The organism is Pseudomonas sp. GX19020, from assembly GCF_023371075.1.
Classification (GTDB): domain Bacteria; phylum Pseudomonadota; class Alphaproteobacteria; order Rhodobacterales; family Rhodobacteraceae; genus Pseudogemmobacter.
Window position 1 is genome coordinate 57,477 of the sequence record NZ_JAMCCR010000005.1, and the last position, 57,037, is coordinate 114,513.

Below are 57,037 nucleotides of genomic sequence, written 5' to 3' on the forward strand. Positions count from 1 at the left end.
CTCTCCTGCGCGCGATTGCCGGGGTGACACCGCCCGCCGGCGGCCGCATCGACTTTGCCGGGTGCGATATTACCGGACTTGTGCCCGAGACAATCGCGCGGCTCGGGCTGTCGATGGTGCCCGAGGGGCGCGATGTTTTCGCAAGCCTGACCATCGAGGAAAATCTGATGGTCGGCATCGGGATGCATTCGGGCGAGAATGGCTGGCGTGCCCGGGCAATGGCGGAACTCGAGGCGGTATATGCGACTTTCCCGATCCTGAAAGAGCGCCGCCATTCCCAGGCCGGGCTTTTGTCGGGCGGGCAGCAGCAGATGCTGGTGATCGGGCGGGCGCTGATGACGCATCCGCGGCTGATCGCGATTGATGAGCCCTCGCTCGGCCTCGCGCCGAACATCACCGATCAGGTTTACGAACGCCTGATCGCTTTGCAACAGGAACGGCGCGTGACGCTGCTGATCGTCGAGAAAAATTCGACCCGCGCGATGCTGGTCGGGGGCCGCATGATGCTGATGCGGGGCGGCGAGATCGTGCTTGACGGCGACGCCCGCGCACTTGGCGAAAGTGAGGCCATCGAAGCCGCCTATTTCGGATATGGAAAACAGGCATGAGCGCGCTTCAGATCATCTGCGACGCGCTGTCGCTGGGCTCGCTTTACGCGCTTGGCGCATTGGGGATCGCGCTGATCTTCGGGGTGATGCGGCTGATGAATTTCACCCATGGCGATGTGATCGCCTTTTGCATTTTCGCGCCTTTATGGCCATCAGTCAATGCCATAGCCATTGTTTTTGCAGGCAATCTGTCCTGGTTCCTGCTGGTACCCTTCGTGCTGGCGATGGGGGCCGGACTTTCGGTCCTGTGCGAATTTGTCATCTTCCGCAGGTTTCGCAACACCAGCCCCGCAACCATGATGATCGCCTCTTTCTCGCTTGGCTTTGTCATCCGCTATTTCCTTCTGATGCTGAATTCCAGCCGGCCGAAATCCATCGCGCTGCTTCCCGAACTGAGCCAGCCGGTCACCGTTCTCGGCGCCCGCATGCCCCTGTTGCAGCTGATCACCATTCTCGTGAGGGTGGGCGTTCTGGTTGGGCTGACCATCTTCCTGCGCCGCACCCGTTTCGGGCTTGAGATGCGGGCGGCAGCCGAGAATTTCACCATGGCGCGGATGCTTGGCGTACGCGCCAACCGGGTGATCATGATCGCCTTCGCGCTTTCCGGCGCGCTGGCAGCGGCCATTGCGTTGATCCTCGGCAGCCAGACCGGCACAGCCAGTATCATGATGGGCGCCAATGTCATGCTGATGGCCTTTATCGCAACCGTGATCGGCGGCATGGGAAGCTTTGCCGGCGCAGTGCTGGCAGGCTTTCTGCTGGGTGCCACGGCGACCCTTCTGCAGGCGCTTTTGCCGCCCGAGGCCCGCGCCTTCCGCGATGCCTTTGTCTATGGCGCGGTGATCCTCGTGCTGATTTTCCGCTCACAGGGGATCCTGAGCGCAGGCGACATGAAGGGAAGGGTGTAACGCATGCGCCAGACCTCCTCTCTGACCATCCTGCGCAAGACCTTTGCGGCGCCGGTGATCCTGATCCTGCTGCTGGCCACCTTCGCGATCCTGTCCTGGGCGGTCGGGTCGCGCCCTTCAACCAGACAATCATCGACATGCTGGTGCAGGTGACGCTGGTGACCGGTCTTTACATCTTCATCGGCAATTCGGGCGTGATCAGTTTCGGCCATGCCGCTTTTGCCTGCCTTGGCGACTATGTCGTGGCCTGGACCACGATCCGGCCGATGATGAAGAAAAACGCCATGCCGGGCCTGCCCGACTGGCTGATGAGCATGGAGATCGGCTGGTGGGCCGCCGCTGGCCTCGCGGCGCTCTGGGCCGGGATTTTCAACGCGATCCTGATGCGGCTTTCCGGGATCGCCGCCTCGATTGCAACCTTTGCGATGCTCGCGATGGTCAATGCGATCTATTCCAACTGGTCGGGCGTGACCGGCGGCACCTCATCAATTGTCGGCATCCCGATCATCCGCTCGGTCTGGCCCTATCTGGCTGTCGCAAGCCTTGCGGTGATCCTGGCATGGGCCTATTCGATCTCGCGAGACGGACTGATCCTCCGGGCCGCGCGGGACGAGCCGACCGCCGCCCGCGCCTCTGGCGTCGATATTCCCCGCGCGCGCCTGATCGCTTTCATTCTTTCCGGCGCAGTGATGGGCGCCGGCGGCGCCATGCGCGCGCTGTCAATCGGGGTGGTGACACCGAACTCCTTCTATCTCGGGCTCACCTTCACGACGCTTTCGATGCTGGTGGTCGGCGGCATGGGGTCATTGTCGGGGGCGGTGCTGGGTGTGATGATCCTGTCATCCCTGATCCAGATGCTGCGCTGGCTGGAGGCGGGCGTACAGATCGGCACGACGACCTTCGCGCTGCCCGGCGGTGTGCAGGAGATCGGTCTGGGCGTCGTGATGATCCTGATCCTGATGTTCCGCCCGACCGGCATCATGGGCAATCGCGAATTGAACCTCCCCTGGCGGCGCTAGCCGCGAGGGGCAATACAAGCGACGGCTGAACCGTCGCGACAACCCAACCAACAGGGAGCCTGAAAAATGAAAAAACTGATGACCATGCTGGCTGCGACCACCTGCCTTACCGGCCCGGCGCTGGCGGATGACGCGCGGATCGTGGTGGGTTTTGCCACCGCCCAGACCGGTTTCATGCAAGGCTATGACAAGCCCGCCGAAGACGCGGCGATGATCCGCATCAAAGAGATCAACGAGGCTGGTGGCCTTTTGGGAAAACAGATCGAGGTGGTGACCGCCGACACCAAGACCGATATGGCCGAAGGCGCGAAAGCCGGGCTTTCTGTCGTGGATCAGGGCGCGGATCTGGTCGTCGTTTCTTGCGACTATGACTTCGGCGCGCCCGCCGCGCTTGCGGCAGAAAGCCTCGGGGTGATTTCCTTCTTCATCTGCGCGGAATCGGTGAAGGCGGGCATCCAGGGCGTCGGGCCGAACAGCTTCTCGGCCTCGGTTCTGGCCCCGGTCCAGGGCGCAACCATGGCGGAATGATCCAATAAGGAAAAAGGCGCGCGGAGCTATTACCGCCTGCTCGACACCTGGACCGAATACAATAAAGGGATCTGTGACGGCTTTGACTGGACGCTGCCGCAGCTGCCCGAGGCGAAACTGGTCGGCGAGGATACGTTCCTGAACGAGAATGCCTCGATCGCGGCGCAGATCTCGCGGGTCAAGGCGCTGCCGGAAGAGCCAGATGCAATCATGCTGTGCTCGATGATGCCGGGCTTTGTCTCGGCGGTGAAACAGATCCGCGCGGCGGGGATCGGTTCGATGCTCCTGAACGGCTCGGGTGCCGATGGCAGCTACTGGATGTCGGCGGTGCCGGATCTGTCGAATTTCTACGTGCCGGCCCGGGGCTCGGTCTTCGACGATGATCCGAGCGCGGAAGTGAATGCCTTCGTGAAGAAATACGAGGAGGCCACCAGTGCGCCGCCCGCGACGCAATATACCTTCCCGGGCTATTTGATGATCGATGTCTGGGCCAAAGCCGTCGAACGCACCGGCACCACCGAAACCGGTGTCGTGGTCACCGAGCTTGAGAAGATGAATGAAGAGCCGACCCTGTTCGGGCCGCGCACCTTCACCGCCGAACTGCACCACCAGAACAAGGCCGAATATCGCATCATCGGCACCGAAAACGGCAAGCCGACCGTGGTCGGCACCTGGACGATCCCGGAACCCGTGCCGCTGGACGCGCTGCTGAAATAAGCGGTTCTGCGGGCAGGAGCCCGGGATTTGGCCCGAAATTTACGCAAAAGACCCAAGAAAGCCGGTATCATCCCGGTTCTGGCTTTCCTTCGGATCGCAGGCGCGTTACCTTTATGTCAAATACTGGCAGTCACGCCCCGTTCTGATCGCGTTATCCACGCAGATCGGCGCGGGGTTTTTTGCATTTTGGGGCGGGATGAAACGCAGCATCGACATCGGCATCCTGCAATCGCAGAGCGGCAATTATGCCGCCCTCTCGGTCATCAGCCGGGCGGGTCTGTTGCGCGGCGTGGCCGAGGTCAATGCGAGCCCCGATTACGACCTGTGCTTCCGCGTCTGCGGGCGAGACCCCGAAGGCCGTACCGACCGCTATGCGCCCTTGTGCCGCGAGATCCTGCGCGAAACCGGGGCGCGCCATATCTTCGGCTGCGTCACATCGTCCAGCCGCAAAGAGGTGATCCCCGAACTGGAACGCTTTGACGGCGTGCTCTGGTACCCTGTGCCCTATGAAGGGTTTGAGGCCTCGGAACGCGTGGCCTATCTGCATTCCTGTCCGAACCAGCATCTGCTGCCGCTGCTGGACTGGGCGCTGCCCGCACTCGGGCGGCGCGGCTATCTGGTCGGCTCGAATTACATCTGGGGCTGGGAGATCGCGCAGATCGCGCGCGAACGGATCGCGGCGCTTGGCGGCGAGGTGGCGGGCGACCGCTATCTGGCGCTTGGTGATTGCGATTCCAGTCATATCATCGACGAGATCGCGGCTTTGCAGCCCGATTTCATCCTGAATTCTCTGGTCGGGGAAAGCGATTATGCCTTCCTGTCGCAGCTCCGGGATCTGCGCGACAGGACCGGGGCGCGGCTCCAGGTGCTGTCATGCAATTTCACCGAATGCGAGATCGAAAGCAGCCAGGCCGGGGCCGAGGGTCTGATCGCAGCCGGCCCCTGGTTCGAGCCTGGCGAAGGGCGCGGCGGCTCGATTGCCGAGATGGCGCGCCGTGCGGTGCATGAGCTGGCGCGGCTGTTGCACGGCCGCCCCGGGGCCGAGCGGCTGAGCCTTGCTGAACTGCTGCGCGATGCGCCGGGCGGGACGCGCTCCCGCCTTGATCCGACCCATTTCCATGCCGCGCAGCCGGTGGTGATCGCGCAGATCCGGGACGGGCGCTTTCACGAGATCCTGCGCCAGCCGCCGCGCGCCGCCGATCCCTATCTGACCGCGCGCGACCGCGATCTGCCGCCGGTACCGGTCTTGCGGGTGGTGTCATGACGCGGGTCCGCACCGAAAACCTCGGCAATGCGCTGGCCTTTGTGCTGCACCGGCCGCATCCCGCGATCCAGGGGCTGACACGCCAGCTCCGGGTCATCGGGCTTGAGCTGCGCGAGGCCTGGCCCGATCTGCCTGCCGAGGCGATCAGCGCCGATTTCATCTTTTACGACGCCGATACCGGCCATGATGAGCAATTCCCCTGGGCGCCGGGGGCCTCGCCCATGCCGATGATCGCGCTGATCGGGTCCGAAGCGCCGGGGCGGCTGAACTGGGCGCTGACCATGGGCGCTCATGCCCAGCTTCTGAAGCCCGTAAGCGATAAGGGCGTCTATGCAGCCCTTCTGGTGGCGCGGGCGAATTACGACCGGGCGCGCGCCTCGGATGCGCTGATAGCGGATCTGGAAGACCGGCTTTCGGCGCGGCAGACCGTGGTCCAGGCAGTGATGATCTTTGTCCTGCGCGGCAAATCCGAAGCCGAGGCCTATGAGCTTTTGCGCCAGACGGCCATGGCCTGGCGCGTTACCATCGAGATCGCCGCCGCAAGGCTGGTGGCCAATCACCGGGCGGAAACCCCGGCCAAAGAGGACCGCAAATGACCGCCGCTGCCCCGATCGTAACTGCGCCCGTCGATAAAGGGCCATCGGTGCTGCGCCGCCTGATGGGGCGCAAACTGGCGCTGTTCGGCTTTCTGATCATCTTGATCTGTGTCGGCGGCGCGGTCTTTGCCAACTGGCTGGCACCCTTCGATCCGAATGAGCAATTTTTCGACGGCCTGACCCTCGAAGGCGCGCCGCTGCCGCCCGGACCGATCTATTGGTTCGGCACCGACCTTCTGGGCCGCGATCTGCTGTCGCGCCTGCTATACGGCGCGCAGACCTCGCTGATCATCGGGCTCGTGGCCAATGGCGCGGCCCTGTTCATCGGCACGCTGGTCGGGGTCACTGCGGGCTATTTCCGGGGGATCACCGGCACGGTCCTGATGCGGTTCACCGATCTGATGATGGCTTTTCCGGCGCTGTTGCTGGCGATTTGCCTGGCCGCGATCTTTCAGCCGTCTTTGTGGATCGTGGCCCTGGTGATCGCTTTCGTGAACTGGGTGCAGACGGCAAGGGTGGTCTTTACCCAGACCTCCTCGCTGGCCGAGCGCGATTTCATCGCGGCCGAAAAGACGCTGGGCGCCGGGCATGGGCGGATCCTCTTTCGCCATATCCTGCCGCATCTTCTGCCGACGCTGATCGTCTGGGGGACACTGGGGATCTCGACCACCGTGCTTCTGGAGGCGACTTTGTCTTTCCTCGGGGTGGGCGTGCAGCCGCCGATCCCGTCCTGGGGCAATATCATCTTTGAAAACCAGACCTGGTTCCAGGCCGCGCCCTGGCTGGTGTTTATCCCCGGCGCCGCGATCCTCCTGCTCGCGCTCGCCTTCAACCTGGTCGGAGACGCGCTGCGCGACATTCTTGACCCGACACAACAGGGGCGCGACTGATGCTGGCCTATATCCTGCGCCGCCTTGCGCTCTCTGCGCTGATCCTGCTCGGGGTCTCGTTTATCACCTTCGTGTTGCTTTACGTCCTGCCCGCCGACCCGGTGCGCCAGATCGCGGGCCGTTCTGCCACCCCCGAAACGGTCGCCAGCATCCGGCGCCAGCTGGGCCTCGATCAGCCCTTCGTCGTGCAATATGGCCATTATCTGTGGAACCTGCTGCAAGGCGATCTGGGCCGCTCATATCTGCAAAAGACCGAAGTGGCGGCGCTGATCACCTCGCGCCTGCCGGCGACGCTCTTGCTGATGCTGGCCGCGATCACCTGCGAGCTTCTGATCGGCCTGACCCTTGGCGTCATCGCGGCGCTTTACCGGGGCCGCGCGCTCGACAATGTGCTGATGCTGTCAAGCTTTGTCACGGTATCGGCGCCGCAATTCGTGGTGGCGCTGCTGCTGCTTTACGTCTTTGCGGTCAAGCTCGGCTGGTTCCCGATCGGCGGCTATGGCACATTCGCGCATCTGGTCTTGCCGGCGCTGACTTTGGGGATCCTGGGCTCGGGCTGGTATGCCCGGATCATGCGGTCTTCGATGCTGGACGTGCTGCGCGCCGATTTCATCCGCACCGCCCGGGCCAAGGGTCTGGGGCGCGGGCGGATCATCCTCGGCCATGCCATCCCCAATGCCATCCTGCCGGTGATCGCCATGATCGGCATTGATATCGGCATCTTCATGTCCGGGATCGTGGTCGTGGAAAGCGTCTTTGGCTGGCCCGGCATCGGCCAGCTGGCCTGGCAGGCGATCCAGCGCGTCGACATTCCGATCATCATGGGCGTCACGCTTGTCTCGGCCTTTGCCATCGTGATCGGCAACCTTCTCGCCGACCTGATTTCCCCGCTTATCGACCCGCGCATCAAACTGCGCTGACCACCCCAACAGGAGAGAAACAATGAAAAAACTGATCCTTTCTACCGCACTTGCCTCCATGATGGCCATGAGCCCGACGCTTGCCGAGACCCCGACCCCGGGCGGCAATATGATCGTGACCTACAAAGACGATGTCGCGACGCTTGATCCGGCCATCGGCTATGACTGGCAGAACTGGTCGATGATCAAATCGGTCTTTGACGGGCTGATGGATTACGAGCCGGGCACCACCACGCTCCGCCCCGGCCTGGCCGAAAGCTATGAGATTTCCGAAGACGGGCTGACCTATACGTTCAGGCTCCGCCCCGGCGTGAAGTTCCACAATGGTCGTGAGATGACGTCTGAAGACGTGGTCTACTCGATCAACCGCGTGGTGGATCCGGCAACGCAATCACCGGGCCAGGGCTTTTTCGGCATGATCGACGGCTTTGACGCCACGGCGGCTGACGGCTCGGGGCTGACGGGTGTCTCGGCGCCGGATGCCGCGACGGTGGTGTTCAAACTCTCGCGTCCCGATGCGACCTTCCTGCATGTCATGGCGCTGAACTTCTCTTATGTGGTGCCGAAAGAGGTGGTCGAGGCAGAAGGCGCCGATTTCGGCAAGAAGCCGGTCGGGACCGGTGCGTTTAAGCTGGCGGAATGGACGCTTGGCCAGCGCCTCGTCTTCGAGAAAAATGCAGATTACTGGATTGCGGGCGTTCCCTATCTCGACAGTTTCACGGTTGAGGTCGGCCAGGAGCCGGTCGTGGCACTTCTGCGGGCGCAAAACGGCGAAGTGGACATTCCCGGCGACGGCATCCCGCCCGCGAAATTCGTCGAGGTGATGAGCGACCCGGCCCAGGCCGCGAATGTGGTCGAAGGCGGCCAGCTCCATACCGGCTATGTCACGATGAATGTCACCGCTGCCCCCTTTGACAAGGTCGAGGTGCGGCGTGCGGTCAATATGGCGATCAACAAGGACCGGATCGTCCAGGTGATCAATGGCCGTGCGGTGCCGGCAAACCAGCCGCTGCCGCCTTCGATGCCCGGCTATACCAAAGACTATGCGGGCTATGCCTATGACGTCGACGCAGCAAAGGCGCTCCTGAGCGAGGCCGGCTACGCGGACGGGTTCGAGACCGAGCTTTACGTGATGAACACCGACCCGAACCCGCGGATCGCGCAGGCGATCCAGCAGGATCTGAAGGCCATCGGCATCACCGCGAATATCCGCTCGCTCGCCCAGGCCAATGTGATCGAGGCCGGCGGCGCCGGCACCGCTCCGATGATCTGGTCCGGCGGCATGGCCTGGATTGCCGACTTCCCCGATCCCTCCAACTTCTACGGCCCGATCCTTGGCTGTGGCGGCGCGGTCGAAGGCGGCTGGAACTGGTCGAAATACTGCAATGCAGATCTCGACGCGCTGGCAGCGAAAGCGGACAGTACCGTTGATCCGGCGAAAGCGGATGAACGCCTGAAACTCTGGTCCGATGTCTATATGGGCGTGATGGAAGATGCTCCCTGGGCGCCGGTGTTCAACGAACAGCGCTTTACGCTGAAATCGCCGCGTATGGGCGGGGCGGACGCGCTTTATGTCGATCCGGTCTCGATCCCGGTCAATTACGATTACGTCTATATCAAGGAGTGAGCACGGATCATGTGTAAGCACTGCAATCATACGATCCACGCCCATCAGCACCATTTCGGCTGGGACAATTCTTTCGCGCCCGCGCTGAAAGCCGCCCCGGGTGAGACGATCCTGTTCCAGTGCCTCGACAGTTCCGGGGGCCAGCTTGGCCCCCGCTCGACTGTCGCGGATGTGGCGGCGCTGGATTTTGACAAGATCAACCCGGTCTCCGGGCCGGTCTTTGTCGATGGCGCAAAGCCGGGAGACGTGCTGAAGGTCACGATTGACAGCTTTACCCCGCAGGAATGTGACGGCGCGGGCTTTGGCTGGACCGCGAATATCCCCGGCTTTGGCCTTCTGACCGACCAGTTCGAAGAACCGGCGCTGAATGTCTGGAAATTCGATCCGACCAGCCTTGAACCCGCACTGTTCGGCCGCCACGCCCGTGTTCCGCTGAAGCCTTTCGCCGGCACCATCGGCAATGCGCTGGCCGAGGCAGGGCATCATTCGATCGTGCCGCCGCGCCGGGTGGGCGGCAATCTCGACATCCGTGATCTTGCCGCAGGAACAACACTTTACCTGCCGGTCGAGGTCGAAGGCGCGCTGTTTTCGGTGGGTGATACCCATGCGGCCCAGGGAGATGGCGAGGTCTGCGGCACCGCGATTGAAAGCCCGTTCGATGTGGTGCTGACCCTTGATCTGATCAAAGGCCAGCCGCTGAAAACCCCGCGTTTTACGACGCCGGGGCCGGTCACGCGCCATCTTGACGCGAAAGGCTATGAAGCGACGACCGGCATCGGCCCCGATCTCTGGACGGCGGCGAAGGATGCGGTTTCGGCGATGATCGACCTGCTTTGCGTGACGCAGAAACTCGATCCGGTCGAGGCCTATATGCTCTGTTCGGTTTGCGGCGATCTCAGAATTTCCGAGATTGTCGATATGCCGAATGTGGTGGTCAGCTTCTATTTCCCGCGTGCGGTTTTCGAATGACCCAGGCTGCGCTTTCTCCCGCTGATGATGTCGTGCTTTCGCTGCGGGATCTCAGGGTATCGGCACGCTCGGACCAGGGGCTGATCCCCCTAGTCGAGGGGCTGAGCCTCGAGCTCAGACGCGGCGAGACCCTGGCGATTGCGGGGGAAAGCGGCTCGGGCAAGTCGATCACCTCGCTTGCCATCATGGGGCTGTTGCCGCTGCCTGCGGTCAGGGTCACCGGCGGCACGATCCATCTGGGCGAGACCGAGCTGACCGGCCTTTCCGAGGCAAAGATGCAACGCCTGCGTGGCGCGCGTATCGCGATGATCTTTCAGGAGCCGATGACGGCCCTGAACCCGGTCATGTCCATCGGCCGCCAGCTGACCGAGGCGATCCGGGCGCATGAGGCGCTGTCGATGCGCGAAGCCCGCGCCCGCGCGCTTGAGGCGCTGAAGGCAGTGCGGCTGTCGCAGCCCGAGCGCAGGCTTGAACAATTCCCGCATGAGCTGTCCGGCGGGATGCGGCAGCGGGTGATGATCGCCATGGCGATTGCGCTGAAACCCGATGTTCTGATCGCAGATGAGCCGACCACGGCCCTGGATGTGACGGTGCAGCGCGAGGTGCTTGACCTGATCCGCGACCTGCAGCGCGATCTTGGCACGGCGGTCATTCTGATCACCCATGATATGGGCGTGGTCGCCGAAATGGCCGACCGGGTGATCGTGATGCAAAAGGGCCGGGTGGTGGAGACTGCCGCCACGGCTGATCTATTTGACACGCCGCAAGAGACCTATACGCGCGAGCTGCTCGCCGCAGTGCCGCGGATTGGTGGCGGACCGGCGCGGACCACGACGGCGACAGATGATGTGCTGGTGCGCTATCAGGATGTCTCTGTCCGCTTTCCGATCCGCCAGGGGTTGCTCGGACGGGTGACGGCCCAGGTTCACGCGGTTGAACAGGTCTCGCTGGAGATTTTCAAGGGCGAGACGCTGTCGCTGGTCGGTGAATCCGGCTGCGGGAAATCGACCATGGCGCGGGCGCTGGTCGGCCTCGTGCCTCATAGCGGGCGGATCGAGGTCGCGGGCCGCGCCTTGGCAGAGCTTGACGGGGCTGCGCGCAAGGCGATGCGCCGGGATTTGCAGATCGTCTTCCAGGACCCGATGGCGGCGCTAGATGCGCGGATGACGGTCGGCGAGCTGATCCGCGAGCCACTGGTGATCCATGGTATCGGCACGGCGGCAGAGCAGCGTGCAAGGGTCTGTGACCTGCTGGAACGGGTCGGCCTGTCAGCCTCGGTCTATAACCGCTATCCGCATCAGTTTTCCGGCGGGCAGCGGCAACGGATCTGCATTGCCCGCGCGCTCGCGCTGAAGCCGAAGCTGATCGTCTGCGATGAAAGCGTCGCCGCGCTGGATGTGTCGATCCAGGCGAAGGTTCTGGAACTCCTGCGTGATTTGCAGCGCGAGATGGGGGTGAGCTTTCTGTTCATCAGCCATGACATGGCGGTGGTCGAGAATGTCTCGGACCGGGTGGCGGTGATGTATCTTGGCCAGATTGTCGAGATGGGCAGCCGCGCGCAGCTGTTTGGCAACCCGCAGCATCCCTATACGCAGCGCCTGCTGGAAGCTGTTCCGGTGCCCGACCCGAAACGTCCGCGCACAGCTGCGGCCCGGATGGCGGGCGAGATCCCGAGCCCGGTCTGGCCTTTGGGTCAGGGACCGGACCGGGTGCAGCTGGAAGATATCGGCGGCGGCCACCTCGTCGCGCGTCAGGCTCCTCGCGCAAGCCGCGCCGCCTGCTGAAGCGCGGTAAAGGCCTGAAAGCGCCGCTCATGCAGCGCTTTCACCCCGCCGCCTGCCGGATGATGCGCCTCGCCAGGGCCGGACAACCCGGCCATAGCAGCGCGCATATCCGGGAAAAGCCCCCCCGCCACCGCGCCCAGCGTGGCCGAACCAAGCAATACCGGCTCATCCGAGGCCGAACCCATCACCACCCGCCCGGTTGCATCGGCCAGGATCTGGCGGATCAGCCGCGATTCCCCGGCGCCGCCGGAAATCACGATCTTTTCGACCTTCGCCCCGGCAGCGTCCTGCACATCAAGGATCTGCCGCAGCCCGTAAGCCACGCCGCAGATTCCGGCGAGGTAAAGCGCCTCAAGGTTTTCCAGGTCGCGCTCCATTCCCAGCCCGGCAATCACGGCGCGGGCATGCGGATCGGCATGGGGGGCGCGGTTGCCAAGGAATTCCGGCACCACATGCAGATCCCCCGCCAGCGCTGCCGCCTGTGACAGATCAGGCGCGCGGGCAAGGATCCGCTGCGTCAGCCAGAGCGCCAGTGACTGGCCCTGGCCCCGGGCCTCCGCCCTGGCCCCGGTGCTTGCGGGGTGGAAGTCGAACAGCTGGTCAATCGCCGCCCCCGCAGCCGATTGCCCGCCTTCGCTGAGCCAGAGCCCCGGAACCATGGCCGAGAAATACGGGCCCCAGACCCCGGGCACGAAAACCGGCTCTGCCGTCGAGGTCATGGTGCAGGAAGAGGTGCCGAATACATAGGCCATATGGGTCAGGGGCGATCCCTCGATCCCGACCGTGCCGATGCCTCCGGCATGGGCGTCGATCATCCCCGCCGCAACCGCCGTGCCCGGCGCAAGGCCGAGATCGGCCGCTGCTGCTGCTGTCAGGCCCTGGCCAAGGGCAGTTCCCGGGGGCACAACGCGCGTGCCGATACGGGTGAACTGTTCATCGGCCAGCTCTTCCAGCCCGATCTGGCGGAAGTAAGACGGATCCCAGCGGTTTTCATGCGCCAGATAGGTCCATTTGCAGGTGACGGTACAGGTCGAACGTGCCTCATCCCCCGTCGCCTTCCAGGTCAGGAAATCCGCCAGATCAAAGAAATGCCGCGCCCCCGCAAAGACCTGCGGCCGGTTTTCTTTCAGCCATAATAGCTTCGGCGTCTCCATCTCGGGCGAGATTTTGCCGCCGACATAGGCCAGAACCGCATGGCCCTGTGCGTTGATCCGTTCGGCCTGATCGACCGCGCGGTGATCCATCCAGACGATCACATCGCGTGCCGGATCTTCCGACGGACCAACCGGCAGCGACACGCCGCCTTCGCCCAGCACCACCAGCGAACAGGTCGCATCAAAGCCGATCCCGGCGACGCGGGCAGGATCTGCCCCCGCCATCACCTCGCGCACACATTGCGCCACTGCCCCCCAGATCTGCGCGCTGGATTGTTCGACCATCGCCCCCGACCCGCGCCAGAGCGTGATCTCGCGCTTTGTCGATGCGAGCAGACGGCCGGTCTGGTCAAACAGACCCGCGCGGGCGCTGCCGGTGCCGACATCGACACCGATCAGATATTTGGGTTCGGTGGTCATGGCAGTGCCTCAGAGATCAAAGGTCGCGGGCAGGATCACCAGATCGCGGATCGTCACGGTCCGGGGACGGGTCAGCATGAAGAGAACCGCTTCGGCCACTTCTTTCGCCTGCATCAGGCTGCCATTGGCCAGTGCCTCATCCATCTTGGCTTTGGGCCAGTCATCGAGCAGCGCGGTCACCACCGGGCCGGGCAGAACGGCCCCGACCCTGACACCATGCGGCGCGACCTGGCGGCGGGTGGCATGGACAAAGCCCTGGACCGCGAATTTCGACGCGGTATAGACCGGCTCCCAGATTACCGGCACCACGCCCGCGACCGAAGAGGTAAAGAGAATATCGCCGGATTTCTGCGCGATCAGATGTGGCAGCACCGCATGGACCGAGCGGAAAGCCGCGTTGATGTTCAGGTTCAGCATCCGGTCCCAGGCATCCGGGTCGCCTTCGGCCACCGGACCACCGATATAGGCACCGGCATTGGCATAGAAAACATCCAGCCGCCCGGCGAGATCGAGGATCTTCGGAAGGATCGCCGAGACCTGTTTGCCATCCAGCAGATCGACGACCAAAGGCAGCGCATTCGGGCCGATTTCGGCGCAAAGCTGCTTAAGCCGGTCTTCCGCGCGGTCGATCAGCACCACTTTCGCGCCGGCCGCGACCAGGGTGCGGGCGCATTCCAGCCCGATCCCCGAGGCCGCGCCGGTGATCGCAACGACCTTGCCCTGCATTGATTCAGCCATTTCTTAACTCCTGTATATCAACCGCGCCCATGGGTCGCACGCGACTGGCGGGCAAGGGAATCGACGATCACAGCAATGGCCAGCACTGCCCCGGTGATCATGTAACGCAGACTCGACGACAGGTTCAGAAGCGTCAGCCCGTTGGAAATCGCCTGGATCACGATGATGCCCAAAAGCGCCGCCCAGGCAGAACCGCGCCCGCCAAAGAGAGACGTGCCCCCGATCACCGCCGCCGCAATGGCATTGAGGTTCACATCCCCCGTACCGGCCTGCTGGCTCGAAGAGGCAAGCCGCCCCGCCGCCAGCACCCCGCCCAGAGCGGCCAGCGTGGAACAGAGCATAAAGGCCGAATAATAGATCCGCCGCACATTGATGCCCGACCGCCGCGCCGCCTCGCGATTGCCGCCGACCGCGAAAAGGGATCGGCCCCATTTCGTGCGGGTCAGCGCATATTGCATCGCAACGACAAGGCCGACGAACAGACCGAACATCCACGGCACGCCGCGGCCAAGGTTAAGATACCAGACCGCGAATTGCAGCGCCGCCGTCAGCACGCCCGCCTTGATCAGCAAAAGGCTCAGCGGCATCGCGGTCAGCCCCGCCTCGCGGCGGCGCTTTGCGGTGTTCAGCCCGCCAAAGAGCACAACAAGCCCCGGGATCAGCGCAAGGCCATGCGACAGCCAGGCCGGCATCACCAGAAGCTGCCCGAAGGCCACCAGCGGTGAAGAAAACGGCAGGTTGATCGAGCCGGTCGGCCCGAGGATGTAAAGCTGCATCCCCAGAATGGCCAGAAGCCCGGCCAGTGTTGCCACAAAACTCGGCATGCCAAGCCTTGTGTAAAGCGTGGCATAGACAAAGCCGATCACCATGCCCGCAAGCAGCGCCGCGCCAATTGCCACTGGCAAAGGCAGGCCCATATTCACCCAGATCACCCCCACCAGAGCCGAGGCGAAGCCGCTCATCGACCCCACTGAAAGGTCGATCTCTCCGAGCATCAGCACGCAGACGATGCCAAGCGAGATCACCCCAACTGTCGCGCAGTCAAAAAGCAGGTTCACAAGGTTATTGGGCAGCAGGAACACCGGGTTCAGGCTGGAGAAAACCACCGAGATCACAACCAGTCCGACCGCGACCGGCAGGATGCCCAGATCGCCCGCCCGCACCCGGTCGATGAACAGCCGCACTGCACCGGAAAGACTGTCATCGTTTCTGACCCGCTCATCCGCGCGGTCAAGGGGTTTGGGGGCGAGTTTCGCCTCACTCATCATGCACCTCCGCCGCTTTGCGGCTTGCGCGGCGCGAAACCGCATTTTCCGACGCGCCGGTGATGGCGGCAACCAGCTCCTGGTTGCTGGACTCGGGCGTGAAGACCCCGCCGTTCTTCCCCAGCCTGAGCACGACGATCCGGTCCGCCACCGCGCGGACATCTTCCATATTATGGCTGATGACGATCACACCGAGACCCCGAACCCGCACCCGGTCGATCAGGTTCAGAACTTCGGCCGTCTGCGCCACACCAAGCGCCGCCGTCGGCTCATCAAGCATGATGATCTTCGGATCTGTGAGCAGCGAGCGCGCAATCGCCACGGTCTGGCGCTGCCCGCCCGAAAGCGAGGCGACAGGTTCGCGCACCGAAGGGATCCGCGCCGCAAGTTCGCGCAAAAGCGTCCAGGCCCGGACCTCCATCTGCACCTCGTCGAGACGCCAGGGCGAAATCTCATGGCCGAGAAACAGGTTCGACACCACATCGAGGTTTTCACACAGCGCGAGGTCCTGGAAGACGGTCGCAATCCCCAGATCCAGCGCTTTGGCCGGGCTGTCGAGGGTCACGGGTTTCCCCATGAACTTCACCTCGCCCGCCGAAGGCTGATGCACCCCCGCCAGCACCTTCACCAGCGTCGATTTACCGGCACCATTATCGCCGACCAGCGCCACAACCTCACCGGCATGGACCTCAAGCTCGATATCGCTCAGCGCCGACACGGCCCCGAAATTCTTTGAAACACCTGTGAGCTGCAACAGCAGCTCCCCTTTCGGGGGTTTGTCGTCACTCATCGCTGCGCCTTCCGCAATAGAATGTGGCCCGACCGCCAGGGAGCGATGCGGTCGGGCCAGAGCACGGGATCTTACTCGGTGATCCCGAGTGCTTTGCAGCCTGCGGCATATTCGCCGGTGCAGATCTGCTCAGCGGTCTGGATACCCTTGTCGAAGATCTCGGCCTTGATGTTTTCCTTCGTCACCACGGCGGGGACGAAGAGCTCGGACGGCGTGTCATAAAGCGTGGTCTTGGCCTCGGGCGTCTCGCCATTGAGGAAGGTGACCGCGATATTCGCCGCTGCTGCCGCCACGATCTCGGAGGGTTTCGAGATCGTGTTATACTGGTCGCCCGAGATGATCAGCTGCAGTGCCGCGATGGTCGCGTCATTGCCGGTGACCGGCGGAACCGGGTTCACACCTGCCGCCTTGAAGGCCGCAACCGCGCCGCCGCCGGTGCCGTCATTCGCCGCGACCACGCCAGTGATCTCTGCCCCGAAACGGGTGATCTGGCCCGCAGCCCATTCCTGGGCCTTCGGCGGCGCCCAGTCCGGCGTGTCAAACTCGGCAAGTGTCTTATAGGGGGATTCCTTCAGCGCGCGATGGATGCCGTCACGGATAAGCCCGGCCGCCGCATCGGTGGGCGAGCCGTTGATCTGCAGTACCCCTGCCCCATCGGCCACGCCCGAGGCTTTCAGATGATCGGTCAGCGATTTCGCGATGGCATAGCCAATGCCTTCATTGTCGAAAGACACATAGAAATCAGCCGGCGTTGCCGGGATCGGGCGGTCATAGGCGATGACCTTGACACCCTGAGCCTGCGCCAGCGTCACCAGCCCCGCCGCCGCCGCCGAGTCGACCGGATCCAGCACGATGACCTTTGCGCCCTGGGTCAGCAGCGCGTTGAACTGCTGCTGTTGCAGCGCGACATCGGCATTTGCGTTCTGGTAGATCACCTCGCAAGACGGGCAAAGCTTGTCCATCTCGGCCTTGAAGCCGGGGAAGTCATGCTCTTCATAACGGGTAGAAGCCTGGTCGGGCATCAGGAAGCCCACCACACCCGAAGGCTCCGCCAGGGCAGCAGTGCCAAGCAGCATGGCCAGCGCTGTCGCCATCACGGGTGCCGCTGCGGGCAAGGCATGAAATCTCATCTCGTCTCTCCTCCACATGGGGCGGGCGGCCCATGCCCCCGCTGATCGCCAACACGGCCAATCCTGCTCCGGATGGTGAAGCCGGCAAGGAGAGATGCGCAGCCAGAAAGCACCGGTGATCCGGCGAGTTTCTGATTTTGCTGACATCCTCCCCAGGCCCCCGAAACCGGGCCGGTGGCGCAGATTATACGTGTTCCATCGGTGTAGCCCTCCTGCTCAACCGATGTAGCATGAGGTTGTGTCAGCGCGCTGAAACTGTCAAGCTGCATTTCCAGGGAATGAGGAAACCGTGACAACACCCCGTCCAAAACCTGCGCCGACGCGTGCGCGGCGCACCACGATTTACGATCTGGCGGTGCTGGTGGGCGCCTCGCCGACGGCGGTCAGCGCCGTGCTGAACGGCACCTGGAAAAAGCGCCGCATCTCTGCTTCGCTCGCCGAACGCATCACCCGCACGGCCGAAGAACAGGGCTATGCGCTGAACCTTCAGGCCAGCGGGCTCCGGCGGGAAAAGTCGCGGCTGATCGGGATGATCGTGCCGAAATACGACAACCGCTATTTTGGGTCTATCGTTGAACGGTTCGAGGCGATGGCGCGGGAACGCGACCTTTTCCCCATCATTACCTGCACGATGCGCGACCCGGCGCTGGAAATACAGGCGGCGCGCGAGATGATCTCGCATCAGGTCGATTGCCTGATTGCGACCGGAGCCACCGACCCCGACCGGATCTCGAAAATCTGCGAAGCGGCGGGGGTGCGCTCGCTCAACCTCGATCTGCCCGGCAGCCGCGCGCCTTCGGTGATCTCGGATAATTTTGGCGGCGCGCTGGCGCTGACACGGCGCATCCTTGCCGCCTCGGCCAGCCAGCGCCATCGCGGCGAGCCGATCCCCTTTATCGGCGGAAGGGCGAGCGATCACAACACATCCGAGCGGATCCGGGGCTTTCGTGCCGCCCATGCAGAGGCCGGGATCACCGTGGATGAGACGATGATTCTCGCCACCGGCTACGCGCCGGACCGGGCGATCACCGCGCTGGAAGCCCTGGCCACCAGGCGCGGCCAGCTGCCGCGCGCCATATTCGTCAATTCGACCATCGCCTTGGAAGGCGTTTTGCACTGGACACGCTCCAGCGGGCATTTCGGCTCTGTCGCGCCCCATGTGGGCTGTTTCGACTGGGATCCTCTGGCGGCGGTTCTGACCGAAAATATCGTTATGGTGCAACAGGATGTTCCGGCGATGCTGGGGGCATTGTTCCGCCTGATCGACGCCGATGACCCTGTTCCGGGGCTCAGCGAGATCCCCACCCATTTCGCGCCGCAGCCCTTTGCGGGCATTGCAGCAACCGTGGGCGCCGACTGAGCGGTCCGCCATGCAACACCGGCGCGCCATAATTCCCAGGGCCTCTTGTCAGGAAATACCGGCGCGGCTACCGCTTGCCCGTGAACAGGCCCCTGTCCAACCAGCCATGGGTGATCAGTCTTGGAAAAAAAGCGGCTCGGCGATCTCGTTGGCGCCTTTATGACGCTGCGGCCCCGGCTTCTCGCCATGGCCCAGACGCGGCTGGGCAACCGCGCGCAGGCCGAAGATCTGGTCCAGGACACCTGGATCCGGCTGGAGACGGCACAAAACGACAGCAGCATCGCGAATGCCGCAGGCTTCGTGTCTCAGGTCACCAGAAACGGCATCCGCGATCATTTCCGCAAGGAACGGCGCCGCGCAGAAATCGATGCCGAGGTGCGCGACCTTCTGTGGGAACAAGCCGATGAGGTCTCGGCCGAGCGCGCGGTGATGGGGCGGGAGATGCTGGCCCGGGTGCAGGCGGCGCTGGAAGAGCTGCCGGAAAAGACCCGCCGCATCTTCCTGATGAACCGGATCGAAGGCGTGCCGCATCGCAAGATTGCGGAACGTCTCGAAATGAGCGACGAAGCTGTCTATTATCACATCCGCCGCGCGCTGGAGCATCTTGCCCATCTGCGCGACGCCATGAACGATTGATCCGCCCTGCCCGTGCCGCTCTGCTCCGTCGGGTCGCGGCGCCAACGGGTTATCGCCGAGCCACAGGAATGAGTGACGCCGCCCCCCGGACCAAGGCCGATGCAAAGCTCGCCCGTGAGGCGCGGGACTGGGTCGTGCGCCTTGCCTCGGGCGAGGTGGCTCCCGCAGAACTGCAACAGTTCCGCGCCTGGAAGGCACAGTCAGAGGCCCATGCCCGCGCCTTTGCCGGGGAGCGCCGTTTCTGGCAACAGCTTGACGGGCTTGAGGAAGTGGCCAGGCCGGTCCCGCTGGTGGCAAAGCCTGCCGCGCCCCGGATCGGACGGCGCGGTTTTCTGGCCGGAGGCATCGCCGCAGGCGCCGGAGCATGGGCACTGGATCTGCCGCATCGCTGGCAGGACTGGACCGCCGATCTTCATACCGGCTTTGGCGAGATGGCGGGGATGACCCTCCCCGATGGCACAATCGCAACGCTGAACACCGACAGCGCGCTGGCGCTGGAATTCTCGCGAGGGCAGCGACAGGTCAGGCTTCTGCGTGGCGAGGCCGAGTTCCGGGTGCAGGCCGGAACCAGCCCCTTGCGGGTCACGGCACTGGATGGTGTGACCGAGGCGCAGGCCAGCGTGTTTTCGGTCGGGCTTGCAGATCGCGAGGCGCGCGTCACGGTGTCTGAGGGCCAGGTGCGGGTCAGCCCGGCTCTGGGCCAGCCACTCGACCTTGGCGCATCGGAACAGGCGGTCTATGGCATGGGCCTGGCTGTGGCGGCGCTCGGCCCGGTCGACCGCGAGATCGCCTTCGCCTGGCGCGAGGGCCGGATCATCTTTGACGGCCGCCGCTTTGACCAGGCGGTGAGCGAACTCGCGCGTTATGTGCCCGAAAAGGTGGTGCTCGGACCCGGCGTTGATGCCGCCCTGCCGGTCAGCGCGGTCTTTTCGACCAGCGCCGCACATGAGGCCATCGGGGCACTGGCGCTGACCCAGGACCTGTCTGTCCGGCGTATTCCGCAGGTCATGATCTTGCTGAGCTGAACTGCGACAGGGCCTCAATGCCAGGTCCGTAAAATTTATTTCAGTTTTGTCTTTAGGCAAAGCCCGACCTCACCCGTCACTGATATGAAGGGTCCAGGCAGGCCAATACCCACACTCTTCGCTTCACCGGCCCCGCAACCGGGGTTCGTTGCAATGACAGAAAGGGTACGGGTCTGATGCCTGCCAGTTTCCTCCATTTCCGGCGCGCTGCCGCGCGGCGCCTGACGGTTCTTTTCTCGGGGACTGCGCTCAGTCTTGGTGTGCTGGCGGGTGGCCCGGCGCTGATGACGCTGACCGCGACTATGGCCATGGCCCAAAATGCGGCGACCCACCGGCTGGATATTGCGGCTAAGCCGCTGGGTCAGGCGCTGCGGGATCTGGCGCGGCAGACCGGGCTGCAGATCGCGTATCGCACCTCGGTCGCGGCGGGCGCGACGGCCCCGGCGGTCAGCGGCACGATGACGGCGGAACAGGCGCTGTCGCGGCTTCTGGCAGGATCCGGGCTGAATTACAGCTTTACCGGCGCCTCGACCGTGACCATTCTCGGCGGTGCCTCTGACGCCTCGGATGTCGGCGGCAATGTCGATGGCGCGCAGAATCTCGGGACGATCCTGCTGGTCACTGACCCGACTACCACAGAGGGCAGCAATTCCTATACGACGGGTGCCGCGACCGGATCGACCGGTCTGCCGATGAGCCTGAAGGAAACGCCGCAATCAGTGAGCGTGGTCACCAGTCAGCGGCTGAAAGACCAGAACCTCGGCACAACACAGCAGATGCTGGCTTACACGACCGGCGTCCATTCGGCGATTTTCGAGACCGACCGCGACAATACCTGGTCAAGGGGGCAATGGGTCTCGAGCTATATCGTGGATGGTGTGGTGATCGACGGCGGCATCGGGTTCATGTCCGGCGTGGGTCTGCAATCCTCGACCTCGACCTATGACCATGCCGAAGTGCTGCGCGGCGCGACGGGCCTGCTGACCGGCCCCGGCGACCCTTCTGCCGCCGTGCGGATGGAGCGCAAAAAGGCCACCGCAACCGAGCTGACCGGCAGCATCGAGACGCGTTATGGCAGTTGGGACCGGATGGGCCTGGGGCTGGATGTCTCGAACAGGCTGAATGAGACCGGCAGCCTGCGCGGGCGCCTCGTCGTGGACCTTTATAGCGGCGACAGTTTCCGCGACCGCTACAGCGTCGACAAACAAACCGTCTATGGCACACTGGCCTGGGATGTCGATGACGCGACCACGCTGTCTTTCAGCTATGAACATCGCAACCATGACCCCAAGGGCTCGGAATGGAGCGCCTTCCCGACGCTTTTCTCCGATGGCACCCCGACGCTTTTCCCGCGCAACTGGTCGAGCGCGCCTTACTGGGCCTATTGGTCGAGCAGGCAGGATATGGCGACCATCCGCGCGGATCATGATTTCGGCGGTGGCTGGACCGGCAATGCGACGCTGAGCGCCGTCACTCGCAGCTATTCGGCGGAAAATACCCGTTTCTATGGCCGCCCCGATCCGGTCACCGGCCTTGGCATGACGCTCTTTGCCCGCAAGGCCGAGGAATGGGCGCGCCAGATTGCGCTGGATGCATCGGTCTCGGGGCCGGTGCACTGGTTCGGCCGCGACCATGCGCTGAATTTCGGCGTCCATGCCGGGCGTGACTGGGGCAAGGCCGATGATTACCAGATCATTGGCGCCCAGCCCGGCATGGGCAGCGTCTATGACTGGGACGGAAGCCTGCCCCGGCCGCAATTCTACCTTCCCCGGGCCGGAGAGTGGAAGAAAAAGGCCACCGAATATTCCGCCTATGGCTCGGCCCGCCTGTCCCTCGCCGATCCGCTGACCGCGATCCTTGGCCTGCGCTACACCGACTGGAGTGCGGATACCCGTAACTTCAAGGTCTTCACCCCCTATTTCGGCCTCGTCTATGACGTGACCGGGGATATCTCGGTCTATGCGAGCTATACCCAGATCTTCAAACCGCAGAGCTATCGCGACATCAATCGCAGTTATCTCGACCCGGTTCAGGGCAAAAGCGAAGAGGTCGGGATCAAGGGCGAATGGTATGAGGGGCGGCTCAATGCCTCGCTGTCTTACTACCGCACCTATCAGGACAATGTCGCGACCGGGCTGGAGGATGCCAGCGGCAATCCGATCTATGTGCCCGGCAGCACCGATCAGGCCTATTATGGCGCGATTGGTCAGACCACCCGTGGCGTCGAACTCGAGGTCTCGGGCGAGATCATGCCCGGCTGGAACCTTTTCTTCGGCGCGGCGAAGATGAAGGCCACCAATCCCGATGGCAGCCAGGCCAACAGCTTCCTGCCGGAAAACACCCTGAAGATTTTCACCACGTACAATCTGCCGGGCGAAAACAGCCAATGGACCATCGGCGGCGGCGCGCGCTGGCAGAGCGAAAGCTGGAACACGCTGGGCGTGGCCGGGGTCGGCCCGGTCCATAATTCGCAACCGGCCTTCACGGTGGTCGATGCGATGCTGCGCTATGACATCAACGAAAAATGGTCGGCGCAACTGAACATCAACAACCTGTTCGATGAGAGCTATTACCATTCCGCCAGCGTCGCAGGCGTCTATGGCGAGCCGCGCAATGCGATGTTCACCCTGACCTCGCGCTTCTGATCCCATGCCCCGGCGGAACCGCCGCCGGGGCCTTCAGACCAACCGCAAAGGCGGAAATCCCATGACTGTCTTCTCGCGCAGGGCCCTGACCCTTGCAGCCCTGCTCTTCACCACATCGCCCCTGCTGGCCGATGGCCGGCCCCAGATGCAGCCGGCCGAATTCGCGCCCGCAGCCACCCGCACCAGCACCATTCCCGGCGGCTATGAGGTGCTCTCGGTTCCCGAGCTCGGCGCGGTGTTTGCCGCCTCGGTACCGGATTTCACCGATGGCGCGGCGGGCGATGTCTATATGCTCGACGCAGACACCCTCGCCCCGATCCGGCGCATTCAGCTCAAACGCCGCCCCTTCGCGCTGGCGGTCGATCACGCGCGGGGCCTGCTTTACGCCGGCAATACCAAGGACGGATCCCTGTCGGTGATTGATGCGCGCAGCGGCCTGTTCCTGCGCACGATCCAGCTCGGGAAAACCGGTGCCAATGGCAAGATGGAACATACCCGCATGATCGAGGTCGATCAGGCGACGGGCCGCGTTTTTGTCACCGGCCCGACCGATGAGGGCATCGTCTGGATCATCGATGGCGCAACCGGCGAGGTTACCTCGCGCACCGATAATGCGGTGATCTGGGCGGCGGGCCTGGCGTTTGACGGGCGTGACCGTCTCTATGTCGGGGGTGGCGGGGCCGAGGAAATCCTCGTTCTGAACGCGGTAACCGGCGAAAAAATCACCACCTTCTCGACCGGCGACACTGCGCCCGGCCAGGGCGATAAATCCGCACATTTCATGGTGAATCTGTCGCTGGATGCGGCGGGCGGGCGGCTCTTTGCGGTCGACAGCCATGAGGGCAGGCTCTACGTCTTCGACACCGCTGATGGCAGTATTCTGGCGCAGGTGCCGATTGGAGCCGGCGCGCTGGATGTGATCTGGAACCCGGTGCGCGATGAGGCCTATGTCACCTGGTATGGCATCAACAGCCAGCTGCGCGACGGCACCGGCGGCATCACCGTGGTCAATACCAAAGACTACAGCGTCACCCGTGATCTCGCGGTCAAAACCTTCCCGAGCAACCTTTCGCTGGATGAAAGCGGCCAGGTTCTGTTCGCCTCGGTTTCGGAACCGTCAAATGACCAGCATCCGGATCATGCAAAGGGCACAATCGGATCGGTGATCCGGCTGGATCTGACAATCCTTGGTGATCTGATGGCGGCGCAGGCCCCCTGACCCCGACCGGAGGCCCCCGCAGCCCCCCCTTTCCTCTGGCCCGCGCCTTTGGCGCGGGCCATGTCATTTCAGCGCATCAGGAGAACAATTTTCCCGTCAGTAGCATGATACTACCCCCATGATCCGGTTCTGTCCTTTGCTGTACCAAAGCAAGGAGACACTATGGCCCGGATGATTCACACCATGATCCGCGTGCTGGACGAAGCCCGTTCGCTCGCATTCTATGACCAGGCTTTCGGCCTGAAAGTGGTGGAACGCCTCGATTTCGAGACCTTCACCCTGATCTATCTCGCCAATGCCGAAACCGGGTTCGAGCTGGAACTGACCGTCAACAAGGGCCGTGTTGAGCCCTATAACCTCGGCGATGGCTACGGCCATCTCGCGGTCTCGGTCGCTGATGTGAATGCAGAACATGCGCGCCTAGAAGCTGCCGGCCTTGCCCCGCGCAAATTGGTCGATTTCGCCCCCGGCGGCGAAGTCATCGCCCGGTTTTTCTTTATCGCCGATCCCGACGGTTACCAGATCGAAGTCCTGCAGCGCGCGGGGCGCTACCAATAATCTGAAACGGCATCCCTGCGCGGAAGAGGAGCCGCGCCGGGAACTCCCAGCCGACTGAGAAAGCAAGGAGGAGACTATGACGACCCTGACCGCAAATCGCGGACTGAGGGCGAACGCCCTCACCCGTCGCCAGCTGATCTCGCGCAGCTTTGCCGCAAGCGCGGGAATGATCATCGGCGCGGGCTTTATCGCCGCCCCCGATGCCGCCTGGGCCTATGAGGCGACGACGCTGAAGCCTGAGACCATGGCCACGCTGGTGCGCATGGCGCGCGACATCTACCCCCATGACCGCATCGCCGATGAATTCTATGTCATTGCCGTCAAAGGCTATGACACGGCCGAGGCCGCCCCCGGAATTGAAGCCGGGATCGCCGCGCTGAATGCGGCGGCGCAGGGCGCAGGGCACAGCGACTATCTCTCCATCGGGTGGGAGGATGACCGGGTGGCGCTGCTGCGCGGCATGGAGAACTCCGCCTTCTTCCAGCAGATCCGCGGTGGCCTTGTGACCGGTCTTTATAACCAGAAGGCCGTCTGGCCGATCTTTGGCTATGAAGGCGAGTCCTTCAGCCAGGGCGGTTATCTGCATCGCGGTTTTGACGATATCAGCTGGCTCTGAGGGGGGGCGGATCAATGGTTGCGAAATTTGAACTGGACGACGATTCCGTCGTTCTGATCATCGGCACAGGCTCGGGCGGCGGTGTACTGGCGAATGAACTGGCGCAAAAAGGCGTCAAAGTCGTCTCGCTGGAGGCCGGCGGGCGCTATATGCCCGAAGACTATATCAACGACGAGTGGGACAGCTTTGCACAGCTGGCCTGGACCGACACCCGCACCACATCGGGCGACTGGCGGGTGGCAAAAGACTTTTCCGGCCTTCCCGCCTGGATCGTCAAGGCCGTGGGCGGCACCTCGATCCACTGGGCAGGGGCCAGCTTGCGCTTCCAGGACCATGAATGGAAAGCGCGCACCAATTATGGCCATGTCACCGGGGCGAACCTGCTCGACTGGCCGATTGACGGCGCGGAAATGGCGCCCTGGTATGAAAAGGCGGAAACCAAACTTGGCGTGACCCGTACCGGCGACCGCCCCGGCCTGCCCGGCAACAACAATTACAAGGTGCTGGAAAAGGGCGCTAAGGCGCTTGGCTATAAAGAGGTCCATACCGGTCGCATGGCGATCAATTCGGTCGATTACGATGACCGTCTCGCCTGCCAGCAGACCGGGTTCTGTTTCCAGGGCTGCAAATGGGGCGCGAAATGGTCCTCGGCCTATACCGATATCCCGAAAGGTGAGGCGACCGGCAATCTCGAGGTGCGCGACCGCTGTCACGCGCTGAAGATCGAGCATGACGACAAGGGTCGCGTCACCGGCGTGCTTTATGCCGACAAAGACGGGAACCAGCATTTCCAGAAGGCGCGCGTGGTCTGCGTCGCGGGCAATTCAATCGAGAGCCCCCGGATCCTGCTGAATTCGGCATCCAGCATGTTCCCGGACGGGCTGGCGAATTCCTCGGGCCAGGTCGGGCGCAACTATCTGCGCCATGTCACCGGCTCGGTTTATGGCGTGTTCGAGAAGCCGGTGAAAATGTGGCGCGGCACCACAATGGCCGGGATCGTGCAGGACGAGGCACGTCTTGACCCATCACGCGGTTTCGTCGGTGGCTATGAGCTGGAGACCCTGGCGCTTGGCATCCCCTTCATGGCCGCCTTCCTTGATCCGGGCGGCTGGGGGCGCAGCTTCACCTCGGCAATGGATGGCTATGAGAACATGGCGGGCATGTGGATTGTCGGCGAGGATATGCCGCAGGAAACGAACCGCATCACGCTGTCCTCAACAGCGGTCGATCAGTTCGGGATGCCCGCCCCAAATGTGCATTTCGATGATCACCCCAATGACATCGCGATGCGCAACCATGCCTATGCCCGGGGCGAGGCGATCTATCGCGCCGCCGGTGCCACGCGAACCTTGCCGACGCCGCCCTATCCGTCGACGCATAACCTCGGCACCAACCGGATGTCGGAAAAACCGCGGGACGGCGTGGTGAACAAACACGGCCAAAGCCATGACATCCCGAACCTTTTTGTCTCGGATGGCAGCCAGTTCACGACCGGAGCAGCCGAGAACCCGACTTTGACCATCGTCGCCCTTGCGATCCGTCAGGCCGAGTTCATCGCCGGCGAGCTGTCGAAACAGAACCTCTGAAAGAGAAAGGGCGGAACCGAGGTTCCGCCCTTTTCCTTACTCGCCCAGCGTTGCGAGATAAGCCAGCAGATCCGCGCGTTCCTCGGGCTTTTTCAGCCCGGCAAAGGTCATCTTATTGCCCGGCAGCACGGTTTTCGGGGCCTCGATAAAGGCATCGATTTCTTCCGCTGTCCAGATATGGCCCTCTTCACCCCAGGCCTTCATCGCGTTGGAATAGGCATAGCCTTCGACCGAGGCCGTCCTGCGCCCGATGATCCCGACCAGGTTCGGCCCGGCTTTCGGCGGCGCATCCGCAACGAAGGCATGGCAGGCGAAGCATTTCTTCGCGACTTTCTCGCCCTGTTCCGCATCACCGGCAAAGGCGGCCTGCGCGAGGGACAAAGACATCAACAGTGACAAAACGGGGGTCTTCACGGACAGCACTCCTGGCAAAAGCTTGGGTAGTCGGGGATCAGTGGGTCTGGCCGCAGCCGCAACTGCCTTGCCAGTTGCGGGCGGTGGGGGTCTGGCCAAGCCCTGGGTTCAGGCTGTTGGTCGGATCGAGGCTCTGGTAAAATCCGGCCAGCTGCGGCGGCGCCTTGTAGAGATGCCCGACATTATGTTCCGCCGGGTATTGCGCGCCGCGCTGGTCCAGGATCTTCCACATCGCATGTTCCAGGCCAAGGCAATCGGTGCCCTTCTTCGCCACATAATCCTGATGGAATACATGGCAAAAGAAATGCCCGTAATAAAGCTTGTGCGCGATCTGCGCCCCAAGCTCCGGCGGCAGGGTTTCGACCCAGTCACGGTCATTGCGCCGCAAAGCGATGTCGAGCGCGACGATATCCTCGACCTCGCGCTTATGCACAGCGCGGTAGCGATTGGCCGCCCCGGCCACGGCAAAGCGGTGCAGGAAGGCGGCCGCGCCCTCGCTGGCCGTGGCTTCGAACATATCGCCACTGGTGGAAGGGAAGCGGCGCGCAAGGTAATCGCGGGCTTCCGCGATGCCCTGGCCACCCCCCATCCGCAAAAAGAGGTGATGTTCATAGCGTGCGCGGAAATCGCGCAGCCGGGGCGGCAGATGTTTCGGAAAAAGCCGCGACAGGGCCTGCGCGATCCGATCCGACAGCGTGGTGCCGAGGCCCAGCCGTTCGGTCCAGCCGTCGATCTTTGATTTCAGCGCGAAGACACCGGAGATGCGCTCTGTGCCAAGCCGGCGGATCAGAAGAAACGTATCCTTGCCGTAGCGTTCGGCAATATCCCAGGCGGTGCCGTGGATATATTCGCCCGCAATCGGCAGGCTGTTGAACCCGGCCAGCATATCGCGGCGGATCGCGGTCAGTTCCCCCGGGTCATTGGTGCCGATGCAGAATACGGCTGTCTCGGTTTCGGCCTCGAATGTGTCAAGCCGCACCGCAAAGACCGCGAGCCTGCCCGCCGATCCCGACGCCTCGTGCAACCGTCGCTGATCGGCATTGAACCGTGCCGGAGTTTCCGCATCGACATCGCGGACATGGGCGGCATAGTCGCGGTCGGACCCCCAGGCCTCGCCCGGGAGGGGCCAAGGCAGGTCGCCTGCTTCAACCCTTGCAAGGATCGTTTCGGGGTCATCGCCGAGGTCAAAGCCCAGATGGTTGACCAGCGCGACCGTGCCATCCGCCCGCACCTCGGCATAAAGCGCCATTTCAGTATAGGCCGGACCGCGCCGGATCAGCGCGCCGCCCGAATTGTTGCAGATCCCTCCAAGCACCGAGGCGCCGATACAGCTTGACCCGATCACCGAATGCGGCTCGCGGCCCAGAGGTTTCAGCGCGCGTTCCAGCCCGTCCAGCGTCGATCCGGGCAGACAGACCACCTGTTTGCCGGCGTCGATCAGATGGATCCCCGGCAGCCGCATGACGCTGATCAGCACCACGGGCCGGTCATAATCGTCCCCCCAGGGGGTCGATCCGCCGGTAAGGCCGGTATTCGCCGCCTGGAAGATCACCACCCGACCCGCCGCGATCACTGCATTCAGGGCGCGCCACATCTCGACCAGCGATCCGGGGCAAAGCACCGCCTCGACCTGACCGCCGCCATAGCGGATGCCGCGCGTGAAACGGCGCGTGGCGCGCGCGCCGGTCAGCACATGACCGGATCCGATCAGCTGACGCAGCCCGGCCAGCAGCTCACCCCTGTCGCGCATCTCTCTCTCCCACCCGGTTCCCGGCCGCCATCATGGCCGCGTCAGGTGCGAAGCGGGTAGTATCATATTGTCCGCAAAGCGTTTTCGTGGTCGGACGTTCTAATACAGGCCCATTCAGGCCACGGCGCGGCTGACCGGCATCTGGGCGGCGCGGCGGGTTTCCATACGCACCAGACAGGTGCAGCGCAAAAGCGAAGCGAAATTCCCCGGCTCGCCGTGGAACTCCAGCACCTCGCGATGCAGCGTCGAGAGAAACGCTCCGGTCGATTCCCCCTGTTCCCGGGCGATCTCGTCCAGGATCGTCCAGAAGGCAGCCTCAAGCCGCACCGAAGTGCTTTGCCCGTTCAGGCGGATGCGGCGGGTGACCGGCACATAACGGTCCGGATCCTGCCTGGCGAATAATTCACACATCTGATCCGGTCCTCCTCCCGTTTGATGTTGCCTCAGTCTATGCCCGCCCGGGGCGGGGCGTCCAGCACAGGAATCGGCAAAACCGCAATCTGGCCTGCGCAATCGGGTACAGGCGCGGCACTCAGTCAGGATGGATCCAGCGGTAACCGATCCCGGCCTCGGTGCGGATCGCACTGGCATCAAAGCCGGCCAGGTCGAGCTTTTGCCGCAGTTGCCCGATAAAGACGCGCAGATAAACGATATCCTCGACATGCGCCGGCCCCCATACCCTGAGCAGAAGCTGGCGATGGGTCACGATCCGGTCCGGCTGTTCCAGAAGCGCGAGCAACAGGTCGAATTCCTTTGGCGTCAGTTTCACCGCCGCGCCGGCCACCGTGACCTCGCGCAGATCGCGCGACAGCGCGAGGTTGCCGCTGCGCAGCAAGGCTGCCGCCGCCCCTGTCCCTCCCGCCGCGCCGCGCCTTGGCCGCAATGTGGCCCGCAACCGCGCCAGCAGCTCGCCAATGGCGAAGGGTTTGGCCACGAAATCATTGGCGCCAAGATCCAGCGCGAGGATCTTTTCCATCTCCTGATCATGTGCCGAAAGCACGATCACCGGCAGGTCAGAGCTGGCCCGGAGCTGCTCGATCACCGTCTTGCCGTTCATATCCGGCAGCCCGAGATCAAGCACCATCAGATCGGGCTTGTGCTGCACGACCGCCTCCAGCGCACCGGCACCGGTAGCGGCAAGGGTGGTATCATAGCCGGACGCCGTCAGCGCATGGACAAGGAAGCGCTGGATCTGCGGTTCGTCATCGACCACGAGGATGAGCTGGCGCGCGGTCATGCCAGGCCGCCCCCGCCCGCAGATGCCGCCGGCAGGATCAGTGCGAGCCGCGCGCCGGGGCCGGGCCGGGCCTCCAGCCGCCCGCCAAGGAGCTGCGCGATCCCCTTGCAGATCGGCAGGCCAAGGCCGCTTTTCTCTTCGCCCCGGGTCAGGTCGGGGGTGGCGAGCCAGGTCAGCACCGCGTCGGGCAGGCCTGGCCCCAGGTCCTGGACCTCCAGCCTTACATCGGGACCGTCCGTTGCGCCGGTGACCAGAACCGGCCCCGGCGCATAGGCTTTCGCGTTTTCGATCAGGCTGAACACCACCTGTTCGACCAGCCCCGCCTCGGCCATCACGAGCGGCAGATCGGGAAGATCGGCAGTGATCGCGGCGCCCGGAAAGGCGCGCTGCGCGCGACTGGCGGCGGCCCGGGCGCAATCCGCCGGTTCAACCGGATGCAGCGCGACCGAAGCGCCCGTCAGCAGCCGCGTCATCTGCAACAGGTTCTCGACATAGCGCGCCAGCCGCGTAGCCTCTTCGGATGTGGCACTCAGCAGATCTTCCTGCGCCTCGGGGGGCAGGCTGTCCCGCAGATCGCGCAAAGTGGTGACAGATCCGAGAATGGTCGCAAGCGGCGTGCGCAGATCATGCGACAGCGAGGAAAGCAGCGCGGCGCGCAGCGCCTGACGGTCAGAGATCTCGCGCTCTTCACTGGCCTTGCGGCCCAGTTCCAGCCGCTCCAGCGCGGCGCCGGCCTGGCGCAACACATTGTCGATGGCCTGTTCGCGGTAGCCGGTATCACGATCGACCGCCTCGGGCAGCCGGTGCCCGACCGCATGGCGCGCCGCCGCACCCAAAGGCAGCGGGTGGAAGGTCAGATGCGACCCGGTCCAGCCATCGGCAATCGCCATCTCGACCCGGCCCCGGATCAGCGCCTGTTCCGCCGCCTGCAGATCGGCCTCGCGCGGCTTCAGGCTTCCGGGCGCCGGGATCAGCCCGGCTGCACTGCGGCTCAGCAGCGCAACCGGCGCGTCAGAAAGGGTGGTCACATGACGGATCACGGTATCGAGGATCTGTTCCTCACTTGCTGCCCGGCCAAGCGCACCACTGGCCGAGGAAAGAACCTCGAGCACCACCGCCCGGTCCCGAGCGCTGTCGACCTGTTCGCGCATCCGCCCGGCGAGAAACCCGGTCAGCCCCGCCGCCGTAAGGAATGCCAGCAATACGACCATATCCTGGGGCTGCGCCGCCATCAGACTGAGATGCGGCTCGACGAAAAAGAAATTGAACACCGCCAGCGCCACCAGCGCCGACCCGAGCCCGGGCCAGAAGCCAAAAGCGGCGGCATTGACCAGGACCGCCATCAGCAAAAGCAAAAGTGCGACGATCTCGCTCATCCAGCCGCGCGACGGCACCACAATCGCCGTCACCACGACGAGCACCAGCACCGCCGCCAGGATCCGCTGCGGACGTTTCGACAGGGGACCGGCCGGACGCGGACCGGAAACGGGAGGATCGACAAACACAGGCTCCATGCACTGATCAAACCCTGGCCACGGGATTTGTCCACAATCTTTATGCGATCCTTATGCCGCCCGGCGCTTTCCCCATCGCTTCCTTACACGCCGAAGCACAGATCTGTGATACCGTCAGGAGGCTTCTGCCACAGCCCTGACGGGCAGGAGAATGACAATGCAGAATATTGCGCTGACCGCCCCGCCGGAAAAACCGCAGGACACACCGCATGAAACACCCGGTGACGGGCACAGCGCCCGCAAACCGGCAATGGCGGCGCTCACGCTTGGGGTGCTGGGCGTGGTTTATGGCGATATCGGCACCTCGCCGCTTTATGCGCTGCGCGAGGCGATGGTGGCGAGCGGCGCCACAAGGGGCCATGCGCCGGCTGAGAACATCTTCGGGGTGATCTCGCTGATCATCTGGACGCTGACGCTGATCGTGTCGGTGAAATATGTGGGGATCCTTCTGCGCGCCGATAATGACGGCGAGGGTGGCACGCTGTCGCTGCTGGCGCTTGCGCAGCGCGCGCTCGGGCAGATGCGGGGCCGCAGGGCGCTGGTTCTGGTGGTGCTCGGGATCCTCGGCGCAGCACTTTTTTCCGGCGATGCCGTGATCACGCCGGCGGTCTCGGTCCTGTCTGCCGTCGAGGGGCTGAAGCTGATCGCACCGGGCACGGCGCCCTTTGTCGAGCCGGTCGCCATGGCCGTGATCGTCCTGCTGTTCTGGGTGCAAAAACACGGCACCGATTTTGTGTCGCGCTTTTTCGGCCCCGTCATGCTTTTGTGGTTTCTGGTGCTGGCGGCGGGCGGGCTCTGGCGGCTTTGCGAGGCGCCTGAGGTTCTCTCGGCCCTGTCGCCGCATCACGCCTTACAGTTCCTGCTGACGCATCAGGGCGTGGCGCTGGCGGTGCTGGGGTCGGTCTTTCTGGCCGTCACCGGGGCCGAGGCGCTTTACGCCGATATGGGCCATTTCGGCGCCAGACCCATCCGGATCGGCTGGTTTTACCTCACCTTCCCGGCTTTGGTGTTGAACTACCTCGGCCAGGGTGCCGAACTTCTGACCCGCCCCGAAGCGCTGGAAAGCCCGTTCTACCTTATGTTCCCGCCACAGCTGCTGGTGCCGATGGTGGTGCTGGCGATGCTTGCCACGGTGATCGCCTCGCAGGCGGTGATCACCGGCGCGTTTTCCCTGGCGCAACAGGCGATCCAGCTGAGGCTTTTGCCACGGCTGAAGATCCGCCAGACCTCCGAGGAACAGCAGGGCCAGATCTACCTGCCGCTGATCAACGGGCTTTTGATGTTCGGGGTGCTGGCGCTGGTGCTGACCTTTGGCAGTTCCTCGGCGCTGGCGGCGGCTTACGGGATCTCGGTCTCGGGGGCGATGCTGGTGACCTCGCTTCTGGCGGTGGTGGTGGTGCGCTGGCACTGGCGCTGGCCGGTGATCGCGATCCTCGCCGTGATGGGCCCGCTGGTCGCGCTGGAAATGGTCTTCCTGGGGTCGAACCTGATGAAGGTGGCAGATGGCGGCTATGTACCGCTGGCGCTGGCCGGAGCCTTGCTGGTCGTCATGCTGATCTGGCGGCGCGGCACTGCCATTGTGCAGGCGAAAGATGCCGAGGGGCAGTTGCCGCTGGCGGCGCTGGTGACCAAGCTGGGCAGTGACCGCATCGCGAAGGTTCCTGGCACCGCCGTCTTCCTGACCGCCTCGCCCGAAAACGCGCCGGTTGCGCTTTTGCACAGCCTGAAGCATTTCCGGGCGCTGCATGAGCAGAATATCATCCTCTCGATCGTCACCCGCGATCTGCCCCGGCTGAGCGATGAGACCAGGCTGAAATATGAAGAGATCGCACCGGGCTTTCGCCGCATCATCCTGCAATATGGCTATGCCGAAGACCCGGATGTGCCGCGCGCCCTGATGCTGGCGCGGCAAAAGGGACTGAAATTCGACATCATGTCGACCTCCTTCATCCTGTCGCGCCGCAGCCTGCGCCCGTCTGTGCGGCCCCGGATGCCGATGTGGCAGGCCCGGCTTTTCATCTGGATGTCGCGCAATGCCGCCAGCGCCCAGGATTATTTCCGCATTCCCGCCGGGCGTGTGGTCGAGATCGGCACCCAGGTGAGCCTCTGATGCCGGCCTCTGTGATCAGTCTCTCACTGGCGCCGCGCCCGCACCCGGCTTAAGTCTGGCTTAAGCCGGGCGTGGCATGGCCCGCCCCGGTCCGGCGGCATGATGTTCTGCCGGAAAAATGGGGATGCAATGCGGCTCTTGATTGTCGAGGATGACGACCTTTTGCGCGACGGGCTCAGCGTCGGGCTGCGGCTGGCCGGGTTCTCGCCCGATGCCGTGGGGTCGGTGGCAGATGCCAGGGCGGCGCTGACGGCAGGAAATTTCGAAGCGATGGTGCTGGATCTGATGCTGCCGGATGGCTCCGGTCTCGAATTGCTGCGCGAAATGCGCGCGACGGAAAGCGATCTGCCGGTCCTTTTGCTGACCGCGCGCGACCGGCTGGAGGATAAGGTCGCGGGCCTTGATGCCGGCGCCGATGATTATCTTGGCAAACCGTTCGAGCTGGACGAGCTTGCGGCACGGCTGCGCGCGATCCTGAGGCGCCGCCAGGGCCGGGCGGAAAGCCATCTCAGCTGGAACGGGTTTGTGCTTGACCCGGCCCGGATGCGCGGCATCATCGCCGGGCGTGAGGTGATCTTTCCCAATCGCGAATTCACCCTGATCCAGGCATTGATGGAACGCCCCGGCGCGATCCTTGGGAAATCCTTTCTCGAAGACAGGCTTTATGGCTGGCAGGAAGAGGTCGGCTCGAACACGGTCGAAGTGCATATCCATAAACTCCGCACCAAACTTGGTGCCGATTTCATCGAGACCGTGCGGGGCGCGGGATACCGGCTGGCCCCCGAGGGCGAGGCATGATGTCGTCGATCCGGATGCGGCTCTTCCTGATCCTGCTCGCAGCGACCGGGGCGGTCTGGCTCTCGGCGGTGGTCTGGATCCAGTATACCACCCGCACCGAGGTCAATCATGTGCTGGACCGCCGCCTTCAGGAATCGGCGCATATGGTGGCCTCGCTGATCGCGCGGAATGGCGGCGTCGTGGGAGAGGCGGTGGAAATGCTGGCCCATCCCCGTCCGCATATTCTGCCCGATGATGGCCCCGAAGGCTATTCGCATGAGCTGATCTGCCAGGTCTGGGGCTTTGACGGCCGGCTGAAGAGCGAATCCGATGGCGCACCGAAGACCCGGCTTGCCGATGATGCGGCAGGGTTCTCTGAACGCGAGGTCGATGGCGAGACCTGGCGCGTCTATTCCCATATCGATGCGGAGATGGGCGTTCGCGTCATGGTCGGCGATGCGCTGTCGATGCGCGAGCGCCTGGTGCGTGGGGTGATCCTTGGCCTGCTGGTGCCGGCTCTGGCCATTCTGCCGGTGCTGGCGGCGCTGATCTGGTTCGCGGTCGGGCGTGGCCTTGCGCCGCTTGACCGGCTGGCGCGGGGGCTGACCCTGCGCCCGGCGACCGATCTCTCGGCCATTGACCCCGCCCCCGGCCCGCGCGAATTGCGCCCGATGGTTACCGCCCTGAACGGGCTCTTTCGCCGGGTCGAGGCCGCGCGCGAACATGAGCGCAGCTTTACCGCCTTTGCCGCACATGAACTGAAGACGCCGCTTGCCGGGCTGAAGACCCAGGCCCAGGTCGCGGTGATCGCCCCTGATGAGGCGACACGCAACCGCGCGCTGGCGCAGATCTCGACCGGGGTGGCCAGAACCGACCGCATGGTGCGCCAGCTTCTCGACATGACCGCCGCAGAGAATGCCGATGGCAGCGGACCGGAACAGGACGGCGCGCGGCTCCTTGCCGATCTGGCCGAGGGCCTGCAGGGGCTGGCGGCCCAACGCAGCGTGACGCTTGAGATCCGGGGCGCAACCGGGCTCTGGCATACGGCCCATGCGATGCTGCTGGCGCCCGCTTTGCGCAATCTGATCGAGAATGCGATCCTCGCCTCTCCTGCGGGTGGCGTGGTCGAGGCAGATCTTACGCGGGCGGCAAATGAGGTGCGGTTCACCGTGCTGGATCGTGGCCCCGGCATCCCCGAGGCCGACCGCGCCCATGTGACGGAACGGTTCTGGCGCGGCGCGTCCAGCCCCTCGGGCCAGGGCAGCGGGCTCGGTCTTGCCATCGTCGCGGCGGTGATGGAGCGGATGAGCGGCCGATTGTGTCTCTCGCCCAGGGAGGGCGGCGGCGAGCGGGCAGAGTTGATCCTGCCCGCCTGACCGGCCCGGTTAGCGGGCTGCTCTGATCAGATGATCCGCACGCGGGTGCCAACAGGCACCACGGCAAAGAGCTGTTCGATATGCTCATTGTACAGCCCGACGCAGCCCGAAGAGGACGGCCGCCCGATCTTGCGGGTGTCATGGGTGCCATGGATCAGATAGGCGGGCCAGCTCAGATACATCGCATGGGTGCCCAGCGGATTGTCCTTGCCCGGCGGCAGATAGGCCGGCAGCGAGGGATCGCGGCGGCGCATATCGGCGGTCGGCGTCCAGTCCGGCCCGACACGTTTGCGCACGACCTCGGTATAGCCGCGTTTCGTCAGCTCCTCGGTCAGAGGCACCGAGGTCGGGAACAGCCGGTAATCCTGCCCATTCCCCGACCAGTAATGCAGCGCACGCGAGCCGAAATCCGCAACGATGACACCCGAGCCGAGACTGTCGAAATGGTCACGCCAGTCCTGCATCTGAAAGCCCGAGGAATTGTGCCGCGGATAGGCCGGCAAGGCCTGGGTTTCGGCGCGCAAAAGCCCGGGCGCCGCCAGGGCGGTCAGCCCGGCAGCGGCAGTCAGCAAAGCGCGGCGGCGGGTGGGGTTGGTGCTCATCTCGGGTCTCCTTGGCATGCAATTGGGCATGAACTGGTGTCAGACACAGGCTTTCGGCCCATTGTCGCCCGGATCACCCGCCGCGCTTAACCGAAGCTTAAGCCTGCCGCCTCAGCGCACCACGATTTTGGCACCGATGGTCACTCTGGCGTGAAGATCGATGACATCCTGGTTCAGCATCCGGATGCAGCCGGCCGAAACCGCGCGCCCGACCGAGGTCGGATCATTGGTGCCATGCACCCGGTAATAGGTGTCGCGCCCGTCCTTTTGCATATAAAGCGCCCGCGCGCCGAGCGGGTTCGAAATCCCGCCGGGCACCCCGTCCTTATATTGCAGGTAACGGCCCGGATTGCGCTTCACCATATCCGCAGTCGGGATCCAGCGCGGCCAGGCCTGTTTCCGGTCGATCACCGCATCACCGCCGTCAAACCGCATCGCGTCGGGACCGACGCCGACGGCATAGCGCAGTGCCTTGCCCTCGGGCATCACGAAGTAAAGCGCGCGCGCGCCCTGATCGACGATGATGGTGCCAGGCACCTCGCTGGTCTGGAATTCGACCACGCGGCGGACATGGTCCGGGTTCATCTTTGCCGGGTCGATGCCGGCGATGATCTGGCCGCCATCTTCGCGCGCGGCATACATCGCGGCAACATCACCGCTGACGGGCGCAAAGGCGATGCGCTTTTGCGCCTCGACCCGTTCGGCCTCGGCCTTTGCTTCGGCGGCGGCAGCTGCGGCAACGGGATCGACAGGGACCTGCTCCACCGGCACGCAGGCGGCAAAGGCAAAAAGCGACAGCGCAAGCAGGGTGGCGCTGGACAGGTTCGGCATGGGACTACTCCGGTGGATTTCGCGCGGATCTTGCCTGCATAGCTTAAGCAGAACTTAAATGCCTCAGGCCTGCCGCATCTGGGCGGCACGTGCGATCCATATGCCACAAAGCACGATCACACCGCCAAGGGCCTGGGTCAGGGTCAGGGCCTCGTCCAGTACCGCCCAGGCCAGCAGCGCGGCAATGACCGGCTGCAACAGGAGCGTCAGCGAGGAAAAGGTTGCCGGCAGGAAGGCCAGTGCCCAGGCGATCAGGCTCTGGCCGCCGGCCTGGCTGATCCATGAAAGCCCGATCAGCACGCCCCATCCGGCAAGGGTCAGGGGGATCAGGCTCGGGTCGGTCATCAGCGCAAAGGGAAAGACCGCGATCGCGGCGGCGGCGGTGCTCCAGAGCATGATCACGCCGGTCGCAAACCGCTGCCGTGCCCGGCCCAGCATCAGGATATAGGCCGCGTAAAGCATGGCGGCGAAAATCGCGATACCGTCGCCCCTGAGATCGCCGTCGCGCAAGGCCGCCGGTCCGCCCTTAAGCACGACGACCCCGATAATCGTTACAGCCAGCGCCAGCATAAACAGCCGCCCCGGTGGTTTTTTCAGCACGATCCAGGCGAAAAGCGCCACGAAAACCGGCGCCATATTTACCAGCAGCGTCGAATTCGCAACCGAAGTCAGGTGCAGCGAGATGTGCCAGGCCACCAGTTCGACCCCAAGGATCACGCCGGGGAGGCTGATCTCGACCCGATCGCGCAGGGTTTTCGGCTGTGCAGCACCGCCTGACCGGCCACCGCCCGCCATAAGCGCAAGCGGGATCAGCGCCAGTGCCAGCCGCCAGAAGGCGGTCGAGACCGAGCCGACCTCGGACAGCCGCACCCAGATCGGCGAACAGCCGATCAGCACCCCGCCAAGTAACAGCCCCGGCAGGGCAAAGCGGTTCGGGCTGGTGGGGATTTGCATGGCGAAAGGGTCCGGATCCGGCGCACCGTCAGCACCGCTGGGTGCTTTCTCTCCCGCCGCGCGGGCGAAGACAAGCCCGCTTGCCGGAAAGGACCGCCGGGCCGATTGTCGTGAAACTGCTGTCCCGGTGCTGCACCCCTGTTACAAAGCCCGGTCAGGTTCCGCCCATCTTTCCGATGAGGCATCCGGTCATGAAAAAACTCCTCCCCGCGCTGGCGCTGCTGGCAACCAGCACCGCAGCTTTCGCCAATCCGGTCCAGATCACCTGGTGGCACGGTATGGGCGGCGCCAATGAGCAGGTGATCAATCAGATCGCCGGGAAATTCAACGAGGCGCAATCCGCCTGCGCCATCACGCCGGTCTCGAAAGGCACCTATGAAGAAGCCCTCGCGTCCGGGATCGCGGCTTTCCGCTCGGGCGAGCAGCCGAACATTCTCCAGGTGTTTGACGCCGGTGCCGCCACCATCATCAATGCCAAAGGCGCCACCATCCCGGCCGAAGACCTGCTGATCCAGAATGGCCACAGCTTTGATCGCGACGCCTTCATCGACGGCATCCGCTATTTCTACGCCGATGCGACCGGCAAGTTCATCGGGATGCCGTTCAATTCTTCGGCGCCTATCATGTATCTGAACACCGAGGCTTTCGCGAAAGCCGGTGTCGAGGCTCCGAAGACCTGGGCCGAATTCGAAGCGGGCGCGCCGAAGCTGAAAGAGGCCGGCTATATCCCGCTGACCGCCAGCCAGCTGACCTGGCAGCTGTTTGAGAATTTCTACTCGCGCAACAACGTCCAGATGGCCACGAACCAGAATGGCTATGACGGCTTCGACGGCACCGAGCTGCGCGCCACCGCGCCCGAGATGATCGCCTTCTGGACCCGCCTTGCCGCCTGGCACAAAGACGGCCTCTTCGGCTTCTATGGCGCCGGCTGGGCCGACAACCAGAAGCCGTTCGAAGAAGGCAAGGTTGCGATGTGGATCGGGTCTTCGGGATCGTTCGGCGGGTTGTCGAAAACCGCGACCATGCCCTTCTCGGCCACGTTCATGCCCTATGATGAAACCATCGCAGACGGCAACAAATCGACCTTCATCGGTGGTGCTGCCCTCTTTGCGATGGCCGGCAAGCCTGACGATCAGAACAAATGCTCGGCTGATTTCTTCAACTTTCTGACCTCGACCGATGTGCAGGCCTTCTACCATCAGGCCACCGGCTATGTGCCGATCACCAAAGCAGCCTATGAGAAATCGAAAGCTGATGGCTGGTATGAGGCGAACCCGGTTGCCGAGGTCGGCATCCTGCAACTTCTTGAGCCGCAGGGCGAATGGTCGAAAGGCTACCGGCTTGGCTTTTACCCGCAGATCCGCGTGATCGAAGAGCGCGAGTTCAACAAGATCTTCTCGGGCGACACAACCGTCGAAGACGCGTTCAAAGCCATCGAGACCGAGGGCAATGAGCTTCTCGCCCGCTTCGCGAAGACCTCGGGCTGAAACACCCGTTCCCTCTGGCCGGGCCTGCGTGATGCGGGCCCGGTTTACGTGTTCGCGCAGGTCGGATCCTGATGAGTGACGTTCTCCATCCCGCAAAGCCTGCCGGCGCGATCCGGCGCTGGCTGAGCCGCCCCGGTGCCGCGCCCGAACCCGCGAAACGGGTGCAGTTTGATCAGCCGCTTTTGCCCTGGCTGTTCCTCGCGCCGCAGCTCGCCGTGATTTTCGTCTTTTTCTACTGGCCCTCGGTCCAGGCGATCACCTCGTCCTTTTATATCGAAGACCCTTTCGGGTTCGGTTCGACCTTTGTCGGCATCGACAATTACAGGGACGCGCTCGGCTCGCGCGAATATCAGCGGATCGCCGGTTTCACCGCGCTCTTCACCGTATTGGTGACGGTATTCTCGCTGGGCCTCGGGCTTCTCTTCGCGGTCAAGGCCGATAAGGTGATCCGCGGCCGCACCAGCTACCGCACTGCGCTGATTGCGGTCTATGCCATCGCGCCGCCGGTTGCGGGGCTGATGGGCATGATGCTGTTCGACCAGCATATCGGCCCCTTCGTACAGCTTGCCGCCTGGTTCGGCTATGACATGAAAGTGGGCATCAATTACTGGGATACCGCCTTCGCGATGATCCTTGTTTCCGTCTGGAAACAGGTGCCTTACAATTTCATCTTCTTCCTCTCGGGGCTGCAGAGCATCCCGGCCAGCGTGCGCGAAGCCTCGGTGATCGATTGCCGCAATGGCTTTACCCGGTTCCGCACCGCGATCCTGCCGCTGCTGGCCCCGACGGCGTTTTTCCTCCTGATCATCAACATCACCTATGCGCTCTTTGATACCTTCGCGGTGATCGATGTGATGGTGAAGGACAAGCCCGCGAACAACCCGCTGACGCTGGTCTACAAAGTCTACAATGACGGCTTTCGCGGCAATGATATCGGCGGATCGGCGGCGCAATCGGTGATCCTGATGGTGATCGTGCTGGTCCTGACGCTGATCCAGTTCCGCTGGCTGGAACGCCGCGTGCATTACGGGTGAGATGATGAACCGGATCCGACCTTTCGACCATCTCATCCTGATCCTCGGCACGCTTTTCATGTGTGTTCCGGTGCTGGTCGCGGTGATGACCTCGACCCATTCGGCGGTCGATATCCATATGAACGGGCTTTACCTGACGCCGGGTGATCAGGGGCTGGAAACCTACCAGACCGTGCTGACCCGTCAGGGTGGCTTTACCGGCCAGGTCACCGGCCTGACCATGCTGACGAATTCGCTGATCCTCGGGATCGGCTTTGCGGTGGGCAAGATCGTGCTGTCGATGGCGGCGGCCTATGCACTGGTCTATTTCCGCTTTCGATTTGCGACTTTCCTGTTCTGGATCATCTTCACGACGCTGCTCCTGCCGCTGGAAGTCAGGATCATGCCTTCCTATCAGGTCATGTCAAACCTTGGCCTTCTGAACAGCTATACCGGCCTGATCGTGCCGCTGCTGGCCTCGGCCACAGGCACGTTCTATTTCCGCCAGTTCTTCAAATCCGTCCCGGATGAGCTTTTGGAGGCCGCGCGCATCGATGGCGCAGGCCCGTGGAAATTCCTGATCGACGTGCTGATCCCGCTGTCAAAAACCATGATGGCGGCGATCTTCATCATCATGTTCGTCTATGGCTGGAACCAGTATCTCTGGCCGATGCTGATGACGACGGAAGAACGGTTCTTCACCCTGATGCGCGGCATCAAGCAGATCCTCCAGGTGTGGATCGGCTCCCAGATCCCCGATTACAACGAAGCCTTCGCCCTTGCCGTTCTGGCCCTGCTGCCGCCCGTGATCGTGGTGGTCGTCTTCCAGCGCTGGTTCATCAAGGGCCTGACGGAAAGCGATAAATAATGGCCTCGATCACAATCTCCGATCTGTCGAAAACCTATCCGGGGGCCGCCGCGCCCTCGGTCACGGGGATCAGTCTCGACATCCGGGATGGCGAGTTCATCGTGCTGGTCGGGCCTTCGGGCTGCGGCAAATCCACTTTGCTGCGCATGGTGGCGGGGCTGGAAGACATCTCGGGCGGCGAGGTGAAGATCGGGGACCGCGTGGTGAACCGCGTCGACCCTGCCGACCGCGATATCGCAATGGTGTTCCAGAATTATGCCCTCTACCCGCATATGACGGTGCGCGAGAATATGGCTTACGGGCTGAAGAACCGCCGCACGCCAAAGCCCGAGATCGAGGCCCGGGTGGCAGAGGCCGCACGGATGCTTGAGCTTGGCCCCTATCTTGACCGCAAGCCCCGCGCGCTTTCGGGCGGGCAGCGGCAGCGGGTGGCGATGGGCCGCGCGGTGGTGCGCCAGCCCTCGGCCTTCCTTTTTGACGAGCCGCTTTCGAACCTCGATGCGAAGCTCCGGGTGACAATGCGCGGCGAGATCCGGCGGCTGCAAAAGCGGCTTGGCACCACCTCGCTTTACGTCACCCATGACCAGCTGGAGGCAATGACGCTGGCCGACCGCCTTGTCGTGCTGAATGCGGGGCGGATTGAACAGGTCGGCGCGCCACTGGATATCTATCTGCGCCCGGCCTCGACCTTTGTGGCCTCTTTCATCGGTGCGCCTGCGATGAATCTGCTCGATGCAGAACTGGACGGCGCACGGCTGCGCCTTGGCACGTCCGAGATCGGGCTGGGGCATCTGCCGGGCGCGAAAGGTGCCGTGACGCTGGGGATCCGCGCCGAGGATCTGGTTCCATCGGCCATCGGCCTGCCCTTTATCACTGATTTCGTCGAAGAGCTGGGCGCGCAGCGGCTGGTGCATGGCCATATCGACGGCCAGCCGCTGGTTCTGACGCTGGATCCCACCGCGCAGATCGGCAGCGAGATGTGGCTTTCGGTGGCAGCAGCAAAGCTGCATCTTTTCGAGACCAGCACAGGAAAACGCATCGCCACAACCGCCCGCACCGGGCTTGCGGTACCCCAGACGGCGTTAACAAAGCCGGTCTGATCAGAGACCCTCGCGGCGCATCACCTCAATCATATAGGCGCGCTTATCGATACCAAGCTCTTGCTCGATCCCGACCTCTTCCAGGAAGTCAAAGCCCTGTGAGGCGGCGATCAGCAAAAGCGACATCCGGTTCACGTCGAGATCTTCGGGGAAATCTTCTGCCGCCACCCCTTCTGCCAGGCTGGCGCAGACTTCATCGCGCATTTTGCAGACGCCATCGACAATCGCCGCCCGAACGGCGGAATCGCGGCGTGTTTCCCAGGCCTCGCTCCAGAGCCGTTCGGCGACCCGCAGCAGCGGATCATCCTCGCCCAGGATCTGCGTCTTGCAGCCCGAAAGCACTGTGATCAGCCTTTCCCGCGGTGATAACTTGCGCAATGCGGCAACCAACAGCGGCTCCAGCCGGCGCCAGACCTCGCGCACGGCCTCGGCGCGCAGGGCTTCGGCCGAATCGAAATGATGGTGAATCTGACCGGGCGAACATTGCAGCTGGCAGGCGATACGCCGCACCGTGGCCGCCGCAAGCCCTTCCTGCGCAACCAGTTCGACCACAGCATTCATGATCTGCTCACGCCGTGCTTCGCGCGACATATAGGCCAAATCATTGCCTCCGATTTCAGCATTTCGTTCTTTTTAGCAGGTCATGACACAAAAACAAGCTGGACATGTGTTCAAGTTGGACATATGCCCAGAACAAACCTGACTCCTCCTCCCTGCTTTTCAGGACACCCTATGCCCGTTTCGATTTTCCGTGCCCTGGCCATTGGCGCCGGCATTTCCCTGTTGTCGACCACGTCCCTCCTGGCGCAGGAGGGCGGCATGCCGCCCGCCTCGGTCGGTGTGGTGATGATCCAGCCCGAAAGCATCCCTGTAACGTCCGAGCTTCCGGGCCGCGTCTCGGCCACGCAGGTGGCCGATGTGCGCCCGCGTGTGGGGGGCATCATCGAGACCCGCGTGTTCGAACAGGGCAGCCTCGTGACGGCGGGAGATGTGCTGTTCCGCCTTGACAGCGCGAGCTATGAAATCGCGGTCGAAGCCGCAAAGGCCTCCGTCGCCCGCGCCGAGGCCGTGCTGGCCGAGGCCGAGGCGACCGAGCGTCGCTATGCCTCGCTTAATGAGCGCAATATCACCAGCCAGGCCGAATTCGAGACGGCGACCGCAACGCGCCTTCAGGCCGCCGCGGCACTGGCAGAAGCCAAAGCCCAGCTGCGCGCCGCCGAAATCAACCTGAGCTATACCGAGGTCAGGGCACCGATTTCGGGCCGCATCGGCCGCGCCCAGGTGACCGAAGGCGCGCTGGTTTCGGCCCAGGGCGAGGTGCTGACCACGATCCAGCAGCTCGACCCGGTCTATGCCGATATGCAGCAGCCGGTCTCTGAACTCCTGCGTCTGCGCCAGGCGCTGGATTCGGGCGAGCTGACCCAGGTCGAGCCGGGCGCCGCCCGGGTGGTTCTTCTGCTGGATGACGGCTCGCAATATGCCCATCCCGGCAAGCTTCTCTTCGCCGAAGCCTCGGTCGAGCGGTCTTCGGGCCAGGTGACGCTGCGGGCTGAATTCCCCAATCCGGACGGCATCCTTCTGCCGGGCATGTATGTTCGTGTCTCGGTCGAACAGGCCACCGAAGCGGCGGCATTCGCCATTCCGGGCCAGGCGGTGCAGCGTGATGCGTCGGGCAAGGCCATGGTCTATGTTGTGACCAAGGGCGCCGCCGAGCTGCGCACGGTCGGCCTTGGCCGGTCGGTCGGCAACCGTGTCACCGTGCATGATGGCCTGGCGGCAGGCGAAATGCTGATCGTTGACGGGTTCCAGAAAATGGGCCCCGGCGCGCCGGTTTCTCCGGTCTGCTGGGCAGATCCCTCGACCGGTGATACCCCCCCCGATGTCTGCGCAAAAGCGCTCGCTGCCCCGGCAGAAGCCGGCACGAACTGAGACCTGATCCATGGCAAAGTTTTTTATCGACAACCCGGTCCTTGCCTGGGTCATCGCGATCTTCATAACACTGGCAGGGGCGCTGTCGCTGCCGTTGCTGCCGGTGTCGCAATATCCTGATGTTGCGCCACCGCAGGTCTCGATCTCGACCCGTTTCGCAGGCGCATCGCCCGAAGATCTGTATCGGCAGGTCACCCAGCCTATCGAGGAAGAGCTGAACGGTATTCCCGGGATGCTCTATTTCCAGAGTACGTCGGAATCGACCGGGGCGGTGACCATCGACGTCACCTTCGAGGCCGGGACCGAAGTGGCCCAGGCCGTGGTCGACACGCAGAACCGTCTGCGCCGGGTCGAATCCTCCCTGCCACAGCAGGTACAGCAACAGGGCGTCCTGGTCGAAGAGGCCGGCGCGGGCTTTCTGATGATGGTGGCGCTGACCGCGACACCGGAATCGGGTCTCGATGCCGTGGCGCTTGGTGACTATATTTCGCGCAATATCGTCAATGAATTGCGCCGCGTGCCCGGCGTGGGCCGTGCCCAGGTCTTTGCGACCGAACGGGCGCTGCGCGTCTGGATCGACCCGGCGAAACTGGTGGGTCTGGATCTTTCCGTGACCGACATCACCTCGGCGATTGCCGAGCAGAATGCCCAGGTCGCGGCAGGCTCGATTGGCGCCGAACCCGCTCCCGAGGGCACCCAGGTCCAGGCAACCCTGCTGGTCACCGGCCAGCTTTCCAACCCCGAGCAATTCGGCAATATCGTGCTGCGCTCGGCCGAGGGTGGCGGTCTGGTACAGTTGAAAGACGTTGCGCGCATCGAGATCGATGCCGAGATGTATGCGTTCAAGACCTTCCTCAACGGTCAGGAAACCGCCGCAATCGGCATCCAGCTGTCTCCGACCGGCAACGCGCTGGACACCTCCTCGGGCGTGCGCGGTGTGATGGAACGCCTCGAGCCGATGTTCCCCGAGGGGATCGGCTATGAAATCCCCTATGACACGACACCCTTTGTCTCGGCCTCGATCCACAAAGTGGTGATGACGCTGCTGGAAGCCGTGGGCCTTGTCTTCGTGGTGATGTTCGTCTTCCTGCAGAATTTCCGCTATACTGTGATCCCGACCCTCGTCGTGCCGATCGCGCTTGCGGGGACGCTGGCGGTCATGCTCGCGGCAGGGTTCTCGATCAACGTGCTGACCATGTTCGCGATGATCCTTGCCATCGGCATTCTGGTCGATGACGCTATCGTGGTGGTGGAAAACGTCGAGCGGATCATGTCCGAGGAGGGGCTCTCGCCGAAAGAGGCCTCGAAAAAGGCGATGGGGCAGATTTCCGGCGCGATTGTCGGGATCACGCTGGCGCTGATGGCGGTGTTCATTCCGCTCGCCTTCTTCCCGGGCTCGGTCGGCATCATCTATCAGCAATTCTCGCTGACCATGGTGGTCTCGATCGCGTTCTCGGCCTTCCTTGCGCTTTCGCTGACACCGGCGCTTTGTGCGACCTTCCTCAAGCCGATCCCGAAAGGGCACGGCCATGCGAAACGCGGCCTCTTTGGCTGGTTCAACCGCAATTTCGACCGCGCCACCAAGGGCTATACCGGCGCGGTTGGCGGGCTGACGCGGCGCGCGGGGCGGATGATGATCATCTATGTCGCCCTGGTGGCAGGCCTTGGCTGGTTCTATGTCAAAATCCCGTCGGCCTTCCTGCCGGATGAGGATCAGGGCTTCCTGATCGCCAACCTCCAGGCCCCGCCCGGCGCCACCACCTACCGTCTGCGCGAAGTCACCAAACAGGCCGAAGGCTTTGCCCTTGGCATGGACGGCGTCGATTCCATCGTGGTGATCCAGGGTTATTCCTTCTTCGGTCAGGGGCCGAATTCGGGCCTAGCCTTCGTGACGCTGAAAGACTGGGCCCAACGCACCACGCCGGAACTCTCGGCGCCGGGCCTTGCGGGTCAGCTTTCGGGAATGCTGTTCTCGATCCGCGATTCCATTGCCTTCGCGCTGTCGCCGCCCCCGATCCAGGGGCTGGGGACAAGCTCGGGCTTTGCCTTCCGTCTGCAGGACCGCGCCAATATGGGCAATGCGGCATTGCAGGCTGCGGCGAACCAGATCCTTGCCGGCGCGGCCGACAGTCCGATCCTTGGCCAGATGTATGTCGAGGGTCTGCCCGCCGGCCCGCAGCTGAGCCTGCGTGTCGACCGCGAAAAAGCCAATGCTTTCGGCGTGACATTTGGCGAGATCAACCGCACCATCTCGGTCGCGCTTGGGTCGGGCTATGTGAACGACTTCCCGAATGACGGCAAAATGCAGCGCGTCATGGTCCAGGCCGAAGCGTCGAGCCGGATGAACATCGAAGACGTGATGAAGATCAACGTCCGCAATGTGCAGGGTGGCATGGTGCCGCTGTCATCCTTTGCCACCGCCGAATGGGGCTACGGCCCGACGCAGATCGTCGGCTATAACGGCTACCCCGCGCTGAGGATCAATGGCGAGGCGGCACCGGGCTATTCGTCAGGCGAGGCCATCGCCGAGATGGAGCGTCTTGCCGGCGAGCTTCCCACCGGTTTCGCCTATGAATGGACCGGTCAGTCGAAGCAGGAGATCGAAAGCGGCAGCCAGGCGCCCATGCTGATCGGTCTGTCGATCCTCTTCGTCTTCCTCTGCCTTGCCGGTCTTTACGGCAGCTGGTCGATCCCGCTCTCGGTCATGCTGATCGTGCCAATGGGCGCTATCGGCTCGGTCGCGGCGGTGATGTGGGCGGGACTGTCGAATGACGTCTTCTTCACCGTGGGCCTTATTACCATTGTCGGGCTCTCGGCCAAGAACGCCATTCTGATCGTCGAGGTCGCCAAAGACCTGATCGCCGAAGGTCAGGAGCTGATGGCGGCCACGGTCGAGGCCTGCCGTCTGCGCTTCCGCCCGATCCTGATGACTTCGCTTGCCTTCACCATGGGCGTGGTGCCTATGGCGGTGGCGACCGGCCCTTCAGCGGCCAGCCAGAATGCCATCGGGATCAATGTGGTCGGTGGTATGATCGCGGCCACGGTCCTCGGTGTACTCTTCGCGCCGGTCTTCTTTGTCTTCGTGATGAAACTCTTCGGGACGCATAAGCGTCTCAAAAAAACGGGTTCCGCCAGTGACGCCCAAGGATCTGTCCATCCGGCGGAATAACCCTGACGGGGGCATGGCAGAGCATGCCCCCGTCACTTTCTTTGCTTCCCTCTCCGGCCCCATAACAAAAAGACCGCATCCATGAGCAGCACCCAATTCCGGCCCCGTCTCGGGCGTTACCTTACGATCCTGCCGCTGACACTGGCGCTTTCGGCCTGTGTCACGACGGAATATACCGCGCCGAGCGCAGATACCGCCGCCACTTTCGCAACCAGTGCCCCTGCCCGCAGCGCAAATGGCGCGTGGTGGCTCAGCTTCCAGGACAAGACCATGGACGGGCTGGTCACCACGGCACTGGCGCGCAACCTCTCGATCCATGAGGCGGTTGCAGCGATTGACGAGGCGGGGGCCGGCGTGGCCGCCGCCCGCGCCGCCGCTCTGCCGCAGGCCAGTGCCGGCGCCGGCGCGACGCGGGGCGACAGCCAGGGATCCGGCGCGATCACGGAAAGCACCTCCGCGACGCTTTCGACCTCGTGGATGTTCGACATTTTCGGCGGCAACCGCTCGGCCCGCGCCGCGGCAATTGCCGAACTCGAAGCCTCTAAGCTTTCCGAAGAGGCCGCGCGCCGTGCCGTCACCGCCGCCGTGGCCACGACCTATATCGACCTGCGCTACTATCAGCAAAGCATCGCTTTGACCCGGCAAAGCATCAGCAGCCGGCGCGAGACGCTGCGCCTGACCCAGGACATGCTGGAAGTCGGCCAGGCCAGCCGCCTTGATGTGCTCCAGGCCGAACAGGCCGTGGCCCAGGCCGAAGCGAGCCTGCCCGTCCTGGAGACCGGTTTCGATCAGGCGGTGAACCGGCTTGCGACGCTGACGGCCTCGCGCACTGCCGTTCTGCGCCCGCAGCTGCAAAAAGGCGGCGCGCAGCCCTCCGCGCGTTCGAACCCCTCGGTCGGCTTGCCGGCAGACGTGATCCGCGCCCGTCCCGATGTGCAGATCGCCGAGCGCGGTCTTGCTGCCGCCGTCGCGCGGATCGGTGTGGCCGAGGCAGAATTCTGGCCTTCGGTCAGCCTTTCGGGATCAATCCGCCCGATGAATGTCAGGGGCGGCGGCAACCCGACCTCCTGGTCCTTCGGACCTGCGATCAACCTGCCGATCTTCACCGGCGGCGCCAACCGGGCCAATCTGAAAGCCGCAGAATCGCGGGCGGTCCAGGCCCATATCCGCTGGCAGGCCGAGGTGCTCGACGCGGTGGAAGAGGTCGAGAACGGCCTTTCCGCCTGGCGGCGCGGCGGCACCAACGTGGCGGCACAGCGCAAACTGGTCTCGACCGCGCAGGAAACCGTGACACTGGCCCGCGATGCCTGGCAGGCGGGGCAGACCGATTTCTTCACCGTGCTGGATGCCGAACGCACCGCGCTTTCCGCGCGCACCGCACTGGCGGGCGCCGTGCGGGATCAGGCGGCGGCCTATGTTGCGGTCTCGATCGCGGCTGCCGCTCCGATGAAGTGAGACGGGATCCGGGTTTTCATACAGCTGTAACCGGGGTTATGGTTTCATAACCCCGGTTACAGCCCGCATTTCCGGCCTGCACCGGCCCCTGATGACCAGCGGAGTGCCCCTCAATGCGCCCTGCCCTGATCCTTGTGCTCGTGCTGGCGGTGCTGGCCTGTGCCCCGCGCCCCGGGCCAGACGTGCTGTTGCCCGTGGCTGACGGAACGGTGCCCGACGCCACGACCAAACGCGTCTGGATGGTCACCACCCGCGCCCGCGACCCGGTCAGTGCCTGGAGTTTCGGATCAGGCCGCGCGCCGTCACCTGACTATGGCTATTTCGACATCTCGGTGCCACCCGACCATAAGCCCGGCGCGATTGAATGGCCGAAAGGGCGCCCCGATCCCGCGACTGATTTCGTCACGCTCGGCCAGGTCAGCCTGGCCCCCCGCGCCTTTCTGCAGGATCTGGGCCATGAGCAGACCGGCGTCTATGTCCATGGTTTCAATACGTCATTCCAGGAGGCGCTTTATCGCCTCGCGCAGCTCTCGGCGGATGCGCATGTCCCCGGCAATCCGGTCCTGTTCTCCTGGCCGTCTCAGGCCCATGTCGCGGGCTATATCGCAGATCGTGACGGGGCGGATTACTCGCGCTCGGCTCTGGCGGGCCTCCTCTCGGATCTGAGCCGGGGGCGCAAAACCGCAGAACCGGTGATGGTGCTTGGCCATTCCATGGGCGGACGCCTGACGATGGAGGCGTTGCGGCAGCTGAAGCTTGAAGGCCGCAGCGATGTGCTTGACCGGCTGGAGGTAATCCTGGCTGCCCCCGATATCGATCTGGATATGTTTCGCGAACAGATGGCCGTGATCGGGCAATTGAAGCATCCTCTGACGGTGCTGGTCTCATCCGATGACAAGGCACTGGCCTTTTCCGCCCGCCTGGCGGCACGGCGCGAGCGGCTCGGAACGGTCGATGTCAAGGATCCCGCGATCCGGGAACTGGCGCGGCGGATGGGGATCCGTATCATTGATATCACCGATCTGCCCAGCGATGACCCGGCCCATAGCCGCTATGTCAGCCTTTTGTCCGGAGCCGGGGAAAACGCGGTGACCAATGTGTTCCAGGGGCTGCGCCAGGCCGGGGCCTATGCCCTGGATCAGCTGGGGCTCTGATCGCCCGGCCCTGCCGCAGGGAGGCTGGCCCCGGGCAGCGAGATTTCAACCCGCGCCATGCCATCCGCGATCCGGCGGGTGATTTTCGCCCCCATGGCCGAAGCCAGTTCGGCACTGATGGTCAGACCCAGCCCGGTTCCGGTCGATCCCGGCCGTTTGGCAAAAGCCTGATCATGGAACTCGGTGCCACTGGTCGGATTCTCGATCAGCACCTCAGCTCCGGCGCCGGGCGCTTCGCGGATCCGCAGCAAGACCTGGCCGCTGCCATGCTCCACCGCATTCTCGATCAGATTGCGCAACAGGATCGCAAGTGCATCGGGGTCGGCGGCAACCTGAACCTCTTCAAGATCGCCATCATCGAACCGGATCTGCGCCCCCCCGGTTTCGCGCAGCAAAAGCCGGGTAATCCGGATCAGGTCCGCCGGTCCGCGCCCGAGCCCCAGACCCGCCTCGGATCGCGAGAGCTGCAAGAGCCGCTCCACCCGTCGCGTCAGCGCATCAAGCATCGGCAGCGTCGCGCGGGCATCGGCATCCTGCGACAGATCAAGCCGGGCGCGGATCGCGGCGACCGGCGTGCGCAATTCATGCGAGGCATTGGCGATGAAGGCGCGTTCGGCGTCGCGCAGCGCACTGACGCGCGCAATATACTGGTTCAGCCCATGGGCCAGCGGATGCAGTTCATCAGGCAGCCCGGCCTCGGGCACCGGCGAAAGATCGGCGGGCGGGCGGCCTGCAATCCCCGCAGTCAGATCTTCCAGCGGTGCAAACCCCTTTGCCAGGCTCTGGCGCAGCCCCCAGACCAGCAGAAGCACCATCGGCAGGATCAGCACCAGAAAGGCCGAGGCCGCCTCGAACATTTCCTCGCGCCGCCATGCCTCATTATGGGCGACCTCGATCACGGCGTTTTCCGCCGTGACCCGCAAGACCCGCCAGCCATTCGCATTATGGAAACCATCGCTGGCAAGTACGGGCCAGGGCTCTGTCGGCACCGGATCACCCGCCCGCAGGATGCGCAGCACCCGCTCGCCATTTCCGGGATCGATGCCGATATTGCGGGGGATCACCTGACCGGGGCTGGCCTCGATGTAAAGCACCGTGGTTTCCGCCATGGCCTGGAGCTCTTCATCCAGCATCTCGTTGATTTCATGATCCAGAAACAGCGTCGCCAGCGCGATCGCGCCCAGCCAGGCCAAAAGCACAAGCCACAGCACGCGCCGGGTCAGACGGCGACGGATCGACCAGGATCTGCGGCTTTCACCGCTCATGTCAGCACATATCCAAGGCCGCGCCGGGTCTCGATCATCCCGGCACCGATCTTTTGCCTGAGCCGCGAGATATAGACCTCGACCGCATTGCCCTCGATGGTCGCGTCGAAATTATAGAGCGCCTCTTCCAGCGCGGATTTCCCCAGCACCCGCCCCCGCGCGCCCAGAAGCGCGTCAAACAGCGCCCATTCGCGCGAGGTCAGGCGGATCTCGTCAGCCCCGCGCCAGAGCCGTGCTGCCGCGCGGTCGACCTCGATCCCGCCGATCTGCAACCGGGTTTCCGGCAGGAACTGGCCGCGTCGCGCATGGGCGCGGATGCGTGCCGACAGCTCGGCCAGATCAAAGGGTTTAACGACATAATCATCGGCACCGGCATCAAGCCCCGCGATGCGGTCGCTGATCTGATCGAGCGCGGTCGCGATGATCACCGGCGTCCGGTCCCCCGCCCTGCGGCGCTCGCGCAGGACCGAGAGGCCAGAGCCATCGGGCAGGCCCAGATCGAGGATCACGCAGGCATAATCCCCGACCGCCATCGCGGCCAGCGCGCCCGCAGCATCAGACGCATGATCAACCGCATGGCCCGCAGCGCTCAGATGACGCAGCACGGAACCGGCGAGATCAGGGGAATCCTCGACAAGAAGCAGGCGCATAAAGGCTGCATAGCCTGCGGTTGCGACTGAGGCGAGGAAATTGCGGCGGCCCGGACCGTCTGGGCAGAAAAACAGCCAGGCAGGCATCGCTGCAAGCCTGGCGCAAGGTTCAGAGGCGACAAGCCAGGGATAAATGGTCCGCAAGCGGCCAGTTTTCATCCCGACCCGGTCCAGGCCGGCGCAAGAAAGACAGGCATATGTCGCTTTTTGAACCCCTCCGGCGTCTTCCGCGCCCTGTTATCCCGCATCTCGTGCTGAACGTCGCGGTGGCCTCCTTTGTGATGCTGGCGCTCAATCACGGGTTCTGGACGCGGCTGCTCGCGGAATTCCCCGCCTCGCCCGGCCGGGTGGCGATGTTCGGCTTCGGTGTCTGGGCGCTGACGCTGCTGACCCTTGAATTGCTCGGCCCGGGGCGGCTGCAAAAGCCGGTGGCAGCGGTGCTGATCCTCCTCGCCGCCACAGCAAGCTATTACGAGCGCAATTTCGGCGTGCTGATCGACCGCGAGATGGTGCGCAATATCTTTGAGACCACGGTGACGGAATCGCGCCATCTGATCACGCTGCGGATGGTCGCCGGGATCTTTGTGACCGGCGTTCTGCCGGCGGCGCTGGTCTTCTGGCCGCGTGTCAGCCGGGTCAGGCTGGTGCATCAGCTCTGGCGCTGGCCTCTGGGCGTGGCGCTGAGTTTTGCGCTGATGACCGGCGCCTTGTTCAGCCATTACAAGGATTACTCGGCCATGCTGCGTGAACGCCATGATCTGATGGGGTCCTATCAGCCCGGCGCCAGCCTGACCGCCGGCATTCGCTATGCCCGCGAGCAGTGGAAGACCGCTGACCCCACCGCCGCGCCTTATGGCCGGGATGCCAAACCTGGCGAGGCGCTGGCGCGCGCAGACAAGCCCGTCTTGCTGGTCGTCTTTGTCGGAGAGACCGCGCGGGCACAGAATTTCGGCCTGAACGGCTATGCGCGCAATACCACACCGGATCTCGCAAAGCGCGATGTGATCGCCTTTACCGATGCCTCTTCCTGCGGCACATCAACCGCCGTGTCGGTGCCCTGCATGTTCTCGGGTCTCGGCAAGGCCAGCTACAGCCGCGAGGGCGCACTTGGCCGCGAGAACCTGATGGATATCCTCGGACATGCCGGGATCACCCCGCTCTGGGTCGACAATAATACCGGCGATCAGAATGTGGCCAGCCGTACCGGCTGGGCGCGGGTCGATGCCAGCCTTGCGCCGGAAGCCTGCGCGGTCGAATGCACGGATGAGGCGCTTTTGCCGGCGATCCGTGACCGGCTGGCAAAGATCGACCGCGATACGGTGCTGGTACTGCATATGATCGGCAGCCATGGTCCTGCCTATTACCTGCGCTACGGGCCGGAGCGCGCGGGTTTTGCCCCCGCCTGCGAAAGCGCGCAATTCTCGGATTGCACCGCAGAAGAAATCGTCAACGCCTATGACAATTCGATCCTCGAGACCGATCACGTTCTGGCCAGCACCATCGACATGCTTGCCGCAGCTCAGAATGTGATCCCGGCCATGGTGTTTATGTCGGACCATGGTGAATCACTGGGAGAAAACGGCCTCTACCTGCATGCCGCCCCCTCGTTCATGGCGCCCGCCGAACAGACGAAAGTGCCCTTCGTCCTCTGGCTGGATCCGCGCTTCTCAAGCGCGATGGGGCTCGATGCCACCTGCCTCGCGCAGGAGGCGACGCAGCCGGTCAGCCATGATAACTTCTTTCATACCGTGCTGGGTCTGATGGATGTCAGAACCTCGGCCCGTGACGCCCCGCTGGATCTGACCACACCCTGCCGCAACCCCGGGCTTATGTGAGGCGGATGCCCTCATCGCCGAAGACCAGTTCGGCCCCGGCAATGGCCTCCGCGAAATCGCGGTCATGGGTCACGGCGAGGATGGTCGTGCCCTGCGCCGCCTCCGCGCCGATCAGCCTTATCACCTTTTGCCGGTTGATCCGGTCCAGCCCGCGCTGGATCTCATCAAGCAGCAAAAGGCGCGGCCCATGCGCGATGGCCGAAGCCAGCGCGACCAGGCGTTTCTCGCCGGCGTCAAGGTCAAGCGGATGCTGCGCCGCGAGATCCGCAATCCCGAGCCGTTCCAGCGCCTGAGCGGCCAGCGCGGCGGGGTCGGGAAGGTCGAGGTTGCGGGCAGTCAGCGCCACCTCGTCCTGAACTTTCGTGCGCAGAAAATGGCGGTCCGAGGATTGCGCGACCATGCCCACAACCCGGGCGAGATCGCGGGCTTCCGGCCCTGCCGGATCAACGCCTGCGACCGAGATCCTGCCCGCAAGCGGCTTTTCCAGCCCCGCGAAAAGCCGCAAGAGGCTGCTTTTGCCGCGGCCGTTGGGGCCAAGCACCGCCACCACCGCTCCCGGGGCAAATCGCAGCGAAAGCCGCTCAAAAAGCCGGGCCTGGCCGGGATAGCCGAAGCTCAGATCGTCTGCGACCACCGTGTCTTCGCGCGTCATGCCGGTTGTCCCGCCAGAAAAATACGCTCGGGCAGCGGCGTTGCGAACAGCGACTCTGTCGTCAGCGGGCCGCTCACCTCACCCTGATCCAGCAGCAAATGGTGATCCACCAGCCCCGCCATCCAGGACTGCCAGCCGATATCGAGGAATATCACCGCCATTTCCCAGGGCAGGCTGCGCAGATGCCCCGCCAGGGCGTCGCGGCTTTCGGCATCCAGATCGGTCATCGGCTCGTCCAGGATCAGCAGGCGCGGCCGCATCGCAAGCGCACCGGCCAGCGCCGCGCGCTGTGTTTCCCCCCCCGAGAGCCGACGGCAATCGCGCTCTGCGAGATGGGTCAGGTTCAGGAAATGCAGGGCTTCTGCCGTGCGCGCGCGGATCTCGGCCACCGGCAGGCCAAGATTTTCCGGCCCGAATGCCACTTCTTCACGCAGGCTGTAGCCGCGCCCGCTGAGCTGCAGATGCGGCCGCTGCCCCACGACCTGCACGAGCCGCGCATGATCCGCACGCGACATCGAATGCAGCGCCTCGCCCTGCCAGTCGAGCCTGCCCTCTGTTTTAAGGAACCCCGCAAGGCCCCGCGCCAGCGTGGTCTTACCCATGCCGTTCCCGGCCAGGATCGAGAGCCGCTCGCCCGGCGCCAGGGTGAAAGACACCCCGCCGAACAAAGGCGATTTTCCTGGCCATGAGAAAGAGAGATCCTGCGCAATCAACGCCATAGCAGCAAAAGCCCCAGTTGCAGCAGCGCAAGCGCCAAAAGGCCCCGGCGCAGCCAGATCTCGCGCGCTGTGTCTTCGACCGGGTCGATCAGCCCGCGCTTCGGGCTGGCGCGAAAGCCGCGCATCTCCAGCGCCTCTGCCCGGACAGGAGCTTCGGTGATCAGCCCGCGCACCAGCGGATTAACCATGCCAACCAGCATCCGGAACCGCTCGCGCAGGGGGCCGCGCGCCGAGAGGCCGCGCATCTGCAGACTGTCGCGGATCTGCCGGGCCTCCTGGCCGACGCTTTCCACCAGCGACAGCGGCGCCGTCAGCAGATAGGAGACCGAGGGCCTGACCCCTGCCCCGTCCAGCGCCCGCGCCAGATCTGAAGGGCGGGTGGTCATCACGAAAATCAGGCTTACCGACAGCAAAAGCGCGAGCCGCGAAAAGACCAGCAGCGCATAGCGCAGCCCTTCGGGGTAGCAGGCAAAGGGGCCGCATATGCCGGGCGGACCCCGCGCGATCAGGAACCCATGCACGAGGCCAAGCGCGAGCCCGACCGGCAACATCAGCACCAGCAGCCGCAGCCCCAGAACACGGCCAAAACCAAGCCCGGCCCCCCCTGCCAGCGCAAGACACAGCGCCCCCAGCAGCACCGGCGCCGGCCAGAGCGGCAGCATCGCTGCCACCACCGCCAGCACCGCGAGCCGCGTCAGAGGGCTGGCGCGCCGCCAGGAATTATCAGGGCCGGGCCTGTACATGGCAAAAGCCGCTCAGGCCCGGCTATGGGCAAGGAAGGGCCAGTCCGAAGTCGCGCGCCCGGGCAGGCCACGCACGATCCCCCAGACCAGTACCGCCGTCAGCACCTTGTCGGCGATATTCCAGCCCAGAACGGTCGTCAGCACCGAGGGGAACAGATCCTGTCCCAGCTTGAGCAGATAAGCGGTCAGGAAATCGGCGCCAGAGCCGGTGACACCGCCGAAGAGGTAGATCCGGATCGGCACGGCGACAAAAGCAAGCGCGACGGTGATGACGACGCCGGAAAGTGCCGCCTGCCAGATTTCACGGAAAAAGCCTGCACGTGCCAGGAGGCCGGCCACCACACCGATCACCAGCGCGACCGGGGCAAAGAAGGCGACCGTCGGCCCCTGGATCAGCCCCCAGAGCAGATTGGTCAGAAGCCCCGTCAGCCCGCCAATCACCGGCCCGGCCAGCACGGCCG

51 protein-coding genes and 1 pseudogene (2 of these 52 only partly in view) are annotated in these 57,037 nt (G+C 63.9%); 32 read left to right on the forward strand and 20 right to left on the reverse strand.

The features are described 5' to 3' along the window. The 12 genes and pseudogenes from M3484_RS10715 to M3484_RS10770 form a co-directional block, all read left to right on the forward strand. On the forward strand, positions 1–608 hold the 3' portion of the coding sequence (locus tag M3484_RS10715; RefSeq protein WP_249496858.1) for an ABC transporter ATP-binding protein. 130 nt of this gene lie to the left of the window's left edge; 608 of the gene's 738 nt are visible here — the last part of the coding sequence; the start codon falls outside the window, past its left edge; it ends in the stop codon at positions 606–608. Beyond that, positions 605–1,516: a branched-chain amino acid ABC transporter permease gene (locus tag M3484_RS10720; protein WP_249496859.1), complete on the forward strand. Its 912-nt coding sequence runs from the start codon at positions 605–607 to the stop codon at positions 1,514–1,516. The genes M3484_RS10715 and M3484_RS10720 overlap by 4 nt, the downstream gene beginning before the upstream one ends. Before the next feature lie 3 nt (positions 1,517–1,519). Beyond that, on the forward strand, positions 1,520–1,669 hold the full coding sequence (locus M3484_RS10725; protein WP_249496860.1) for a hypothetical protein: 150 nt from the start codon (positions 1,520–1,522) through the stop codon (positions 1,667–1,669). Then, positions 1,654–2,535, forward strand: coding sequence for a branched-chain amino acid ABC transporter permease (locus M3484_RS10730; protein WP_249496861.1), 882 nt, complete (start codon positions 1,654–1,656; stop codon positions 2,533–2,535). The genes M3484_RS10725 and M3484_RS10730 overlap by 16 nt, the downstream gene beginning before the upstream one ends. Positions 2,536–2,619: 84 nt before the next feature. Next, positions 2,620–3,780, forward strand: a pseudogene (locus M3484_RS10735) (ABC transporter substrate-binding protein). 196 nt (positions 3,781–3,976) lie between these two features. Continuing rightward, positions 3,977–5,044: a transporter substrate-binding protein gene (locus tag M3484_RS10740; protein WP_249496862.1), complete on the forward strand. Its 1,068-nt coding sequence runs from the start codon at positions 3,977–3,979 to the stop codon at positions 5,042–5,044. After that, positions 5,041–5,640: an ANTAR domain-containing response regulator gene (locus M3484_RS10745; protein ID WP_249496863.1), complete on the forward strand. Its 600-nt coding sequence runs from the start codon at positions 5,041–5,043 to the stop codon at positions 5,638–5,640. The genes M3484_RS10740 and M3484_RS10745 overlap by 4 nt, the downstream gene beginning before the upstream one ends. Then, on the forward strand, positions 5,637–6,530 hold the full coding sequence (locus M3484_RS10750) for an ABC transporter permease (protein ID WP_283258396.1): 894 nt from the start codon (positions 5,637–5,639) through the stop codon (positions 6,528–6,530). Before M3484_RS10745 ends, M3484_RS10750 begins: the two co-directional genes overlap by 4 nt. Further along, positions 6,530–7,450: an ABC transporter permease gene (locus M3484_RS10755; protein ID WP_249496864.1), complete on the forward strand. Its 921-nt coding sequence runs from the start codon at positions 6,530–6,532 to the stop codon at positions 7,448–7,450. The genes M3484_RS10750 and M3484_RS10755 overlap by 1 nt, the downstream gene beginning before the upstream one ends. 22 nt (positions 7,451–7,472) lie before the next feature. After that, entirely contained in the window at positions 7,473–9,077 is a 1,605-nt protein-coding gene (locus M3484_RS10760) for an ABC transporter substrate-binding protein (RefSeq protein ID WP_249496865.1), read from the forward strand. 9 nt (positions 9,078–9,086) lie between these two features. Continuing rightward, positions 9,087–10,046, forward strand: coding sequence for an acetamidase/formamidase family protein (locus tag M3484_RS10765; RefSeq protein ID WP_249496866.1), 960 nt, complete (start codon positions 9,087–9,089; stop codon positions 10,044–10,046). Continuing rightward, a complete protein-coding gene (locus tag M3484_RS10770) occupies positions 10,043–11,830 on the forward strand; it encodes an ABC transporter ATP-binding protein (RefSeq protein WP_249496867.1) in 1,788 nt (595 codons plus the stop codon). The genes M3484_RS10765 and M3484_RS10770 overlap by 4 nt, the downstream gene beginning before the upstream one ends. Here M3484_RS10770 and M3484_RS10775 read toward each other — a convergent pair. The 5 genes from M3484_RS10775 to M3484_RS10795 all read right to left on the reverse strand — a co-directional run bounded on the left by M3484_RS10775 (position 11,797) and on the right by M3484_RS10795 (position 17,327). Further along, positions 11,797–13,404: an FGGY-family carbohydrate kinase gene (locus M3484_RS10775; protein ID WP_249496868.1), complete on the reverse strand. Its 1,608-nt coding sequence runs from the start codon at positions 13,402–13,404 to the stop codon at positions 11,797–11,799. The genes M3484_RS10770 and M3484_RS10775 overlap by 34 nt on opposite strands. Positions 13,405–13,413: 9 nt before the next feature. Then, complete coding sequence (locus M3484_RS10780) at positions 13,414–14,142, reverse strand: SDR family oxidoreductase (protein WP_249496869.1); 729 nt, start codon at positions 14,140–14,142, stop codon at positions 13,414–13,416. Positions 14,143–14,159: 17 nt separating this feature from the next. Beyond that, entirely contained in the window at positions 14,160–15,407 is a 1,248-nt protein-coding gene (locus M3484_RS10785) for a sugar ABC transporter permease (RefSeq protein WP_092902298.1), read from the reverse strand. Further along, positions 15,400–16,197 (reverse strand): ATP-binding cassette domain-containing protein, encoded by a 798-nt coding sequence (locus tag M3484_RS10790; protein ID WP_249496870.1) that lies wholly within the window; start codon positions 16,195–16,197, stop codon positions 15,400–15,402. The genes M3484_RS10785 and M3484_RS10790 overlap by 8 nt, the downstream gene beginning before the upstream one ends. 71 nt (positions 16,198–16,268) lie before the next feature. Continuing rightward, positions 16,269–17,327, reverse strand: coding sequence for an ABC transporter substrate-binding protein (locus M3484_RS10795; RefSeq protein ID WP_092902294.1), 1,059 nt, complete (start codon positions 17,325–17,327; stop codon positions 16,269–16,271). A gap of 289 nt (positions 17,328–17,616) precedes the next feature. On the opposite strand from M3484_RS10795, the gene M3484_RS10800 reads away from it, so the two are divergent. From M3484_RS10800 to M3484_RS10835, 8 genes are all read left to right on the forward strand, one after another. Continuing rightward, positions 17,617–18,687 (forward strand): LacI family DNA-binding transcriptional regulator, encoded by a 1,071-nt coding sequence (locus M3484_RS10800; protein ID WP_249496871.1) that lies wholly within the window; start codon positions 17,617–17,619, stop codon positions 18,685–18,687. Between the two features lie 120 nt (positions 18,688–18,807). After that, a complete protein-coding gene (locus tag M3484_RS10805; RefSeq protein WP_249496872.1) occupies positions 18,808–19,323 on the forward strand; it encodes an RNA polymerase sigma factor in 516 nt (171 codons plus the stop codon). A 68-nt stretch (positions 19,324–19,391) separates the two neighbouring features. Then, positions 19,392–20,348 carry a FecR family protein gene (locus tag M3484_RS10810; protein ID WP_249496873.1) on the forward strand — a complete coding sequence of 319 codons (957 nt, stop codon included), beginning with the start codon at positions 19,392–19,394 and terminating at the stop codon, positions 20,346–20,348. 176 nt (positions 20,349–20,524) lie between these two features. Further along, positions 20,525–22,993: a TonB-dependent siderophore receptor gene (locus M3484_RS10815; RefSeq protein ID WP_249496874.1), complete on the forward strand. Its 2,469-nt coding sequence runs from the start codon at positions 20,525–20,527 to the stop codon at positions 22,991–22,993. 61 nt (positions 22,994–23,054) lie between these two features. Next, positions 23,055–24,212 (forward strand): YncE family protein, encoded by a 1,158-nt coding sequence (locus tag M3484_RS10820; protein WP_249496875.1) that lies wholly within the window; start codon positions 23,055–23,057, stop codon positions 24,210–24,212. Between the two features lie 162 nt (positions 24,213–24,374). Next, positions 24,375–24,770 (forward strand): VOC family protein, encoded by a 396-nt coding sequence (locus M3484_RS10825; protein ID WP_092902282.1) that lies wholly within the window; start codon positions 24,375–24,377, stop codon positions 24,768–24,770. 76 nt (positions 24,771–24,846) lie between these two features. Next, positions 24,847–25,386, forward strand: coding sequence for a Twin-arginine translocation pathway signal (locus tag M3484_RS10830; RefSeq protein ID WP_249496876.1), 540 nt, complete (start codon positions 24,847–24,849; stop codon positions 25,384–25,386). 14 nt (positions 25,387–25,400) lie between these two features. After that, positions 25,401–26,972, forward strand: coding sequence for a GMC family oxidoreductase (locus M3484_RS10835; RefSeq protein ID WP_249496877.1), 1,572 nt, complete (start codon positions 25,401–25,403; stop codon positions 26,970–26,972). Positions 26,973–27,008: 36 nt separating this feature from the next. Here the strand turns inward: M3484_RS10835 and M3484_RS10840 are convergent, their stop codons facing one another. The 5 genes from M3484_RS10840 to M3484_RS10860 all read right to left on the reverse strand — a co-directional run bounded on the left by M3484_RS10840 (position 27,009) and on the right by M3484_RS10860 (position 31,887). Then, complete coding sequence (locus M3484_RS10840; protein ID WP_249496878.1) at positions 27,009–27,386, reverse strand: c-type cytochrome; 378 nt, start codon at positions 27,384–27,386, stop codon at positions 27,009–27,011. Positions 27,387–27,423: 37 nt separating this feature from the next. After that, entirely contained in the window at positions 27,424–29,136 is a 1,713-nt protein-coding gene (gene dld, locus M3484_RS10845) for a D-lactate dehydrogenase (protein WP_249496879.1), read from the reverse strand. 114 nt (positions 29,137–29,250) lie between these two features. Continuing rightward, a complete protein-coding gene (locus M3484_RS10850; RefSeq protein WP_092902274.1) occupies positions 29,251–29,547 on the reverse strand; it encodes a ribbon-helix-helix domain-containing protein in 297 nt (98 codons plus the stop codon). Positions 29,548–29,668: 121 nt separating this feature from the next. Continuing rightward, positions 29,669–30,373, reverse strand: a complete 705-nt coding sequence (locus M3484_RS10855; RefSeq protein ID WP_092902272.1) for a response regulator transcription factor — start codon at positions 30,371–30,373, stop codon at positions 29,669–29,671. Further along, positions 30,370–31,887, reverse strand: coding sequence for a sensor histidine kinase (locus tag M3484_RS10860; RefSeq protein WP_249496880.1), 1,518 nt, complete (start codon positions 31,885–31,887; stop codon positions 30,370–30,372). Before M3484_RS10860 ends, M3484_RS10855 begins: the two co-directional genes overlap by 4 nt. A gap of 157 nt (positions 31,888–32,044) precedes the next feature. On the opposite strand from M3484_RS10860, the gene M3484_RS10865 reads away from it, so the two are divergent. The 3 genes from M3484_RS10865 (at position 32,045) to M3484_RS10875 (ending at position 36,150) form a co-directional block, all read left to right on the forward strand. After that, positions 32,045–33,997 carry a potassium transporter Kup gene (locus M3484_RS10865; protein WP_249496881.1) on the forward strand — a complete coding sequence of 651 codons (1,953 nt, stop codon included), beginning with the start codon at positions 32,045–32,047 and terminating at the stop codon, positions 33,995–33,997. Positions 33,998–34,126: 129 nt separating this feature from the next. After that, positions 34,127–34,795, forward strand: coding sequence for a response regulator (locus tag M3484_RS10870; protein ID WP_249496882.1), 669 nt, complete (start codon positions 34,127–34,129; stop codon positions 34,793–34,795). After that, the gene (locus M3484_RS10875; protein ID WP_249496883.1) at positions 34,792–36,150 is read left to right on the forward strand and encodes an ATP-binding protein; all 1,359 of its coding nucleotides are present in this window, start codon (positions 34,792–34,794) and stop codon (positions 36,148–36,150) included. Before M3484_RS10870 ends, M3484_RS10875 begins: the two co-directional genes overlap by 4 nt. Positions 36,151–36,176: 26 nt before the next feature. Here the strand turns inward: M3484_RS10875 and M3484_RS10880 are convergent, their stop codons facing one another. The 3 genes from M3484_RS10880 to M3484_RS10890 all read right to left on the reverse strand — a co-directional run bounded on the left by M3484_RS10880 (position 36,177) and on the right by M3484_RS10890 (position 38,537). Beyond that, entirely contained in the window at positions 36,177–36,752 is a 576-nt protein-coding gene (locus M3484_RS10880; protein ID WP_092902264.1) for a L,D-transpeptidase, read from the reverse strand. Between the two features lie 111 nt (positions 36,753–36,863). Then, positions 36,864–37,583 (reverse strand): L,D-transpeptidase, encoded by a 720-nt coding sequence (locus M3484_RS10885; RefSeq protein WP_092902262.1) that lies wholly within the window; start codon positions 37,581–37,583, stop codon positions 36,864–36,866. A gap of 63 nt (positions 37,584–37,646) precedes the next feature. Beyond that, positions 37,647–38,537, reverse strand: a complete 891-nt coding sequence (locus M3484_RS10890) for a DMT family transporter (RefSeq protein WP_249496884.1) — start codon at positions 38,535–38,537, stop codon at positions 37,647–37,649. A gap of 191 nt (positions 38,538–38,728) precedes the next feature. Between M3484_RS10890 and M3484_RS10895 the strand changes: the two genes are divergently transcribed. From M3484_RS10895 to M3484_RS10910, 4 genes are all read left to right on the forward strand, one after another. After that, positions 38,729–40,024 carry an extracellular solute-binding protein gene (locus tag M3484_RS10895; protein ID WP_249496885.1) on the forward strand — a complete coding sequence of 432 codons (1,296 nt, stop codon included), beginning with the start codon at positions 38,729–38,731 and terminating at the stop codon, positions 40,022–40,024. Between the two features lie 71 nt (positions 40,025–40,095). Beyond that, positions 40,096–41,058: a carbohydrate ABC transporter permease gene (locus M3484_RS10900; RefSeq protein ID WP_092902256.1), complete on the forward strand. Its 963-nt coding sequence runs from the start codon at positions 40,096–40,098 to the stop codon at positions 41,056–41,058. A gap of 4 nt (positions 41,059–41,062) precedes the next feature. Then, a complete protein-coding gene (locus M3484_RS10905; protein WP_092903060.1) occupies positions 41,063–41,905 on the forward strand; it encodes an ABC transporter permease subunit in 843 nt (280 codons plus the stop codon). Further along, complete coding sequence (locus M3484_RS10910) at positions 41,905–43,005, forward strand: sn-glycerol-3-phosphate import ATP-binding protein UgpC (RefSeq protein ID WP_249496886.1); 1,101 nt, start codon at positions 41,905–41,907, stop codon at positions 43,003–43,005. Before M3484_RS10905 ends, M3484_RS10910 begins: the two co-directional genes overlap by 1 nt. On the opposite strand, the gene M3484_RS10915 is transcribed toward M3484_RS10910, so the two are convergent. Beyond that, the gene (locus M3484_RS10915; protein WP_092902252.1) at positions 43,006–43,596 is read right to left on the reverse strand and encodes a TetR family transcriptional regulator; all 591 of its coding nucleotides are present in this window, start codon (positions 43,594–43,596) and stop codon (positions 43,006–43,008) included. Positions 43,597–43,737: 141 nt separating this feature from the next. On the opposite strand from M3484_RS10915, the gene M3484_RS10920 reads away from it, so the two are divergent. From M3484_RS10920 to M3484_RS10935, 4 genes are all read left to right on the forward strand, one after another. Continuing rightward, positions 43,738–44,934, forward strand: a complete 1,197-nt coding sequence (locus M3484_RS10920; RefSeq protein WP_249496887.1) for an efflux RND transporter periplasmic adaptor subunit — start codon at positions 43,738–43,740, stop codon at positions 44,932–44,934. Between the two features lie 10 nt (positions 44,935–44,944). Next, entirely contained in the window at positions 44,945–48,103 is a 3,159-nt protein-coding gene (locus tag M3484_RS10925; protein WP_092902249.1) for a multidrug efflux RND transporter permease subunit, read from the forward strand. An 81-nt stretch (positions 48,104–48,184) separates the two neighbouring features. After that, on the forward strand, positions 48,185–49,558 hold the full coding sequence (locus M3484_RS10930; protein ID WP_249496888.1) for an efflux transporter outer membrane subunit: 1,374 nt from the start codon (positions 48,185–48,187) through the stop codon (positions 49,556–49,558). A 113-nt stretch (positions 49,559–49,671) separates the two neighbouring features. Then, positions 49,672–50,712, forward strand: a complete 1,041-nt coding sequence (locus M3484_RS10935; RefSeq protein WP_249496889.1) for an alpha/beta hydrolase — start codon at positions 49,672–49,674, stop codon at positions 50,710–50,712. Here M3484_RS10935 and M3484_RS10940 read toward each other — a convergent pair. Both M3484_RS10940 and M3484_RS10945 read right to left on the reverse strand, forming a co-directional pair. Next, on the reverse strand, positions 50,697–51,977 hold the full coding sequence (locus tag M3484_RS10940; protein ID WP_249496890.1) for a sensor histidine kinase: 1,281 nt from the start codon (positions 51,975–51,977) through the stop codon (positions 50,697–50,699). The genes M3484_RS10935 and M3484_RS10940 overlap by 16 nt on opposite strands. After that, positions 51,974–52,627 (reverse strand): response regulator transcription factor, encoded by a 654-nt coding sequence (locus M3484_RS10945; protein ID WP_092903058.1) that lies wholly within the window; start codon positions 52,625–52,627, stop codon positions 51,974–51,976. The genes M3484_RS10940 and M3484_RS10945 overlap by 4 nt, the downstream gene beginning before the upstream one ends. Positions 52,628–52,824: 197 nt before the next feature. Between M3484_RS10945 and M3484_RS10950 the strand changes: the two genes are divergently transcribed. Next, the gene (locus M3484_RS10950; protein WP_249496891.1) at positions 52,825–54,462 is read left to right on the forward strand and encodes a phosphoethanolamine transferase; all 1,638 of its coding nucleotides are present in this window, start codon (positions 52,825–52,827) and stop codon (positions 54,460–54,462) included. Here M3484_RS10950 and M3484_RS10955 read toward each other — a convergent pair. The 4 genes in view from M3484_RS10955 to M3484_RS10970 are tightly spaced (at most 12 nt apart) and all read right to left on the reverse strand, a layout consistent with a single transcriptional unit that may run on beyond the window. Beyond that, positions 54,455–55,114 carry an energy-coupling factor ABC transporter ATP-binding protein gene (locus M3484_RS10955; protein ID WP_249496892.1) on the reverse strand — a complete coding sequence of 220 codons (660 nt, stop codon included), beginning with the start codon at positions 55,112–55,114 and terminating at the stop codon, positions 54,455–54,457. The genes M3484_RS10950 and M3484_RS10955 overlap by 8 nt on opposite strands. Beyond that, complete coding sequence (locus tag M3484_RS10960) at positions 55,111–55,833, reverse strand: energy-coupling factor ABC transporter ATP-binding protein (protein WP_249496893.1); 723 nt, start codon at positions 55,831–55,833, stop codon at positions 55,111–55,113. The genes M3484_RS10955 and M3484_RS10960 overlap by 4 nt, the downstream gene beginning before the upstream one ends. Beyond that, positions 55,824–56,576 carry an energy-coupling factor transporter transmembrane component T gene (locus tag M3484_RS10965; RefSeq protein ID WP_092902235.1) on the reverse strand — a complete coding sequence of 251 codons (753 nt, stop codon included), beginning with the start codon at positions 56,574–56,576 and terminating at the stop codon, positions 55,824–55,826. Before M3484_RS10965 ends, M3484_RS10960 begins: the two co-directional genes overlap by 10 nt. A gap of 12 nt (positions 56,577–56,588) precedes the next feature. Continuing rightward, a protein-coding gene (locus tag M3484_RS10970) for an ECF transporter S component (protein WP_249496894.1) crosses the window boundary here: on the reverse strand, positions 56,589–57,037 show its 3' portion. Its footprint extends 133 nt past the window's final position; 449 of the gene's 582 nt are visible here — the last part of the coding sequence; its start codon lies beyond the right edge, outside the window; it ends in the stop codon at positions 56,589–56,591.

Excerpts from the sequence above, each read along its gene's own strand:
- M3484_RS10740 (WP_249496862.1), top strand. The coding sequence starts at position 3,977 with ATGAAACGCAGCATCGACATCGGCATCCTGCAATCGCAGAGCGGCAAT.
- M3484_RS10875 (WP_249496883.1), top strand. The coding sequence starts at position 34,792 with ATGATGTCGTCGATCCGGATGCGGCTCTTCCTGATCCTGCTCGCAGCG.
- M3484_RS10795 (WP_092902294.1), bottom strand. The coding sequence starts at position 17,327 with ATGAGATTTCATGCCTTGCCCGCAGCGGCACCCGTGATGGCGACAGCG.
- M3484_RS10820 (WP_249496875.1), top strand. The coding sequence starts at position 23,055 with ATGACTGTCTTCTCGCGCAGGGCCCTGACCCTTGCAGCCCTGCTCTTC.
- dld (WP_249496879.1), bottom strand. The coding sequence starts at position 29,136 with ATGCGCGACAGGGGTGAGCTGCTGGCCGGGCTGCGTCAGCTGATCGGA.
- M3484_RS10855 (WP_092902272.1), bottom strand. The coding sequence starts at position 30,373 with ATGACCGCGCGCCAGCTCATCCTCGTGGTCGATGACGAACCGCAGATC.
- M3484_RS10885 (WP_092902262.1), bottom strand. The coding sequence starts at position 37,583 with ATGCCGAACCTGTCCAGCGCCACCCTGCTTGCGCTGTCGCTTTTTGCC.
- M3484_RS10815 (WP_249496874.1), top strand. The coding sequence starts at position 20,525 with ATGCCTGCCAGTTTCCTCCATTTCCGGCGCGCTGCCGCGCGGCGCCTG.
- M3484_RS10920 (WP_249496887.1), top strand. The coding sequence starts at position 43,738 with ATGCCCGTTTCGATTTTCCGTGCCCTGGCCATTGGCGCCGGCATTTCC.
- M3484_RS10905 (WP_092903060.1), top strand. The coding sequence starts at position 41,063 with ATGAACCGGATCCGACCTTTCGACCATCTCATCCTGATCCTCGGCACG.
- M3484_RS10770 (WP_249496867.1), top strand. The coding sequence starts at position 10,043 with ATGACCCAGGCTGCGCTTTCTCCCGCTGATGATGTCGTGCTTTCGCTG.
- M3484_RS10860 (WP_249496880.1), bottom strand. The coding sequence starts at position 31,887 with ATGGAGCCTGTGTTTGTCGATCCTCCCGTTTCCGGTCCGCGTCCGGCC.
- M3484_RS10775 (WP_249496868.1), bottom strand. The coding sequence starts at position 13,404 with ATGACCACCGAACCCAAATATCTGATCGGTGTCGATGTCGGCACCGGC.
- M3484_RS10895 (WP_249496885.1), top strand. The coding sequence starts at position 38,729 with ATGAAAAAACTCCTCCCCGCGCTGGCGCTGCTGGCAACCAGCACCGCA.
- M3484_RS10830 (WP_249496876.1), top strand. The coding sequence starts at position 24,847 with ATGACGACCCTGACCGCAAATCGCGGACTGAGGGCGAACGCCCTCACC.
- M3484_RS10950 (WP_249496891.1), top strand. The coding sequence starts at position 52,825 with ATGTCGCTTTTTGAACCCCTCCGGCGTCTTCCGCGCCCTGTTATCCCG.
- M3484_RS10935 (WP_249496889.1), top strand. The coding sequence starts at position 49,672 with ATGCGCCCTGCCCTGATCCTTGTGCTCGTGCTGGCGGTGCTGGCCTGT.
- M3484_RS10765 (WP_249496866.1), top strand. The coding sequence starts at position 9,087 with ATGTGTAAGCACTGCAATCATACGATCCACGCCCATCAGCACCATTTC.
- M3484_RS10940 (WP_249496890.1), bottom strand. The coding sequence starts at position 51,977 with ATGAGCGGTGAAAGCCGCAGATCCTGGTCGATCCGTCGCCGTCTGACC.
- M3484_RS10880 (WP_092902264.1), bottom strand. The coding sequence starts at position 36,752 with ATGAGCACCAACCCCACCCGCCGCCGCGCTTTGCTGACTGCCGCTGCC.
- M3484_RS10925 (WP_092902249.1), top strand. The coding sequence starts at position 44,945 with ATGGCAAAGTTTTTTATCGACAACCCGGTCCTTGCCTGGGTCATCGCG.
- M3484_RS10865 (WP_249496881.1), top strand. The coding sequence starts at position 32,045 with ATGCAGAATATTGCGCTGACCGCCCCGCCGGAAAAACCGCAGGACACA.
- M3484_RS10850 (WP_092902274.1), bottom strand. The coding sequence starts at position 29,547 with ATGTGTGAATTATTCGCCAGGCAGGATCCGGACCGTTATGTGCCGGTC.
- M3484_RS10945 (WP_092903058.1), bottom strand. The coding sequence starts at position 52,627 with ATGCGCCTGCTTCTTGTCGAGGATTCCCCTGATCTCGCCGGTTCCGTG.
- M3484_RS10960 (WP_249496893.1), bottom strand. The coding sequence starts at position 55,833 with ATGGCGTTGATTGCGCAGGATCTCTCTTTCTCATGGCCAGGAAAATCG.
- M3484_RS10725 (WP_249496860.1), top strand. The coding sequence starts at position 1,520 with ATGCGCCAGACCTCCTCTCTGACCATCCTGCGCAAGACCTTTGCGGCG.
- M3484_RS10755 (WP_249496864.1), top strand. The coding sequence starts at position 6,530 with ATGCTGGCCTATATCCTGCGCCGCCTTGCGCTCTCTGCGCTGATCCTG.
- M3484_RS10900 (WP_092902256.1), top strand. The coding sequence starts at position 40,096 with ATGAGTGACGTTCTCCATCCCGCAAAGCCTGCCGGCGCGATCCGGCGC.
- M3484_RS10745 (WP_249496863.1), top strand. The coding sequence starts at position 5,041 with ATGACGCGGGTCCGCACCGAAAACCTCGGCAATGCGCTGGCCTTTGTG.
- M3484_RS10955 (WP_249496892.1), bottom strand. The coding sequence starts at position 55,114 with ATGACGCGCGAAGACACGGTGGTCGCAGACGATCTGAGCTTCGGCTAT.
- M3484_RS10825 (WP_092902282.1), top strand. The coding sequence starts at position 24,375 with ATGGCCCGGATGATTCACACCATGATCCGCGTGCTGGACGAAGCCCGT.
- M3484_RS10810 (WP_249496873.1), top strand. The coding sequence starts at position 19,392 with ATGAGTGACGCCGCCCCCCGGACCAAGGCCGATGCAAAGCTCGCCCGT.
- M3484_RS10760 (WP_249496865.1), top strand. The coding sequence starts at position 7,473 with ATGAAAAAACTGATCCTTTCTACCGCACTTGCCTCCATGATGGCCATG.
- M3484_RS10720 (WP_249496859.1), top strand. The coding sequence starts at position 605 with ATGAGCGCGCTTCAGATCATCTGCGACGCGCTGTCGCTGGGCTCGCTT.
- M3484_RS10785 (WP_092902298.1), bottom strand. The coding sequence starts at position 15,407 with ATGAGTGAGGCGAAACTCGCCCCCAAACCCCTTGACCGCGCGGATGAG.
- M3484_RS10750 (WP_283258396.1), top strand. The coding sequence starts at position 5,637 with ATGACCGCCGCTGCCCCGATCGTAACTGCGCCCGTCGATAAAGGGCCA.
- M3484_RS10890 (WP_249496884.1), bottom strand. The coding sequence starts at position 38,537 with ATGCAAATCCCCACCAGCCCGAACCGCTTTGCCCTGCCGGGGCTGTTA.
- M3484_RS10730 (WP_249496861.1), top strand. The coding sequence starts at position 1,654 with ATGCTGGTGCAGGTGACGCTGGTGACCGGTCTTTACATCTTCATCGGC.
- M3484_RS10790 (WP_249496870.1), bottom strand. The coding sequence starts at position 16,197 with ATGAGTGACGACAAACCCCCGAAAGGGGAGCTGCTGTTGCAGCTCACA.
- M3484_RS10915 (WP_092902252.1), bottom strand. The coding sequence starts at position 43,596 with ATGTCGCGCGAAGCACGGCGTGAGCAGATCATGAATGCTGTGGTCGAA.
- M3484_RS10780 (WP_249496869.1), bottom strand. The coding sequence starts at position 14,142 with ATGGCTGAATCAATGCAGGGCAAGGTCGTTGCGATCACCGGCGCGGCC.
- M3484_RS10930 (WP_249496888.1), top strand. The coding sequence starts at position 48,185 with ATGAGCAGCACCCAATTCCGGCCCCGTCTCGGGCGTTACCTTACGATC.
- M3484_RS10835 (WP_249496877.1), top strand. The coding sequence starts at position 25,401 with ATGGTTGCGAAATTTGAACTGGACGACGATTCCGTCGTTCTGATCATC.
- M3484_RS10870 (WP_249496882.1), top strand. The coding sequence starts at position 34,127 with ATGCGGCTCTTGATTGTCGAGGATGACGACCTTTTGCGCGACGGGCTC.
- M3484_RS10910 (WP_249496886.1), top strand. The coding sequence starts at position 41,905 with ATGGCCTCGATCACAATCTCCGATCTGTCGAAAACCTATCCGGGGGCC.
- M3484_RS10965 (WP_092902235.1), bottom strand. The coding sequence starts at position 56,576 with ATGTACAGGCCCGGCCCTGATAATTCCTGGCGGCGCGCCAGCCCTCTG.